Origin of the sequence: Myxococcus sp. AS-1-15, from assembly GCF_020037055.1 — a bacterium.
Taxonomy (GTDB): domain Bacteria; phylum Myxococcota; class Myxococcia; order Myxococcales; family Myxococcaceae; genus Myxococcus; species Myxococcus fulvus.
The window spans coordinates 57,672-115,342 of record NZ_JAIQDF010000017.1 but is presented as its reverse complement, the minus strand read 5'-3'; the positions used below and the strand labels follow the sequence as shown (position 1 = coordinate 115,342).

Genomic DNA, 57,671 nt, shown 5'->3' with positions numbered 1-57,671 from the left:
CTGGAGCCCCATGACTTCGACCCCGTGAAGCAGCAGTGGACTCGCGCTGCCGACATGGACCTGGACTGGACCCTGCGGCCCGCGGATGAAACGTCCAGCCCGGAAGAAGCCAGATCCTATTCCGCGCAGGAGCTGTTGCGGAGCCGACTCCGCCGGATGCCGGACGGGAGCCTGCGCGAGCGTGTCGAGGCGCCCTCGCGCATGTCCTGGCTCATCGTGGAGCGTCCGGGCTGCGCGCCATCCATCGTGCGCCTGCGGCAACTGCCGGACTTCGACGACCGACAGCGGGGGCCGCCGCGGGAGCTGCGCTTCCCCATCCCCACCTGCGCGGCATCGAGGGTGGATTCGATTCCCATCCCAGCGGGCCCGTATTGGAAGCCGGAGTCGGAGGATTCGCCAGAGCCCGAGCACCTCGTCGAGGTGGCGGACTTCTCGCTCGACCGGACCGAGGTCACCAACGGGCAGTTCCGGCTCTTCGAGTCACAAATCCTCCCTCAGACCTTCGAGCGGCGGGAGCATCCGCCGAAGCTGCCCATCTTCAGTCGGATGCTCGAGCCCGCCATGCCCGTCACCGGGGTGGACGCCGCCGATGCGCAGGCCTTCTGCCGATACATGGGCAAGCAGTTGCCCACCGAGGACGAGTGGCGCAAGGCCTTTCGCGGAGGGCTGACGCTCGGCCCCGGAGCCACGGAGGTGAACCCGGCCCCCCGGAGGAGGACTGTCTGGGTGGTGGACCGGCGAAATCCTCAAGCGAATCTCAGTGGAGACGATGGGCACTCCGCCGCCGCCCCCGTGGGCTCCTTCCCCGAGGACCGCAGCCCCTACGGCCTGCTCGACATGGCGGGGAACGTGGGGGAGTGGACGCGGAGCATCTCAACGCGAGGAGAGAACGAGGGCCTGCGAATCTCCACCGGAGGCCGCTGGGACTCTCCGCTCGAGGAGCGACACGACGACGTCGCCTGGAGTACCCACCTCCCCTCCAGGCGCTTCGACTTCGCGCTCGGCCTGCGCTGCGCCGAGCACCCTTGAGCGCGCTGCGTGCGCTGCTCAGCGCAGCGTGGACAGCAGTTGCTCCAGGGCGGGCGCGGGCTCGACCTTGGGCCAGCGCAGCATCAGGGGCGCTTGCTCCCGTTCATCCTTGATGAACACCCACCGTCGGTCCGCGGACACGGTGACTGGCTTCCCCTGGACGCGGAGGCTGAAGCCCGCGCCGCAGAGGGGCTCGCCGCGCCCCATCACCTCGAATCCCGGCAGCCTCCGCGTCCAGGGCCCGGGCTGCTCCGGGACCAGGCTGGAGGTGTCATCGCGGCTGCCGGCGGCGGTCGGCACGTCATTGCGCGAGGAGTAGAGCCACGCCGAGGTGAACTCCTCGCTCAAGCCACCGGGAACGAAGTCCGTGGAGAGCAACTCGACGGTCGTGCCGAACACCTCTCGCTCCAGGGCCCTGGAGACGTTCTTCAGCATCTTCAGTCCACTCTCCCCCACGCCTGTCCCACAGCCCAACAGCCGGATCTGGGCGTCGGGCGCGAGATGCGGCTTGAGCCGCTTCAGGATGGCGATGACCCCAGGAGGCTCGACTGCGCTCACCAGGAACGTGTCGTCGCCGAGCTCGAACTCCTCCGACGAGCCATGTCCCACCAGGTCCAGCAGGTCGATGGGACGGCCCACATTCAAGGCGATGTTCGGGAGGTTCTGCCAGTACTGACAGCGCTCGACCAGGGCATGAGACGTCGGCGGACGACGCGGCACCTTCTGGTCGTGCGGCTGTTCCCGTAACTCAATCACATCAGCGATGGTCTCGAAGAGGGTCTGGAAATCCCGTGTATAGGAAACGACCGTGAGATGGGTCTTCATGGGCGTGGGCTCCTCTAGCGCAGAGACAACATGATTTCATTGAGGACCTCGAGCAGCGGCAGGTCCTCCAGGGCCTCGTCCTCACTCAGGGCGCGCAGCAACATCTTGTTGCTCGCGGCGATGGGCCACTTCTTCCCTCCCTCCCTCAGGGTCCTGACATCGAGAGTGGCTCCCAGGTCCAGGTTCGCACTGGTCTCCCAGGCCTCCGACAGCATGAGAAAGCCATACGGATGCTTGTCCGTCGCACGCGGAGCGGTCGAGGGGAGATCCGGCCAGCAGATCCGGAACTGCTGGGTCAACTCCACCATGAAGAGCTTCGGCTGGGTGGGGTCGACGAGGTCCCTCAGGTCCTCCCTGCGCGCGAGCTGGAAATAGAAATTCCGCAAGCCGTCACAGGTCGTCTCCTCGCGGACCCGCTTGACGATATAGGGATGGAAGCGCGGTCCGATGGTGTCCCGGAGCCACCAGCGCCTTAACTCCTGCGGGGTCGCCTTGGGTTCGATATCGGCGGCGCCATACTCCTCGGTGGATACGGCCAGGGGAACGTCTGGCATCTCTGCTCCTGGGGTAGTGGATTGAGAGTGTCGAGCCCTGGCGGTGGCTGCGACACCCCGCCAGGAACAAGTCATTCACTGCAATGAGCTGAGCCCATTCGCCGCGCGACAGGAGCAATCCGCGCGCCAGCCCGCCTCCTCTGAATGACGGCTCCCTGGACTGTCAACTCCAGTGGACAGTCCCCCACGCCGCATTCAAATCGATTGGACACCACCCCGGGCGAGAGCACGTGTGTCCACGACTGGACTGAACCGGGCATGGGCTTTGCTCACCGGGGAAGCGCGCCCCACGCAAACGACGGGGGTGGGCTCGATGGTGCCAGGTGCGAGGGGGGGGCTGGCGCCATCGAGCCGGTTTTCATCGGGAGGATGAATGTCCGCACGGCACCGTGAAGAGCAGCGTCTGACTGAAGCGTTGGAGAGAAGAGCCCGCCCATGAGCACGTCCGCAAGCGGCGTGGTCCTCGAAGCACTGCGCGCGATACAGTCGGGTCAACTCTCCATCGAGGAGGTTCTGCGCACGAGCCTGCGCGCCAATCCTGGGATGAAGGGTTGGCTCGAGGAGAAGCTGGCGCGCTCGAAGGACCAGGACAGACGTATTCCCTGGGTCAGGCGGCAGCTCAAGCTCTCGGAGAGCGCCCGTGAGAAGGTCCTCACGGCCGCGCGTCGCAAGTTCCTGCGCAGACGGGACGTCGTGGGCGTGTCCTGGGGCGTGAAATACACGGGCGGACTGCCACGCCAGGCGGACTCGCTCATCGTCTGGGTGCGAAAGAAGAAGCCACCACGCGAGGTCCGCTCGCTCATCGAAGGTCCCTTCCAGGCACGGGTCGGAGGCGTGCGTCACACCGTGATGCTGGACGTGCAGGAGCTGCCCACAGGGACGAAGCAATGGGGGACACCGGTGCGCCCGGGCAACCTCACGCAAGTGAGAGTGGGAGACAAGCTCGGTACGCTCAGCGCGGCCTTCGACACCGGAGACATCTACTTCTCCGGCCACGTGGCGAAGGCCACGGGGAGACAGGTGACGGTGTTGCTCCCGGGAGGACGGAGCATCCCCGCGGGCGTGGTGAGGCGCTACCGCGACGACGAGGAGATCGACGGTGCGCGGGCTGGGCCGCTGCAGGCCAACGATATCGCTCGCGCCACGCGGTCGCCTGTCCGGGTCCGCACGCTGAAGTCCTCCGAGCACGACATCGGCGTCCGTGTCATCACCGTCGATGGTGAGCGCAGGTCGTGGATTGATGCGCTCGAGGCCCCGGCCGACTTCGGCGTTGACGGGAGGATGCGCTCACTCATCCGCCTCGCTGGCCGGGTGACGGCGGAGGGAGACAGCGGCGCCTGCGTCCTGGATGACGCAGGCCGGCTGATTGGATTTGTCGTCGGTTCAGCCGACAAGCACACCATGGTCATTCGCGCGGAAGGGGTCTTCAATGCATTGCAATAGAATCATCGCGGCGGGGTGCGTGATCTTCTTCTCCTGTCTCGCCAGGGCGGAGGAGACAACGTACCGGTATGAGGTCTACAAGCAGGAGGATGGCGCGCCCGTCTGCACGATGAGACAAAAGGGCGTGGAGACGAAAGAGCAGTTTCTTCGCATCGAAGTCACCGTCCCTGTCGGCTCGAAACTGGAAAGCGCCTCCCTCGTCAAGCAAACAACTCCTGTCGAGGTCGTCTCCTTCCCACTCGACGGCATCTCCCCACCCGCCGAAGGTGGCAACCTGGCGGTGCTCACCATGGAGCGTGCGAAGTTCGGCATACGCGAGACGGCGTTCCTCCAGGTCCAGATGAACACAGCGGGCGCGGTGAGTTCGCCCATCGACTGTAAGACCGAGGAGGGTGACTCGGTTTCCTATTTCGGAGAAGAGGGCACTTCGAAGACCGACTCGATTGACGTAAGTGCGCTTGAGTTCTGGCTGAAGGACGGCGCTGCACACAAGCAGCACCTGCTCAAGCAATTAAAGACTATTGACAAGAAGAAGCGAACCTTGCTCGTGCACCTGCCATCCGGCGCCGTTGCGCCCCCCATGGACAATGCTGTCTCGGAGGGAGCGTGGATCCAGGTGGCATTCATCCTGCCCGAGACTGAAGAGCGCCTGCCGAGAATCACCTCGAAGAACTGTGAGGCCGTCAATACATTCCGTCAGAAAGAGGCCCCGTCGGCCAAGGAGGGCGCGGATGCCAACATGGTGCCCCCAGGCGTGAAACCCGAGGAGCGCGCGCGACCTATCAAGTTCAAGCTGGTTCCCGTAGGGCAGATGTTCCGGTGTGGAGCGGGCCCCCTTTCATACGAAGTCCACCCGCTCTCCGGCTATGAAGCCAAGCGCCAGAAGCAAGCAGGAACGACTCCGGAAGCAGCGTCCTCTTCCGTCGAAAATGTGGTCACAGCCCGGGTGCGGCCTCGCTATCACCTCGCCGCCACGGCCATGGTGGGATTCGACACGGCCACCACGCGACGCTTCGAGACGGATTCGTCCCAGCTCGTCCAGGAGGTGACGGACCGGGAGGGCCTCGCGGTCTATGTCGGTGCGACATGGATGGTGTTTGGGGTGGACTACGAAGCGATGAGGTATGATAACTACGTCCTCAACGTCTTCGCGGCCGTGAAGCCGACCTCGCCCACGGAGGATGCCGTCGTAGGGCTCGCGTTCACCTACACGGGCTCGCTCTCCCTGGCGCTGGGCCTCAGCCTGCATAAGAACACGCGCCTGACGAAGGGCTACACCGTGGGCAGCAGCTTCACGGGGGATGGAGACATCCCCACCGAGAAGACGTGGAAGGGCATGCGGCCTGGGTTCTTCGTGGGCTTCGCCGTCGACAGCAACATCTACGATGCGCTGATCAAGAGATTCTGACCCGCGCACGAACACGAACGACAGAAGCCCAGCTCCCCACCAGGGAACTGGGCTTCATCCTTCACCGTGGCGACCCGGTCGCCCGACGCACGCCTCAGGACTGGTGGAAGACCTTCGAGAAGAAGTTCTCCATGCGGGACTTCTCGGGCTCCAGGGTGTTGGCGGGCGAGGCCACGCTCGTGCCCAACCCGGCGGCCGGACGCAGACCCGACGCGATGCCCGGCTTGATGTGGTGACGCAGGTCCACCGCCACGTCCGTCTTCAGGTGCGTACCCACGCCCGCCGCGGCATTCACATCCGCCGACTGCTTGAAGAAGCCATTCTCCAACCCAATCTTGCCGCCCGCCTGCGCCGCCGCGCCCGCCACCACGCCGCCCGTGACAGAGCCGTGCAGCCGGCCCAGGTGCCCGCCCGCCGTGCCGTACGCACCCGCCGTGGCCGCCGCGCCCACCTGACCGGAGAGCATCGCCGTGGCCGTCCTCGGGTCCAGGCTCGCCACACCCTCGGCGTACGCCGTCGCCGACGCCTTCGCCTCACCCTTCACGTAGCCACCCACGTGCCGGTTGAAGTCGTGGTTCGCGCTCGCCGTCACCCCCACGCCCGTCTCCGCCTTGCCCGTCAGCGCCGCCGTGTACGCGTGGTTGTGCCGGTCGTACGACAGCCCCGCCTGGCCCTGCGCCTTGAAGCTGTTCGCCTCACCCGTGATCTGACCGCTCGTCACGCCGAACCGGCCCGCGTGCGTCTTCTGCAGCTCGAACGCCGCGTTGGGCCCGTTCACCTCGGCCTGCGCCGAGTAGTGGTGCACGCCCGGAGCGTCGTACCGCGTGGTCGAGGCCTGCACCGAGCCCGTGCCACCACTCAGCGAACCCCCACCGAAGGTGTCCTTCTGAAACGTCTTGCCAGGCCGGTCCACGAGCATGTTCGGCTGGGCGCCCGCCGGAGCCGTGAGCTTGTTGTCGCCGCCGCTCACCATGATGTCCGAGGCCTGGCCCGTGGTCTTCTCGAAGGGGCTGTACGACGGCTGGCCCTCCACCATGCCCGGGTGCTTCAGCGGCCTGGGCTCCACCGCGGGCTGCGCACCCGGCGTCGGCTGCGTCGCCACGGGCTTCGTCACCTGCGAGGACGGCGCCGAGGACGGCAGCGTGTTCGCCCGCCCCAAGGGCTTCGGCTGGGACACCTTCGGGGTGGACGAGGACGGCAGCGTGTTGGAGCGGGTCAGCTTCTTACCGATGCGGGGGGACATGGGAGGCTCCTTCGAAGTGCGGCGGATGGGTCGTTCCTGCGATGCCCCTCCCCACTGCACCCCACATGCCATGCCCGTGTCGCCCCAAGTGGACGCACTGCCCTCCTGATTTCAATCAGTTGGCGAGCACCCTCTCCCGGGTCTCCCCGCGTCGCCTGATGACAGCAGTCATCAGCCCCATGACAGCCGTCATCGCCCCGCCCGTCGACGTGAGCCCTCGGGCTACTCGGCGCAGTCCTTGTCGTAGTTCAGCTCCCGCTTCTCGATGACCTTGTCCTCCTCGACCAGCTTCTGCCCGTCCCACTTCACGACGGTGCGCGTGGTGTCGCTCGGCAGGAAGTTGCACGCGGCCCCCGCCGCATAGGTGCAATGCCGGGTCACCACGAAGGCCGTCTTGCGGGAGGGCTCCAGCGTCGTGTCGCAGCCCTCCATCCCCATGCCCGTCGGGGAGTGCTCGTCCTCCATGCTCACCTTGCCCAGGTACTTGCCCGCCGCGTCGCGCGCCACCACGTCCAGCCACAGCACCACCCGCCCATCCCCCAACGACACCGGCGGCTTCAGCCGGGAGACGACGCGCGTCAGCGTCACGCCGCTCAGCCCCACCTTCAACATCGCCGGCTCCTGGACCACGCGCTCGCCCCCCGCCTCCTTCCACTTCGGACACGCGGACACCGCCTGCGTCACCGGCCGCTCGTAGATGAACGGGTGATACGCCTTCAACAAGCGGCGCTGCACCGCGGACTCGTCACTCCGACAGAACCCCAGCAACACGACCTCGAAACCCGGGTTGAGCCCTGGCACCGAGCCGCTCGACACCGTCTTCGGAAAGCCCTCCGCCAACACGAGCGCCTTCGCGACCAGCTCCCGCTCCGACTCCCACTTCGCCACGGACGCCTTCGCGGCCTCAGCGTCCTTGCCGCCTCCCCAGATGACCGCCACGTACTCCCCACCCTGCCCCTCCGGCGCTGGCGTGGATGCGACAACGGAAGTCGCGGAGTGCAGCACGAACGGGACGACGTATCGCATGGAGTTCCCCCGTCACACGAGGGCCATCCCCTCGCTCACGCCCGAGCCTACTCCACGGCACTGGAAACACGCTGACACAAAGAGTCCGTCAGACTTCACAAGTCCCAGAGTCACTGTGGCCCGAATCAATCGCCATCAAAGCCTGACCGGGACGACGAACGAACGCGCCCGGGAGACGTGTGCCATCCGGCACGCGGAAGTCGAGAGGAGACACCGTGATGAGTCATCGAACGATTCGGAGCATTTTTGTCGCCAGCGCGCTGGCGCTGGTCGGCTGCGACGGAGTGGATGCGAAGGAGGAGAAGGCGGACGCAAGTCTGTCGGCGCAGGAGCAGGGGCTGACGTGCACCAGCCTCATCCCCGTGATGTCGGGGAACAACATCCCGTCGGGCATCGCATCTGCCTCCAGCATGTATGACCCCAGCTATCAGCCATGGCTCGGGTTCGACAACGCGGCGAGCTTCTGGCTATCGACCCAGGGACAGACACCCGCGTGGCTGGCCTATGAGTTTCCGAGCACCTCCCAGCTGGTGCAGCGATATGCCGTCACCTACGGCAACGGCACCATCACCACCCGCGCCCCGAAGAACTGGACGCTGGAGGGGTGGACCGGCAGCGCCTGGACGGTGATGGACACCCGAACCAACCAGACGGGCTGGGCCGGCCACGAGCGCCGCGAGTTCGCCGTCAGCTCCCCCGGCGCGTACAAGAAGTATCGAATCAGCGTGACGGATGACAATGACAGCCGCGCGGGCAACGTCGTGGTCTCCATCTCACGTCTGGAGCTCTACAATTGTCAGCCCTACCCCATGACGTCCTCGCTGTGGACCCGGACCACCGGAGGCACGGGGGGATTCAGTCGCATCCATGACCTCGCGGGAGACCCGGCGGGGCGCACCTACGCCACGGGGATGACCTCGGTGGGCCTGTCGGGCCAGCCCGCGGTGGGCCAGATGGATGCCTTCCTCTCGGCGCGAGACTGGAATGGCAACCTGCTGTTCCACAAGCAGATCGGCGCAGCGGGCAACATCGCCCTGGGCTACGGCGTGGCGCGCAACCGCAGCTTCGAGGAGATCTACGTCGCGGGCTGGACCTCGGGCTCACTGGACGGCAACCCGTCCATTCCAGGGTCGAGCGCGTTCCTGATGCGCTATCGCTACACGGGCGTCCATGGCTGGACGCGCCAGATTGGCGTCGCGAATGCGCAGACGGAGGGCTACGGCGTGGCGGTGGATGCCAATGACAATGCCTTCCTGGTGGGCCTGACGAATGGTGGCCTGGATGGGAACACGCGCATCGGGAGCTATGACGCCTTCGTGGTGAAGTACGGCCCCGACGGCACCAGGCTGTGGACGCGACAGCTGGGCGTTGCCGGCAAGACGACCCATGGTCGCCGTGCCGCCGCGGATGACCTCGGCAATGTCTACGTGTCCGGCTGGACGGACGGCAACCTGGATGGAAACACCCTCACCGGCCCCCAGGATGCCTTCATCACCAAGTACGACGCCGACGGCGTGAAGCAGTGGACCCGGCTGGCCGGTGCGCCCGGGACGGGGGCCTACCTGTACGGCTCGCAGGTGGACGCGACGGGGAACGTGTATCTCGCGGGCTATGCGGGCGGCGGCATGGATGGCGTGCCCAACGTCATCCCACAGATCGACGTGTTCGTGGCCCGCTTCAGCCCCTCGGGCGTCAAGCAGTGGGTGTGGGAGCTCGACTCGGGCTCTGGCTCCTGGGCCATGGGGCTCTACGTCGATGCGAGCGGCATCTACACGACGGGCGGTGGCGTGGCGGACATCACACAGGTGACCGACACCAGCGGAGGCAAGGTCCACAACTATGTCGCGAAGCTGGACTACACCGGCAACCTGCAGTGGGTCATCCAGCAGGAGACCGCGGCCATCAACGGCGTGGCCAAGGATGTGCGCAGCATGGGTGTGGTCGTGGACTTCTCGGGGGACCTCTACGTCGGCGGCTACGTGGACGGTCACTACCAGGGCAACACCATCCTGGGGACCCCAGACACGTTCCTGTCCAAGATCGCCAGGCCGCTCTGAGCCACCCATCCGGGCGTGACACGAAGCGCGTGTGTCAGGCCCACCCGGGCTCTGCCTGAAGAGCCGACGCCCGCGGCGGACACCTCCGCGGGCGTCGGAGTGCCGATTGAATCGGGATGCTTCCTGGCGGTCGTACCGAGACAGCCATGAGGCATCAGCGTGTCTTGGAATAGTCCTCGAGGAGCTGGCGCACCCTGGCGGCCTCGGGGTGGGCGGGATAGCGCTTCACGAACGTCCGGTAACGCTCGCGGGCGCCATCCATCCGGTTGAGACGTGCCTGCATGGCGCCGGAGAGGAGCAGACAGCTCGCCTGCTCCGGCACGTTGGAGAGACAGTCCTCGGCGAGCAGGAAGGCATCGTGGGTCTTCCCCGCGCGCGACAGCCGCTGGGCCTCGGCGTACAGCCGGGCCGCCTCGTCGTCGGGAGTCGAGGACGCGGCGGGGCTCGGGCTCCTGGGCCGTCGCGCATCCGCCGAGATCACCCGCACCTCGACCTCACCTTCGTTGTCCGAGACATCGTCGTCGAGCAGACCGCAGCGCAGCCCCTGGATGCCTCGGACCTTCACCTCGCGCGTCCCCGACAGGAAGAAGCGCACGGGCTGCATCCGGATGGGCTCGCCGTACCGGTCCAGCTTCGGCAGGGCGTTGCCCGGGGACCACTCGACGCAGGCGGCGTGGTTCGCGGGCCCCAGCGCGCGGCCCCTCGGGAAGACGCCCTCGCCCACGGGAGCCAGGGACACGGTGTACGTCTGCCGGGCGTCCAGCCCCCGGAGCAGGAAGCCCTGGGCGGTGGACACCCGCATGGGCTCCGGATGGAAGATGAAGCGCCGCTCGGAGCGCTCGCGGGGATCGCGCAGGGACACGTTCTGCGGGCTGAGGTCGTCCTTGATGGGCTCCCCGAGCGTGAACAGGGCGACGGACCGGATGCCCTTGAGCGCCAGCGGACGCCGCGGAACGACGCCCTGACGCTGGGCGACGGGGACGGCATCTCCGGCGAGCAGATAGAAGATGGGCTGCTCGGCATACACAGCCGGCTCCAGGACCGCGCGCGGCGGGCTCCGGGCCGAGAAGCCCGGCTCCCAGAGGGAGTACGTGGCGGACGGGGACAGGTGGAAGAAGGCCACCATCTCCCCCGGCACGCGGAAGACATGTCGACGGGAGTCCAGGCGGATGGAGGTCGCGTCGGGATGGTCGGCGACGGACTCGGCCTCCGCCACGGGGACACCCTGGACCTCGGAGGTCGAGTCCGATGTCCCCAGCGCGCTGCCGCTCCCGGCCAGTACCTCCGGGCCTCCTTCCCCCAAGGGCTCCAGGGGCCCCGGCGGCGGGGGCGGCGCGGGAGGAGGCCCGTCATCGAGCACCCAGGGCAGCAGGGCCAGCGTGAGCATCGCCACCAGTCCTCCGGCGGCGAGGAGCCCCCAGCGCCAGGACCGGCTCGGCGGCTCCTGGGGAGCGGACGGAGGCGGCTCGGGGTTGGCCTGGCCTCTCCCGGGCAGCGGCGTCGTGGGCACGACGTCCTGGAGAACGCGGGTCGACTTCGTGGGCGCGCGCGTCGGAGCGTGCTCGGTGCCTCGCCACGCGCTCAGCTCCTCGACGAACGAGGCCGGCACCGCGAGGTCCCTTCCCTGCTGCAGCAGGTCCTCGCGGAACAGCTCGCGGACCAGGTACGCCAGGTTGGACATCCCGAAGCGGGGCGCGAAGGAATGGAGGAATCCGGCCAGCGCGTCACCGAAGGTGTTCGCCGACTCGTAGCGGAACCGGGTGTCCACGGCCAGCGCCCGCATGACAATCTCATTCAGCGCGTTCGGCAGCTCCTTGCGCACCTCTCGCGGCGAGGGGAACTCGCCGTGCGCCAGCTTCGACATGACCAGGGCCTCCGAGCCGGAGACCGGAGCCTGACCGCAGAGCATCTCGTACAGCACCAGGCCCGTGGCCCAGACATCCGTGCGCGCATCCACCTCCTGGCCCCGGGCCTGCTCGGGTGAGAAGTAGAGGTACTTCCCCCGGACGATGCCCGGCTCGGTGTGGAAGCTGCGCAGCATGCGCGCCTTGGCGATGCCGAAGTCGACGATCTTGACCTGTCCCTCGTAGCTGATGAGGACATTGTCGGGGGAGATGTCGCGGTGGACGATGTGCAGGGGCACGCCCTGGTCGTCCGTGCGCGAGTGCGCGTAGTGCAGCCCGCGGCACATCTCCATCGCGATGTACGTGGCCAGCGGGATGGGCATCGACGCGAGGCCCGTCTTCGCCGCGCGCCTCAACACGCGGTGCAGCGGCTGGCCATCCACCAGCTCCATGGCCAGGAAGTACTGGCCATCCATCCGACCGAAGTCGAAGACCTGCGCGATGTTCCCGTGGGACAGCGTGGCGGAGATGCGCGCCTCGCTGATGAACATCGCGATGAAGGCCTCGTCGTTCGCGTGCTCCGGGAGCACCTTCTTGATGAGGACGGGCTTGGTGACTCCGGCGGCGCCCACCAGCCGCGCGCGCCACGTCTCCGCCATGCCTCCCCTGCCGAGTTGGGCGAGGAGCTCATATCGTCCGAGGCTCTGCTGCGGCTCCTGGGTCATCGGGCAACCCGTCCTGGACGCTCGAGGCGCATCGAAGTGGCACTTCGCGGGCCACACGATGTCTGTTTGCGGGGCGTCTGGGTAGGGGGATGGCGGCAATCCCAGGTGTGGCACCCACGCCCACCCGCACGACAGCCCCCCCCAACGGCACACATCGCGCCCGGCGCGGCGCAATGGCAGTCAATGGAGGGCGTCCGACCACATCACACCGGCGCCCGCCCAGGATGGCGGGCACCGGCGGAACCACGCGTCGCTCGAGCCCTCACGGGAGCGCCCGAGCGGCGCGGCGAATCACTCCGAGTAGGAGTAGTTGTAGACGAGCTGCCAGTTGCGGTTGTAGCGGCGGGTCACGGTGAACCAGCCGCTGTGGCAGCTGCCCGTGTTGCTGGCGGAGTAGCCGTAGACGAAGCCGTTGTTCACGCGCGCCACGAGCTCAGGAGAGCCAGGGTTCTCGCAGGGCTGGGTGACGCGGACGGACTGGTACGCGGCCTCGGCATTGACCTGCTCCTGGCCCTCGAAGTCATAGATGGAGTGGACCCGGACGGCGGTGAAGCCACCCAGCTGGGCACCCTGCGTCGCGGTGGGCTGCGCGAGGAACGCGTTGAGGCTGGCCAGGGCCGCGGCCTCGTTGGTGATGGAGCCGACGACGCGGTGCACGGCGCCGTTCGAGTCGGACAGCGCGGCGCGGATGGAGGCGATGCCGGCGGAGCCCTGGTAGACGGACGTGTCGCCCCACGTGAAGCTCAGGGCGGAGCCGGCCGTGTACCCGCTCAGCGCGCAGCTGCCGTTGGCGGCCGCGGGCGCCACCAGGATGACCTTGCGCAGGCGGTGCTCGGGGTTCAGGAGGGCAACACACTCGTTGCCCGCGACGCCGTCATAGTTGCCGGCGGGCAGCACGGCCTCGACGATGTTGTAGACGCGGAAGTTGGGGTCCGTGGCCTCCTGCTCCTGGGTGGCCTGGACGGGCTCGGGCGTCGGCTCCGCCTCGGGACCGAGGCAACCAACGATGAAGGACGACGCAAGGACGAGGGAAGACAGCCGAAGGGAAGTGCGCATGGGCGCGCTTCCTATCATGCGGGGGTCGATTGATCCCGCATATTCATGATTTGTTGCAAGGACGATACATGCGGAAAGGGCTGCTCTCACTGGACCTCCGCTCTCTACGGGCTACGCAGATCCAGGACTTTTTTTCATGTGCCTGTGAAAACAAAACGACCCCGCCAGCAAAGGCAGGGCCATCTTGCTCCCAATCACATCACTCTCGCGCTGAGCGTGAAGGCAGTCCGCTCAGGGCAACCTGAAGACTCGCAGGTTCTCCTCGCCCTTGCGCACATAGACGAGGGCGTCGTGCGTGGCCTGGTAGAAGAAGCGGTTCTTGACCAGGTCATGCCAGCCGCCGAAGGCGCCCGCCTCCCACTGGGGGGCCTCGCGCAGGGTGCGGGCCTCGGCGTCGACCTCGTAGGTGCGGTATTCGAAGGAGCCGTCCCCGTCGCGGTCATACCGGAACGCGGCGATGTAGCGATTGAGCGGCGGCACGTGGGTGAAGATCATGCCCTCGAAGTATTCGGGATAGCAGCGCGCCCGCACGAGGTCGCTCCGCAGTGGAATGTCGTTCCACTTCGTCGTGTCCAGGTCGTAGGTGATCAACCGCGGCATCTGCACGTGCGGCTCCTCGTGTCCCGGCGCGGGGAAGCTCACGAGGACGCGGCCCACGCGGGCCATCTGCGCGAAGTGCCAGGCGGGAGGCGTGACGACCTCCCACTTCCAGGACGTGTCCTCGGGGCCGAAGGACCACCACTGCGAATAGTTGTAGTTCTCCGTGGGGCCGAACATGTAGCGCCCGCGCACCTCGTCCCAGAACGTCCAGCCGGCGGCGCCGCCGTAGCCCTTCGAGCCGTCATACGAGGCCCCCGGCGTGTTGAACGGATTGTGGCGCGTCCAGGTGCGAGTCTTCAGGCTGTAGCGCCACATGCGCCGGACGCCGGTGGCCACCTCGTCGAGGTCCGGGTTGTAGACGAGCCCGTTGTACGTGTGGCGCGCGGTGGGGTTGCGCGTCGACGCGGCGGGGCGGTCCGGGTCGAAGAACTCGTCCGAATGGACGTCGCTGTCCGGATGCGCCTTGGCGTACGCCTCCGCGGGGGGATAGCCGCTGTAGGTGTTGCCCCAGGGGACGTTCGTCCAGTTCGCGGAGTGGTCCGGCAGCTGCTCGATGCTCCAGCGCATCCGCGCCATGTCGAAGCGATAGAGGCCGTTGTTGGAGCTGTCGGCGTGGCCACCGCCGAAGGCCCACCACCGCGCCCTCGGCGCATCCAGCGCGATGCCGGAGTACGCGTTGATGACACCGGCGATGCCCTGCGAGCCCAGGTCGCTGAAGCCCGGGAGCGCGGCCTTGACCTCCGCGTCGAGCGTGGTGAGCGGCGTCCCCGCGACTTCAATCCAGCGTCCCTTGGGCACCAGCGCCCAGGAGGCCTCGTTCACCAGACCCGTCGAGTCACGCCCCGGCGTCCACACGTCCCCCGAGATGGAGCCCGTCTCCGGCCCGCTTCCCCAGGTGAACGGAGGCAGCGGGCCGGGTCCACCATCCGGCGTGGACGCGCCACCGTCGGAGCCGGACGAACCCGCGTCGGGGTTGCCTCCCGCGTCGGAGCCCGTGCCGCCGTCAGCGCTCGTGCCCGCGTCGGGCTTGGGGTTCCCGTCGACCGGGCCATCGGAGGAGCAGGCCGTGAGCACACTCGCGACACCGAGCGCGAGGCAGAGAACCCAAGGTGACGAACGTCGGCCCGGCCGGACGGCTCGCATGCTCCACTCCTCGACAAGATGACTGTGCGCACACGCGTCGTGTGTTCGCGTCCCCAAGGCAAGTGACATGCCATGGGGCGCTCGCACGGAGTCACCTGGGAGCAGGTGCCGCCGTCACTGTTGCATCCGCGTGGATTCAGGGGGGACCACCCCACATCATGTGGCCCACCTGCCCCACACCGCGCGGCGAGCGACTGTCGCTCGCGCGGCCTGGCTCGGTGCTCAGCGCTTCGTTCGAGCCTTGCCCGTGCCGCGAGGCTTGGTCGCGGACGCGGCCTTCTTGCCCTTCTTCGCGGCGGCCTTCGTCGGAGCCCGCGCCGTCCTGGACTTCGCGGGCACGGCCTTGGACTTCGCCGGCTTCGACCTGGGCGCGGTGACCTTGACCTTCGCGGGCTTCGACCTGGGCGTCGTGGCCTTGGCCGCCTTCGCCTTGGGCGCCTTCTTCGCGGCCACGGGCTTCTTCGCGGACTTCTTCGTGGCCGCGGGCCTGGTGGCCGTCTTCCGTGTGCTCGGGGCGGAGGACTCGCGCTTCGGCTTCGCACGCGGGGAGCGCTTCTTCGCGGGGGCCTCTCCCACGACCTCCGCGTCCATCACGTCCGCCGGACGGACCCGCGAAGCAGGCGGCGTCACCGGACGGGAGACCGCTTCCGGAGCGGTCGTCACCACGGGCTCCGCGGTCAACACCACCCCTGGCGTCGCACGAGCCGACGGCTCCGCGTGCGTCGTCACGTCGCGCGACTCACGGGCCGCCGGCGGCTTCGCGGGAGGCTCGGCGGGAACGGAGGGCTGCCAGTTCTCGGGCGAGAACGCGGCATCCGTCTCCTCGCGAGGCTTCGGCGGCTCGAACTTCGGCGGCGGCCGGTGGTGGAAGCGCGCGTCCTTCGAGGCGGGCTTCCCGCCGTGACCGTGCTTCTGCGGCGCGTGCGGACGCCCGCCCTTGGCACCATGGGTACCGCCGCCACGCTGCCCCTGCGCGGCCAGGGCGCGGAGCCGGTCGAATCCGGGATGCGGCGAGCCACCCGTCGCCTCGGGAGCGGAGGGGGCCTCCAACGTCTTCACGGCGGAGGACTCCTGCTCCACGGACTGCGCACCTCGCACCTCGGCACCCTGCTGCTCGGGGCGCACGAAGACCCGACGCTTCTCACCGTGGCCCTCCCGCTCGGGACGACCTTCGCGGGGCTTGTTCGCCGACTCGTCGCGCCAGGGCTGCTTGAACTTCTCCTCGCCCCGCGCGGGCTCCTCGCGGCGCCCTTCCCGCACGAACCGGCCGCGGGGACTCGAGGGCTCCTCGCGCGCGGCCCAGCCTCGGGCGGAGCCCTGTTTCTTCTCCTCGCGCTCCCAGCGTCCCGGCCGCTCGGCCCGGTGCTTGCCATGCGCGACCTGCTCGCGGCGCTCGGGACGACGGTGCGAGAACGCTCCGCCCTCACGGCGCGCCAGCGGCGCCTCGCCGTCGAACTGGAGCGCCTCGAAGTCGATCTTCCGCGCCGTCGGGTTCGCCGACAGCAACCGCACGCGCAGCTTCTGGCCCACGCGGACGCGGCGCCCGTTCGGGTACACCAGCGCGTGCGTCTGCTTGTCCAGCTTCGAGCCCGGCCCCAGCGTCTCCGCCTTCACCAGGCCTTCGACGTGCACCTCGTCCAGCTCGACGAAGAAGCCGAAGTCGGTGATGGCCGCGATGGTGGCCGCGAACTCCTCGCCGACGCGGTCCTTCATCATCAGGGCCGCGTAGAACGAGACCACCTCGCGCTCCACCTGCATGGCCGCGCGCTCGCGATCCGAGCACTGCATCGCCATGTCCTCGAGCTTCTCCTCCTCGCGCTCGAGCATGGCCTGCGACGGCTTGCGGCCTGCCCTCGCCCAGTGGGCCTTGAGCAGCCGGTGCACCAGCAGGTCCGGGTAGCGACGGATGGGCGAGGTGAAGTGCAGGTAGTGCTCGGCCGCGAGCCCGTAGTGCCCCACCTTCGAGGCCGTGTACACGGCCTGCATCATCGAGCGCAGCAGCAGCTGGTTCAGCGCCCGCTGCTCCGGGTGGCCCGCCAGCTGGCTGATGAACGCGTCCAGCTCCTTCGACGACACCCCGTCCTCGAAGCGCAGCTTGAAGCCATACGCCTGCGCCAGCGCCGCGAAGGCCGCCAGCTTCTCCTCGTCCGGCTCGCCGTGGAACCGGTACACCGTGGGCAGGCCCTCGTCCTGGAAGAAGCGCGCCACCGCCTCGTTCGCGGCGAGCATGCACTCCTCGATGAGCCGGTGGCTGTCCTTGCGCTCGCGCTTGTCCATGCGCTCGGGCAGGCCGTCCTTGCCCACGACGACCTTGTGCTCGGGCAGGTCGAAGTCGATGGCGCCGCGCTCCTTGCGCATCTTCATCAGCGCCCGCGCCAGCGACATCATCCGCTCGAAGTGCGGCTTGAAGGCGTTGCGGTGCGGCACGTCCTTGCCATCGAGGACGTCCTGCACCTCGTTGTACGTGCACCGCGCCTGGCTGCGCATCACCGCCGGGTACAGCGTGGACGAGCGCCGCTGGCCCTGGGTGTCGAACGTCATGTCCGCCACCATGCACAGCCGGTCCTCGTCCGGGCGCAGCGAGCAGATGCCGTTGCTCAGCCGCTCCGGGAGCATCGGCAGCACCCGGTCCGGCAGGTACACGGACGTCGCGCGCCGGAGCGCCTCCGCGTCCAGCGCGCTGCGCTCGCGCACGTAGTGCGTCACGTCCGCGATGGCCACCACCAGCCGCCAACCTCCCGGCTGCTCCTCCACGTACACCGCGTCGTCGAAGTCGCGCGCGTCCTCGCCGTCGATGGTGACCAGCGCCATCGCGCGCAGGTCGCGGCGCTGCTCGCCGCGCGCCTCGTCCTCGGACACCGTGACGGCATAGCGGTCCGCCTCGTCCATGACCTCCGGCGGGAACTCGTCCGAGAAGCCCTGCGAGTAGGCGATGCCGATCACCTCGGAGCTCGGCGTGCCGGGCTTGCCGAGCGAGCCGGCCACCTCGCCGATCAGCCCGCGACCCGGGTCCAACAGGTTCGCGCCCACGCCCAGGCGCACCTTCACCAGGTCGCCCTCCTGGGCCATCTGGGTGAACGGCACGCGGATGGGCCCCGGCAGGCTCGTGTCCGTCGGCAGCACCAGCGCGTGGCGCCCGTGCGCGGTGTAGACGCCCACCGCCAGCTCGCGGCGTCGGTCCACCACCTGCACCAGCCGCCCCTCGTAACGTCCGGGCCGCCCCGCCACCTCCACCACCACCCGGTCATTGTCGAGCGCGCGCTGCGCCTCGCCCGGCGGCAGGAAGATGTTCTCGCCCTCGCCCGACACCGGGTGCACGAAGCCGAAGCCGTTCTGATGCACGTGGAGGATGCCCTCCACCGTGTCGAGCACCTCGCCGAAGCGGCGCTCCCTCCGGCCTCGCTGACCGGAGCGCTCACGCCAGTCGTCGCGCCCGCCACCGCCATGGCGTCCGGCGTCGCGGGCGCCACGTGACGGGGCACCACGGTCCTGGAAACGGCCGCCCTCCTGTCCGCGCGCTCCATGCCCCTGGAAGCGGGCGCGGGAGTCGTTCGAGTGGGCCTTGCCGAAGCGGGGCGCCTCCGGACGCGCCTGCTCAGGGTGCGCGGGGGCAGGACGTACGGCCTCGTCACGAGGGGGGCTGGGGCGCAGGAAGCGCTTGCCCTCCTTGACGATGGCGCCTTGACGGACCAGCTCGCGCAGGGCGCGCTTGAGCTCGGTCTGCTGGCCAGGATGCAGGCCCGCGAGTCGCAGGAGCTCCTTGATGCCCAGCGGGTGGTCTGCGTCGGAGAGAATCTGCTGGAGAAGGTCGGGAGGAATGCTCACGGTGGGGTCGCGGCTCGGCCGCTACGGGAACGGGTAAGCCCGAAGCGGCCGGGCGGGAACCCCCCGGCGACCGACTGCTTCCCGGAGTCCTCCTCCGGGAAGCGACGTTCAGGGCTTGACCGTGACGTTGATCTTGAAGGAGCGGTCCACCAGGCCCGGCGCGAGCGCCTTGGCCAGGAAGAACTCCACCTCGGATGTCCCCGGGTTGCGGGGGGTGAAGAAGAACTCTCGGGTGGCCGGTCCCCCATTGAGGCCCGGCTCGAAGTTGGCCTCGCGCAGACCCACGCGCTTGGCGGCGGTGGGCTCGATGGCCCAGGTGAAGCCCGGCTGCTCGGGCAGGCGCACGGTGAGGCCGTGGTTGAGCTTCACGTCCACGCTCGTGGGCACCTCGCCCTCGATGTGGACCAGCTCCATCTCGTCGCGAGAGACCGCGCGCGCCTCGGACGGACGGGGCTCCACGTTCTCCGCGCCGATGCGGCCGCCCCAACCGGACGTCTTGTCCACCACGCCCATGACCTGCAGCGTGTGGCCCACGAACTTGCGCAGCCCCTTCACCGCGGCCTTGCCCTCGATGAGGAACGAGACCTGCTGACGGGTGCCGCCGTTGGACACGACGAGCACGAACTCCTCGCCCGTCATCTCGAGGTTGCCGCGCACCGCCGCGAAGCCCTTGATGCCCGCGCCCATGCCGGCCGCCGTCACCATGGAGACCTCGCCGGGCGACAGGTAGCGCAGCCGGGGCTCGGTGTCCGCCGGGGGCGCCTCCACCACCTCGGCCTCCGGCTTCTTGGCGGAGTACTTGCGCACGTCCACCACGCCGCCGTGGTTGGTCGTCTTGCGGATCAACCCGCTGACGGAGACCTTGTGGTTCACGTACGCCGGCAGGACCTCCTGGTCCGGCCCCTGGAGCAGGAAGGTGAGCTCTCGCTTGTCGCGTCCCACCACCACCAGGTTGGGCATCTCGTTGAGGACGACCAGGCGGCCCTTGAGGCTGCCCTCGCCCGTCACGCCGCGGCCCTCACCGGCGGTGAGCAGCTGCTCCATCTCGCGCTTGGTGAGCGGCTCGCCCGGAGGCGGCAGCTTGGTGGCGCGGGGACGGGGCTTCTCCACGGCGGGGATGACGGGCGCGGAGGCCTTGGAGCCCGCCTTGCCGCCAGCGGCCTTGCCAGCGGGCGCCTTCGCCGCGGGGGCGGCCGGAGCCTTGGCCGTGGCGGACTTGGCGGCGGGAGCGGGCTTGGCGGCGGACTTCTTGGTCGCGGCGGCCTTCTCGGTCTTGTCGACCTTCTCCGCCTTCTCGGCGGCCTTGCCCTTCTCGGGGGCGACCTCCGCGGCCACCTTCTTCGCCGCGGACTTCGCGCCCTTGGCCACCGTCTCCGCGACGGCCTTGACCGCCTTCGTCGTCGAGGTGGCGACGCGCTTGGACGCGTTCTTGATCAGATCCAGCCGGGCGGATTTATCCTTCTTCGCGGCGGGCTTCGCGCCAGTCTTTCCAGCGGGAGTCGCCTTCTTGGCCCCGGACTTGGGCTTGGCCATCGACGCTGTCTCCTTGAGAGTTCCCGTGTACTTTCAACGGGTTGCCAAGCCACCCCCAGGAGGACTGGCAGGCTTCGCGATGATTGGAGCTTGTAACGATGATCAGCAGGGCTGTCAAACTAACACTTGATTTTCTCTCGGACTTTGGGTGCGAACAGCCCTGGAGAACACGCGCATGAACGACGCCGCGACACTGCTGCCGGAGGACGAGGCCCGGGCCCGGGTGCTGGCCCTGGTCCCCCCCCTGGCCACGGAGTGGGTGTCCCTGGACGAGGGCCTGGGCCGGACGCTGGCGGAGGACGTGATGGCCCAGCGCACCCTGCCCCCCTGGGACAACTCGGCCATGGACGGCTACGCGGTGCGCGCCTCCGACCTCACGGGGCCCTTGCCGGTGAGACTGCCCGTGTTGGAGACGGTCTACGCGGGCGCCACGCCCCGGCACGAGGTCCGCCCGGGCACCTGCGTGCGGATCATGACCGGCGCCCCCCTGCCCGACGGCGCGGACGCGGTGGTGATGCGCGAGCGCGCCCGCCCCGTCCCCAACGGCGGCGCGGATCAGGTGGACATCCTGGAGGCGGTGGAGTCCGGCCAGTTCGTGCGGCCGCGGGGCGAGGACGCCCACGAGGGGGCGCTGCTGCTGGCCCGGGGCACGCCCCTGGGCATCCCCGAGCTGGGGCTGTTGTGGGGCCAGGGCCAGCTGTCCATCCCCGTCCCCCGCGCGCCCCGGGTGGCCATCCTCTCCACCGGGGACGAGCTGTGCCGGGCCGACGAGCCCCCCAAGGGCCGCATCGTCGACACCAACGCCCCGTCCCTGGCGCTGGCGGTGCGCCGCGCGGGCGGACTGCCGTCCCTGCTGGGCATCGCGCAGGACACGCGGGACTCGGTGAGCGAGTTCCTGTCGCGCGCCCACGGCTTCGACGTGGTGCTCACCAGCGCGGGCGTGTCCGTGGGCGAGCGGGACTACGTGAAGGAGGTCCTGGCGGCCCTGGGCGTGGAACAGCACCTGTGGCGCGTGGCCATCAAGCCCGGCAAGCCGCTGGTGGTGGGCAAGCGCGGCAGCACGCTGTTCTTCGGCCTGCCCGGCAACCCCACCTCGTCCCTGGTGACGTTCGAGCTGTTCGTCCGGCCGGCGCTGCGCCGCCTGCTGGGGCACTCGGACGTGGCCCCCATCCGGGTGTCCGGGCGGTTGGACGGCCGCCTGGCCAAGAGCCCGGGGCTGGCGCATTTCGTCCGGGTGACGGCCACCTGGCGGGAAGGAAGCTTGTGGGCACGGCCGTTGTCCACCCAGACGTCCGGAGCGCTGCGCTCCGCGGCCTCCGCGACGCACCTGCTGCACTTCCCCCGGGAGGCCAGCAGCTTGTCTCATGGGGACGGTGTGGAGTTGCTACCGGTCTCCTGGGGGGCTTGAGAAACCGAAGGCGTCCGTCACGCATCCTTTCCGCGATTCCAGGTGGGCTCCGTTGGTGAGTCCGCCTTGACTTGCGTTCCGTGGGGCACCAAACAGGGAGCCTCGCAGCCGGAGAACAGAACACCATGTCGGATACTCGCTCACCCCAGGTCCTTCCGACCCGAAAGCCCACCCAGCATCTGGAGCGCTTCTCGGAGGCGGACGTCCCCACGGGGCGTGGACCGCTGAGGACCATCGTCTTCCGGGACAAGCGCAACGGCCGCGAGCACGTGGCGCTCGTGGCGGGGAGTGTGTCGGGCGTGGAGGGGGTGCCGGTGCGCATCCACTCCGAGTGCCTGACGAGCGAGGTCTTCGGCAGCCTCAAGTGCGACTGCCGCGAGCAGCTGGACCGGGCGCTGGACTTCATCACCCAGCAGGGCCTGGGCGTGGTGCTCTACCTGCGGCAGGAGGGCCGGGGCATCGGCCTGGGGAACAAGATCAAGGCGTACGCGCTGCAGGCCAAGGGGCTGGACACGTACGAGGCGAACCGGCAGCTGGGCTTCGCGGACGACCTGCGCAGCTACGACATCGCCGCGGAGATGCTGCGCTCGCTGGACGTACGCTCGGTGGACCTCATCACCAACAACCCGCTGAAGATCGCCGGGATGGTGGAGGAAGGGATTCCGGTCCTGCGTCGAATCCCTTCCCGGACCGAGCACAATCCGCATAACGTCGACTACCTGAGGACGAAGCGCGAGCGTACGGGGCACCTGATTGAGCTCTTCGCCGAGGACGACGACACGGAAGCCAAGGCCGGCTGAGAAGACGCCCGCGCGGCGGCGCGACACCGCCGTGCGCAATCAGGCGCGCGTGCCGTTCGAGGTGCGCTTCTGGGGTGTGCGCGGTTCCATCCCCGCCCCGGGTCCGCAGACGAAGCGCTACGGGGGCAACACGCCGTGCGTGGAGGTGCGGTGCGGGGACGAGCTGCTGATCTTCGATCTGGGCTCCGGGGCGCGAGCGCTGGGTGACGCGCTGCTGGCGTCGGGCACGTCGCCGGTGCGCGGCAACATCTTCATCTCGCACTACCACTACGACCACCTGCAGGGGCTCCCCTTCTTCGCGCCCATCTTCATCCCGACGAGCGAGCTGACGGTGAACGGGCCCGCGCGCAACGGGCGCAGCACGCGCGAGCTGCTCAGCGGGCAGATGGTGCAGCCCTACTTCCCGGTGACGGCCGAGGGCACGTTCCGCGCGAAGCTGACGTATCGGGACCTGGCGCCCGGGGACACGCTGCGGGTGGGCCCCGCGAAGGTGCGGTGGCTGGAGCTGAACCACCCGGGCGGCAACCTGGGCTACCGCGTGGAGTGCGGCGACAGGTCCGTGGTGTACGCGACGGACGTGGAGCACGGCAGCGAGCTGGACGCGGCGATGTTCGAGTTCGCGCGCGGCGCGGACCTGTTCATCTACGACTCCATGTACACGGAGGACGAGTACCACGGCCGCAGTGGGCCGGCGCGCACGGGCTGGGGCCACTCGACGTGGCAGGCCGCCGTGGCCGCCGCGGACGCGGCCGAGGTCAAGACGCTGGTGCTCTTCCACCACGACCCGTCCCGCGACGACGTGGCCATGGACAAGCTGCTGCGTCAGGTGCGCAAGCACCGCCCGGAGGCCATCGCCGCCAAGGAGGCGATGGTCCTCTCGCTGTAGCTCAGGCGCCGCCGCGCTGGCGGGCCACCGCGCGCTTCACCGTCTCGCGCAATCCCACGAAGGGCAGGCGCTCCAGGGCGGTGGGCACGTCCACCCACTCGAAGGTGTCGTGCTCCGGGCCCAGGCGGACCTCCGCGTCCGGAGGGGCCTGGACGGCGAAGCCGTTCTCCCGCGCGAGCACGGGGGGCAGCGTCTCGCCGATGGCGAAGGCGTGCTGGTAGTGGAGGTCCTCGGGAGCAAGGCGCAGTCCGGTCTCCTCCTCGAGCTCGCGGGCGGCGGCCTGGGCGGGTGATTCACCGGGCTCCACGCGGCCCGTGAGGATCTGCCAGAAGCCTCCGCGCTCGGGGCGGCGGCGCACGAGCAGGACGCGGGCCTCGGGGCAATGTCCGCGCACCACGGCGACGCTGACGGTGGACATGGGCGGCGGCGCATCGACGCGCTCGCTGTCGAACACGGCGCAGAAGCTGCGAGCCAGGGCCTCTTCCACGTCGGGCACGGGGATGGCGTTGCCACGCTCGCGCTGCATGGACGTGACGCCGGCCTCGCGGATGCCGCACGGGACGATGAAGCGGAAGTGCTCCATCTTCGTGTTCACGTTGAGCGCGAAGCCGTGCGTGGTGAGCCAGCGGGAGATGTGGACGCCGATGGCGGCGATCTTCCGCGCGTCCGGGGCGCCCTCCTCGCCAATCCACACACCGGGCCACTTGGGGATGGGGCCGGCGGTGATGCCCCACTCGGACAGCACCTGCATGATGGAGCGCTCCACGTCGCGCACGTAGCGACGCACGTCACGGCGCGACTCGGGGAGCAGGAAGATGGGGTAGCCGACGATCTGCCCGGGGCCGTGGTAGGTGACGTCGCCGCCGCGATTGGTCTCGAAGACCTGGACGCCCTCGGCGGAGAGGCTCGCGTCGGAGGCGGTGATGTTCTCGCGCTTCGCGCCTCGGCCGAGGGTCAGCACGGGCGGGTGCTCCAGGAGGAGCAGTGCGTCCGAGCAGAGCCCCTCGCGACGCGCGTCGCCGAACAGGCGCATGAGCTCGAGGCCGTCCTCGTACTCCACCCGGCCGAGCCGGTAGACGGTGATGGTGTTCACGACGTTCCCTTCTTGCGCCGCCCCTTGCGAGCAGGGGCTGGCTTCGTGACTTTGTCGAGGTCCCAGGTGCCTGGGGGGATGCGCTGGAGGAGCGCCCGGAGCTCATGGCCCGCGCGCGGGGAACGCGCGGCCTCCGCCACGAGCACGAAGAGGGCCTTCTCGGACACCGTCGTCGTGTGCTCGCGCGCGGCGAGGTGGGCCCGGGCCATGTCCCTGTATTCGGCGGAGGTGGGCGGACGCAGGGACACGAGGCGCTGAACGTGCTCCAGGATGCTCACTGTGACGGTGCCGCTCACGGCACGCGACAGGGCGTCCGTGGTGGGGACGTTGAGGCGGAGGCCATTTCCACGCAGCGCGAGCTTGCTCGACGTGGGTGACTTGCCCCGCGCGCTGAGCACCACCGTGGGCCTCGAGGCCCGACCCAGGAAGGCGCTGAGTGTGAGCTGCTGTTCCGTGGTCAGCTGGTCCACGTCCTCGATGAACAGCGGCGTGGAGGATGGAGCCGCCGTGAGCGCGTCGACCGTGGTGAGAGCGCCCTGCCCTTCTCGCTGGAGCATCTGGAGCAAGGTGCTCTTCCCACAGCCCTCCGCACCGATGAGCAGCACGCAGCGGACGCCCGTGCGGAGTGCATCGATGAGCGCACTCCGCGCCTCCGGCTGCCCGATGAAGTCCGGCGCGCTCGGAGTCGGCGTCTCGACGCGAGGACGGGCCGGGAGCGACACCGGGCTCACCGAGTCACCGAACAGGGATGATGAGGCCGTGAGGCAGGCCTTGCAGATGAACGCGCCCGCCGGTCCCGCGACAAGCTCACCAATCTCCACGCGAGGTCGGCAACAGAACGAGCACCACGCGTCCAGCGTCACGTCCGCGCGGGTGGGGCCACGCTCGATGATGCGCGGCTTGCGTCGACGCTGGGGTGGCGTGTCCTCCACGTCGTGAGGCTCGCGCGCGACGTCATCCTCACCGCCTTCGAATTCGTCAGACGACTCGCGCAGCGGCGCTCCGAACGGACGGGTTCCCGTCACACCCAAGAGGTGGGGCTGGCTCGCCTCGGCGCTCACGAACTCGCCCTGGTCCCCCAGAAGCCAGGTCTCATCCTCGACCTCGGATGCGCAGCTCGACCCCACCGCGCCCGACGTGTCATCGGCTCCGGACACGCCAGCCACCGGGCCATCCCACGCATCGAGCAGCCCTGGACTCCAGGACGCATCGTCAGAGCCAGCGCCACCCATGAGTCGATCGCCACCGAAGCTTCGTGCTCGACTTCGCGCACCTGCGCTCCGGGCCATGAATCGGAAGTCTGGCGACGCTCGGGCTGTCACGCTCGAGGCCTCGCCGGAACTCGCACTGTCGTCAGCGTCCAGTTCCCAGTCCCGCGCCGGCACTCCGGCTGTCACGCCCGACGACTGGCCACGCGTCGAGCCAGAGCGCTCGCTGTCGGCCCCGACCCTGCTCCGGCCTCGCGGCGCGAGTCCTCCCTGCTCGGGAGATTCCCCTCCCCCATCGTCGGCTGATCGCGAGCATGGCGAAGCTCCGGCTGTCACGCGCGACGTCACACCAGCGCCAATGCTGTCGTGCGGATCAGCGACCCACCCCTGTCGAGGCGGCCCGGCCCTTCCCGGAGACGCTCCTGTGCTTTCGTCCGTCGGAGCGAGCGCGTCATCTCGCGACGCCTCGGCCTCGTACGAGTCGCTCCCACGCGACAGCTGGGCCTCCAGGCGCTGCAGGTCTTCACTCACCTCTGCGTCCAACACCCACGCGGTGACTTCGGCAGGTGCTTGCGCGAGCCCAGGCGCCTCCTCCTCGCGCAGCGCGGCTTCGATGAGGCGCTGCCTCAACGCCAGCTCCAATGACGAGACACCCTCCTCGCCTCCCATCATCAAGGGCGCTGGAGGGGCAGGCTCGTCAGCGTCCATCGCCGACATCCGCTCGAGTCGCGCCACCTCGTCGGCGATGTCCGCGCGGCGCGCATCCAGTCGGCGCGCATGGCGCAGCAACTGGAGCGCCCGAGGTGCGTTCCCCGCGCGCTGGAAGAGCGTCGCGGCCTGGAACAACAGCTCCACCGCACGAGGCGCGTCACCGCTCAGCTCGGCGGACTGCGCGGCGCGGATCAGCTCGCGAGGGTTCTCGGCCATACCGACAGAGCCTAACCGTCTTGGAGGACCACCGCCCGACCTCCGTCGAGCGGGCGGTCCGTCCCCTGGCAACCCCACGGGACGCCCTACCGTGGACACGAGGCCCGGGAGCCTCCGCTCACCGGGCCCGCATCCAGGGACCTCAGGTCATCGCCAGGAACAGCATGTCCGGCTTCTCGAGGTACTTGATGACTTCGTACACGAAGTCCGCGGCCACCGAGCCGTCGATGACGCGGTGGTCGCACGACAGCGACAGGTTCATCATGTCGCGGACCACGACCTGGTCCTTCACCACGGCCGGGCGCTTCTTGAGCTTGTGCACGCCCATGATGCCCACCTCGGGGTGGTTGATGATGGGCGTGGCAAACAGGCCGCCCGTCTGCCCGAGCGAGGTGATGGTGAAGGTGCCGCCCGTCAGCTCCTCCATCTTCAGCTTGCGCTCGCGCGCCGCCACACCCAGCCGCGACGTCTCGCGCGCCAGCTCGGCCAGCGTCAGCCGGTCCGCGTCCTTCACCACCGCCACCGTCAGGCCGTCCGGCGTCGCCACCGCCATGCCGATGTTGTACTCGCCGCGCACCACCAGCTCCTGCGCCGCCTCGTCGAAGTTGGCGTTCAGGTGCGGGAAGCGCTTCAGCGCGGCGATGGTCGCCTTGATGATGAACGGCAGGTAGTTGATCTTCGTGTTGTCGCCCACCGCCGCCAGCTGGGCGTTGAGCCGCGCACGCAGCGCCACCAGCTCCGTCGCGTCCACTTCCTCCACGAAGGCGAAGTGCGGCATCGTGAACTTCGAGCGCACCATCTTCTCGGCGATCTTCTTGCGCAGGCCTCGCAGCGGCACGCGCTCGTCCGAGCGACCCGTCGACACGGAGGGCGCCGCGGGACGCGCCTGGGCCGGCGCCGCCGCCACCACGTTCTTCTGCTCGCCGCCACCCTCCAGCGCCGCCACCACGTCCGCCTTCGTCACCCGCCCCTGCGGACCGCTGCCGGAGATGGTCGTCAGGTCCAACCCGTGCTCACGCGCCATCCGACGCGTCACCGGCGTGGCCAGCACCTTCGTCGCCTGCGTCGACGCCGCGGCAGCCGCCGGAGCGGGCGCCGCCGCCGAAGCCGCCGGAGCGGGAGCCCCGTGGCCCGCGGCCTGGACCGGCGCGGCGCCTTCGATCTCCATCGTCACCAGCGGGTGGTGCACCTTCGCGATGTCCCCTTCCTTGCCGTGCGTCTGGATGACGCGGCCGGCCTTCGGGCTGGGGACGGTGACGGTGGCCTTGTCCGTCATCACCTCGGCGAGCACCTGGTCTTCCTTGACGACGTCGCCGGCCTTGACGTGCCACTTGACCAGCTCGCCCTCCATCACGCCTTCACCGAGGTCGGGGAGCTTGAATTCGAAGGTTGCCATGGGGTGTCTTTCCGAGAGGAACGGGGGTTGCGTCAAGGCTCGAATCGGGCCCGCTCAGCCGAGTCGCTCCAGGCGCTCGCGCTCCATCAGGCCCTTCATGAAGAACTCGGCGGCGCGATAGCTGGAACGAACCAGCGGACCCGAGGCCACGTAGAGGAAACCGTAGGACTCGGCCAGCTTCTTGTACGACTCGAACTGCGCCGGAGTGACGAAGCGCTCCACGCGCAGGTGGTACTGCGAGGGCTGCAGGTACTGTCCCAGCGTGAGCACGTCCACGCCCACGCCGCGCAAATCCTTGAAGGTCTGCTCCAGCTCGGCGTCCGTCTCGCCCAGGCCCACCATGACCGACGTCTTGGTGTAGAGGCCCTCGGGACGGTTCTTCAGGTACTCGAGCACGCGCAGCGACTGGGCGTACTTCGCGCGCCGGTCCCGCACCGTCGGCGTCAGCCGCTCCACCGTCTCCACGTTGTGCGCGACGACGTGCGGCCGGGCCTCGGCCACCGTGGCCAGGTCCTTCTCCACGCCCTTGAAGTCGGGGATGAGCACCTCGACGATGGTGCGCGGGCTCTCGCGGCGCAGCTCGCGAATCGCGGAGGCGAAGTGGCTGGCGCCACCGTCGGGCCGGTCATCCCGGTTCACCGACGTGACGACGATGTACTCCAGGTCCATCTCCTTGACGGCCTGGGCCAGGTGGATGGGCTCCATCGGATCCAACGGCGGCGGAGCGCCCACCTTCACGTGGCAGAAGCGGCACGCGCGCGTGCAGACCTCGCCCATCAGCATCACCGTGGCCGTGCCACCACCCCAGCACTCGGCGATGTTCGGGCAGCGGGCCTCTTCGCACACGGTGGCCAGCTTCGTGCGCTTCACGATGGCCTTGACCCGCTCGTACCCCTCGCCGTGAGGCAGGCGTACCTTCAGCCAGTCCGGCTTGCGGGTCGTCTCTGTCACCTGGGGGAGAGGGAACCGGTCAGGAGTCGCCATGGGTCGCGGGCCTTCTATGGTTTGGGCGGAAGACGTTCAAGCGGGAAGCCTCTAACGCGAGGCGTTAGCACCCGCAGGTCCTTCGCGCACGTCGTCTCCCTACTAATGCCCGCGCCCCGGCCGGGCAGCCCCCTGTCGGCGAGCACCGGGGCCCCCGGATGCCCAGCCTGAAGCCCATGGCCGCCATCCACCTGGGCACCAGCGGGTACGTCTACAAGGACTGGAAGCAGCGCTTCTACCCCACCGGCCTGCCGGCCCGCCGCTGGCTCTCCTGGTATGCGCGCGTCTTCCCCACGGTGGAGCTCAACGCGACCTTCTACCGCCTGCCCACGCCCCAGGCCGTGGACCGGTGGCGGGACCAGGTCCCCGGCCGCTTCCGCTTCGCCTGCAAGGGCAGCCGCTTCCTCACCCACCTCAAGCGCCTCACCGACGTGGACGAGGGCCTGGAGCGCTTCTACGCCCCCGTCCTGCGCCTGGGCCGCAAGCTGGGCCCCATCCTCTGGCAGCTCCCGCCCCACATGACGCGGGCGGACCCGGAGAAGCTGGACCGCTTCCTCGCCCACCAGCCCCGCGGCATCCGCCAGGTCGTCGAGTTCCGTCACGCGGCCTGGTACCACCCGGAGGTGCTGGACGTCCTGGAGCGGCACCGCGCCGGGCTCTGCGAGCACGACCTGCTGCCCGAGCCGATTCCCCACCCCACCGGGGGCTTGCGCTACCTGCGCTTCCACGGCACCGAGGCCCGGTACGTGGGCCGCTACGGCAAGGCGGCCCTGCGCCCCGTGGCGCGTGACTTGAAGCGCTGGCGGGACGCGGGCCACACCGCGTGGGTGTACTTCAACAACGACCTGCGAGGGCACGCGCTGCTGGACGCGCTGGACCTGGCGGAGCTGCTGGACCTGGGCATCGGGAGGACGCCGGAAATGGAGAGGCCGCCCTCGAAGCTCGCGCTCCGGGACGGCCCCAGCGGGCACCCGTGAGGGGTGCCCGTCCTCCAACCCTCGCCGACTAGAAGTGGCGCGGGTGACCCAGCGTGGCCTCGGCGCCCTCGTGGACGATCTCCGAGAGCGTCGGGTGGGCGTGGATGGTGCCCGCCAGCTCCTCGGTGGTGATCTCCAGCTTCAGCGCGACGCAGGCCTCGGCCAGCAGCTCCGTGGCGTGCGGACCGATGATGTGGATGCCCAGCACCTCGTCGTACTTCTTGTCGGAGACGATCTTGATGAGGCCCGTGGACTCGTTGGTGATGGCGGACTTCGTCACCGCGCCGAACGGGGCGTTGCCGATCTTGACGTCGTAGCCGCGCTCCTTGGCCTTCTTCTCCGTCAGGCCCACCGAGGCGACCTCGGGGTAGCAGTACGTGGCGGACGGGGTGAGGTCGTAGTTGATGGGCTGCGGGTTCTTGCCCGCGATGTGCTCCACCGCGACCACGCACTCGGCGCTGGCCATGTGGGCCAGCATCGGGGTGGGGATGACGTCGCCCACCGCGTAGACGTTGGGCTCGCTGGTGCGCAGCATCGAGTCGACCTTGATGTAGCCACGCTCGGTCTTGATGGACGTCTTGTCCAGGCCCACGTCGTCCGTCACCGGCGAGCGGCCCACGGCCGACAGGAGGATCTCCGCCTCCAGCGTCTTGGTCTCGTTGCCGACCTTCATCGTGACGCGCACGCCGTCCGCCGTGTGCTCCACCTTCTCCACCGCGGAGCCCGTGTGCACGTCGATGCCGCGGCGGCGGAAGATCTTCTCCAGCTCCTTGGAGATGTCCGCGTCCTCGATGGGCAAGAGCGCCGGCAGGTACTCCACGATGGCCGTCTTGCTGCCCACGTGGTTGAAGATGGACGCGAACTCACAGCCGACCGCGCCCGCGCCCAGGACGATGATGCTCTTGGGGATGCGCTCGAGCTGCAGGATGGAGTCGCTGTTGAGCACGCGCTTGTGGTCCACCGGCACGTTCGGCAGGGACTTGGGGACCGAGCCCGTCGCGATGATGACGTTCTTGGCGTCCAGCACCTGCTTGGTGCCGTCGGCGGCGGTGACCTCCACCTTGCCCTTGCCCGCGATGCGGCCGTGGCCCTTGATGACCGTCACCTTGTTCTTCTTCATCAAGAAGTCGATGCCGTTGGCACCCTTGGTGACGACCTTGTCCTTGTGCTTCATCGCGTTCGGCCAGTTGACCGTCGGGCTCGACAGGTCGATGCCGAAGTCCCCGGCCTCCTTGACGTGGTGGAACAGCTCCGCCGTCCACAGCAGGGACTTGGTGGGGATGCACCCGCGGTGGAGGCACGTGCCACCCAGACGCTTGTCCTTCTCGATGATGGCCGTCTTCAGCCCGAGTTGCCCCGCGCGGATGGCGCCCACGTAGCCGCCAGGGCCCGAACCGATGATCACCACGTCGAACGTCTCAGCCACGCACGCCTCCGTCATTATTTGCGGATGGAACCCGGTGGGGCTGATAACCCCCGCTCCCGGTTGGAATCAAGGAGATTGCTCGTGCGCCGTTTCCCGCTCAGAACCCTCCTCCTGATGCTCGTGGCGCTCATCGCCTTCGGCCGTCTGTGGTGCGTGACGCACCAGGATGTGACGAGCGCTGCCCCGCCCGAGCGCCCCCCCGCCCGGGCCGCCGCCTCCCCGGCCGCCCCCGTCACGCTCGGCTCGCCCGACTGTCTCGCCCTGGAGCGGGCCCTGGACGCCGCCCTGCGCGCCCCCGAGGTCCCCAGCATCCTGGACGATGCCCGGGCGCGCCTGAAGGCCTGCGCCCAGCCCACCGCGCGCGCCTGCGAGCTGGGGCCGGCCCTGAATGCCCGGGCCCCGTTCAGCCAGGGAGTGGACACTCCGCTGCGGGGCCTCCTGGCCACGCTGTGCGAGCAGTGCCCGGGCCGGGTGAACCCCTGCGCGCAGCGCGTGGGTCAGGCCCTGCTGGACGCCACGGTGGGCCGCGCGCCGGAGGTCCCCGAGCTGCTGTGGAACCTGGAGCACGCGGGGCCGGGCACGGCGGGAGCCTGCGACACCCTCGTCCGGTTGGGGCTGGCCCCGGCCGCCCAGGCGGAGGTCGCCCTGCCCGCGACGGTGCTCCCACTGCTGGAGGGTCTCGCCCCCCGCTGCCAGGGGGCCGGGCTCCTTCCCGTGTCCGTGCTGCGCGCGGCGGCGCTCCAGCAGGGGGACAAGGTGCCCACGCTCCGGACGCTCGTCAGCGCGCCGCGCGTGGAGACCGAGCCGGTGAAGCCGGATCAGCTCACCGGGGCCCAGCCCGGCTTCCAGGCCTTCGACGGGGACGAGAACACGCGCGTCGCGGTGAGCAACGCGGCGAAGACCTCACGCTGGGCGGCGGATGGGGCGCTGCGCGCGGGCTACGCGCCCACGCTCAAGCACCTGGTGGGCGTGCGCGTCCGGGCGAAGGGCGCGGGCACGCTGCGCGCCGTCGTGCGCACCCCGAAGAGCGTGGGGCTCGAGGACCCGGAGGGAGGTTTCTCGTTTGTGAATCCCACGGTGTGCCGCTACCAGGGCACGGGCGCGTGGGAGAGCTGCGTGCTGACCGTGCCGCAGGTGGACGTGGACGCGGTCAGCGTGTTCCCCGAGAGCGCGGACGGCCAGCTCGCGGAGCTGGAGATACTCGGCGCCCGGTGAGTTCGCGCCGGGGCGGCCTCAGGCGACGAGGCCGCGCTCCTTGGCGAGCTGGAAGATGGGCGCCGCGTCCTTCTTCAGGACGGTGCTCACGTCCTTGACGATGGACTCGCCCGACTTCGCCACCGACAGGAAGTTGTCGAAGGTGCGGGTGAGGATGAGCACGCCGGAGATGATGACGCGCTGGAGGTTGTGCTGCAGGTCCGTGCCCTCGTAGATGAGCCACGCCTGCTCGACACACTTCTTGCGAGCGTCCACCAGGAAGTTGTTGAGGATGGTGCGCTCGTTCGCGTCGGGCACCTTGGACTTCGGGCTCACGGAGCCGATGTAGATGAGGCGCGTGTTGAGGCTCGTCGCCGCCTCTTCCATCTGAGCCAGGATCGCCGCGACGTCCTCCTTGGTCGGAGGATTCTGCCAGCGGGAGAAGATGACTCGGTCGATGAGCTCTGCCTTGTACGTGGTGGGGCCGTTCACGATGCCTCCGGTGAGGCGGACGGTTTCGATGCCACGAAGCGCCCGGCCGGCGTTCTCCACTGCGCCGCGCGTCTGGATGTGTAGCAGGAACACTCCTTTCATTGAAGAGAGTCACTGCTGGGGGCGCGCACCTCTTCGTCGCAGTGCGACTGTGAGGATGCAGCCGTGACGGACAAATCCTGCTGGGTCGACGCTGACACGTCCGGAATTCGGGGGCTGATACGTGGAATGTCCGGACAGCCCCGCGTGGATTTCACGTGAAGTGTGACGGCCTCATCTCGTGTCGTTTGAGACCTGGGGTGCCGCGCGACGAGCGAGCACCGCCTTCACGTCCTCGAGCGAGAGCCCCAGGGGCTTGATGGCGACGAGCAGGTGGTAGAGCAGGTCGGCGGCCTCCTCCACGGCGCGGCTCGCGTCCGCGTCCGCGCAGGCGGTGACCAGCTCCGCGGCCTCTTCTCCCAGCTTCTTGAGGCGCAGGTTCCTGTCGCCGAGCAGGCGTCGCGTGTAGCCAGGCTTCTCGTCTCGCGCCGGGGCGTGTGAAGCGCGCTCGGTGAGCGTGGCGTCGAGCGCGGCGAGCGCATCCCAGCGACCGGAGCCGAAGCAGGTCTCCTCGCCGGTGTGACAGGCGGGGCCGGCCTTGTGGACGCGGGCGAGCACCGCGTCTCTGTCGCAGTCCGCGCGCAGCGAGACGACGCGTTGGGTGTTCCCGCTGGTGGCGCCCTTGTGCCAGAGGCCTCGCGAGCGGGAGCGGTAGTGCATCTCGCCGGTGGCGAGCGTGCGCTCCAGGGCCTCGCGGTCCGCGTGCGCGACCATCAGCACGTCGCCCGTGGCCGCGTCCTGGGTCACCACCGTGACGAGCCCGTTGCCCTTGGTGAAGTCGAGTGTGTCCAGGTCCAGCATCAGTCGTTCCTCAGCGCGCCCAGGCGCTCACGGGTGATGCGGGCCAATGCCGTATTGGTGGCGATGCCGTTGCCGCCGAAGGCGGTGCGCTCTCCGGTCCAGTCGGTGAAGACACCGCCGGCTTCCTCGATGATGGGCTGGAGCGCGGCCGCATCCCAGGGCGAGAGCAGCTCGTCCACCATCACCTCCGCGCGTCCCGTGGCGACGAGCAGATAGCCGTAGCAGTCGCCCCAGGTGCGTGACACGGCCGCGTCACGTGTGAAGCGGCGCCAGGCCTCGCCTCGTTCGGGGAACTGGGAGAAGCGCTCGTCGGTGGAGAGGACCACCGCGCGGGCGAGGTCGGATTGCTCGGAGACGCGGGCGCGCTGGCCGTTCCAGAAGCAACCTTCGCCAGGAGCGGCGACGAGCAGCTCGCCCACCGCGGGGAAGTACGCGGCCCCCACGAGGATGCGCTCACCTTCCGCCAGTGCGACGAGCGTGCCCCACAGCGGCACTCCGCGGATGAAGGTCTTGGTGCCGTCGATGGGGTCGAGAATCCAGCGACGCTTCGCGCCGGGGCGTGTCTCACCGAACTCCTCACCGAGGATGCCGTCCTCGGGGAAGCGCGTCTCGAGCCACTCGCGTGCCGTCTGCTCCGCGGTGCGGTCCGCCACGGTGACGGGTGTGCCGTCGCTCTTGGTGTCCACCGCGATGCCTCCTCGGAAGAATTTGAGCGCGACGTCACCCGCCGAGCGCGCGACCTCCGCCGCCGCCTGCATCAGTCCCTGGTTCGTCATCTCATGCTCCTGTTTCCCACGGTGTTCGTCCGAAGCGACCGGAGGGGCTTGAGCGAAGCACCGCCGCTGGCAGCCAACCCTCGGGGCGCGGGCTCGCGCGGCGCAACCGGGTGATGGTGTTCCTCGATGGGGCATCGATGTCGGGAAGACATCGCGCCTCGGACCCGCGCATCGCGCAGCGAAAGGTCCGGGTCATGGCGTGCTCCGAATCGGCAGGCCGCTCGAGCGCAGGAGCGACTTGATGGCGCCCACCGTCGTGAGCCCATCGTGGAGGATGCCCGCCACCAGCGCCGCGTCCGCGCCACCTCGCGTGAGCCCGTCCCTCACGTGCTCCGCGCTGCCCGCGCCACCCGAGGCGATGACGGGCACGGCGACCGCGTCCACCACCCTCCGGGTCAGCTCCAGGTCGTAGCCCGAACGCGCGCCGTCCTGGTCGATGCTCGTGAGCAGCACCTCCCCTGCCCCACGCGCCACGCACACCTGGGCCCAGGTCACCGCGTCCAGCTCGGTCGGCCTTCGCCCTCCATGCGTGTAGACGCGGTAGCGCTCTCCTTCCTTGCGAGCATCGATGCTCGCCACCACGCACTGGGCTCCGAAGCGCTCTGCGCACTCGGTGAGCAGCTCGGGCCGAGCCACCGCCGCCGAGTTGATGCTCACCTTGTCCGCCCCCGAGCGCAGCGCCCGGCCCACGTCCTCCACCGTGCGCACGCCGCCGCCCACCGTCAGCGGAATGAACAGCTGCTCCGCCGTGCGCCGCACCAAATCCCAGAGCGTCTCGCGCTCCTCCGCGCTCGCGGAGATGTCGAGGAACGTCACCTCGTCCGCGCCCTCCCGTTCGTAGCGCAGCGCCAGCTCCACCGGGTCTCCGACGTCGCGAAGCCCCTCGAAGCGGACCCCCTTCACCACCCTGCCGCCCTTCACGTCCAGGCAGACGATGAGTCGTCGCGTGAGCATCACGTCACCTCCAGGGCCACGGAGCCCTTCATGCTGAACACCGTGCCGCCATCCACCATCGCGTCCCGCAGCGCGAGCCCCAGCGCCTTGAACGCGGCCTCCGTCACGTGGTGACGGTCCTTCCCACGCAGCACCCGCAGGTGCAGCGTCACCTTCGCGTGCTCACAGAACGAGCGCATCCAGTGCTCGTACAGCCGGTTCTTCAGCGGGCCCTCGTAGAAGAAGCGTCCCCCGGCATCCAGGCACGCCTGCACCAGCGCGTCGTCCATGGGAATGGTCCGCTCCGCGAAGCGCGCCGCCGTCGCGGGAATCACCCGCTGCACCGCCGTCCCCAACGTGATCGCCACGTCCTCCATCAGGTGGTGCTTGAGGTCACCCCGCGCATGCAGCTTCAAGTCGAGCCCCGCGTAGCGCCCGAAGGTGGAGAGCATGTGGTCGAAGAACACGAGCCCCGTGTCCACCTGCGTCGCCCCGCGACCGAGCGACACCTCCACGCGCACCTGCGTCTCCTTCGTCTCCCGAGTGACCAGGGTCATTCCGCGAACTCCCGCGCGACTTCACGCGCATCCAGTCGTCCCGTGTACAGCGCCATGCCGATGACCGCTCCGTACGCCCCCGCCGAGGCCAGCGCCCGCAGGTCGTCCATCGTCGTCACGCCCCCCGACGCGTAGAGCCGGTGACGACTGCGCGCCACCACCTCGCGCATCAGGGACAGGTCCACGCCCTCCAGCTGTCCTTCCTTGTGCACCGCCGTCACCAACAGCCCACCGAGCGCCAAGGGCTCCAGCACCGCGAGGACCTGGTCCAGCGTCCTGCCACTCCCCGCCGTCCAACCTCGCGTCACCACCTCCCGCCCGCGCACGTCCGCCGCCACGACCACGCGCCCCGGAAAGCGCTCCGTCACCTCCGCCAGCCACCCCGCGTCCTCGATGGCCCTCGTGCCCACCACCACCCCCGAGGCACCTCCCTCCAGCAGCGCCGTCACCCGCGCGGTGTCCCGGACACCCCCGCCCACCGTGAAGGCGAGCCCCGGCTCGTGCGACGTGAGTCGCGTCACCACCCGAGCGTTGGAGCCACGCCCCAGCGCCGCGTCCAGGTCGACGACGTGAAAGGAACGGAAGCCGAAGCCACGCCAGTGCCGAAGCGCGTCGAGCGGGTCATCCACTCGCACCCGCTCCGCGTCATACGAGCCTCCGACGAGCTGCACACAGGCCCCCTCGCGCAGGTCGATGGCTGGGATGGCCCTCATGAGCGCACCTCACGGAGGAACGCCCGCACGAAGGCCACACCCGAGGCCGACGACTTCTCCGGGTGGAACTGCACACCCACCACCTTCCCTCGGCGCACCGCCGCGGGAAAGCGGTCCTCCTCGTGCGTCGTCCACGCGGTGACGAGCGACGGGTCCGCCACCCGGCACACGTAGCTGTGCGCGTAGTACACGGTGTCCAGCTTCGCTCCGGACAACGTGCTGTCCTCGTCCACCTGGTTCCAGCCGATATGCGGCACCCGCCGGGCCGCCAGTCGCTGCACGTGGCCCGCGAAGTAGCCCAGCCCCTTCCCCGCCCCCTCGTCGCTCGAGTCGAACAGCAGCTGCATCCCCAGGCAGATGCCCAGGCACGGCAACCCTCGCTCCAGCGCCAGACGCATCGTGTCCCGCCCCTGCGCCAGCCTCGCCGCCGCGAGACCGAACGCCCCCACACCGGGCAACACGAGCACATCCGTGTCCACTGCCCGGCGTGGGTCCTCCTCGACGTGGACCTCCACGCCCGGCTCCGTGGCCAGGGCCTTCGAGAGCGAGTGCAGGTTTCCAGCGCCGTAATCGAACAGGGTGACTCTCATCGCAAGGACTCCCGCAGCGCCACGAGCGCCGCCTCGAGCATGGGCCACGGTCCACTGCCGATCCGGAGCGCATCCCCCACGCCGGTCAGCCCCTGGAAGGCCCTCACGTTCACATCCCGCTCACGCATCCGCTGGGCCACTCCCAGCGCGTCCGGCATCGGCACCATCAGGAAGTTGCCCTCCGAGGGCAGCGGCGACAGCCCCATCGACATCAATTCCGCGCGGAGATGTTCACGATTCTTCCGAGCCTCGACCACCTGGGCCTCGACCCACATCCGGTCCTCGCGCAGGACGGCGACGGCCATCGACTCCGCCAATGTCGTGAGCTTGTACGGTCCGCGCGCCTTCTCCACCTCCGCGATGAGCGCCGGGCTGCCCACGCCCCATCCCACCCGCATGCCCGCGAGCCCATAGGCCTTGGAGAACGTCCGCGTCACCAGCACGTTCTGCCGCGTGCGCGCCAGGCCCAGGAAGTCCGGCGCCGAGGAGAACTCCACGTAGGCCTCGTCGATGATGACGATGCCCGGCGCCTTCTCCACCACGTGCTCCACCGCCGCGCGGGACAGCGACGTGCCCGTGGGGTTGTTCGGCGAGCACAGGTAGATGACCTTCGCCCCCGTGGCCAGCAGCGCCTCCGGGTCCACGTCGAAGTCCGCGCGCAGGGGCACCGGCGCCGTCTTCAAGCCGTTCACCTTCGCGAACAGCGGCATCATCACGAACGTCGGGTCCTGGAACGCGAGCACCTCGCCCGGCTCCAGGAACGCGCGCAGCGCGCTGTCCAGCACGTCGTCCGAGCCACAGCCCGTCGTCACGCACCCGACACCGACACCGAGCCGTGAAGCGAGGACGTCGCGCAGGTCGGGCGCGTAGCCTCGCGGGTAACGTGCCAGTGACTCCGGACGGGACTCGCGCAGCACCCGCTCCGCCGCGGGAGGCACGCCGAAGAGGTTCGTGTTGTCGCTCAGGTCCACGCGACACGGCCGCTTCGGCGGTGAGTACAGGGGGATGTCCCGGAAGGACTCGCGCAGGGGAATCATGCGCCCCTCCAGGCTCGCGCCGCGTCGGCGTGCGCGAACAGCCCCTCGCTGTCGGCGAGCAGCCCCACGTCCTCCGCCAGCGCCTCGGAGGCCGCGCGCTCGACGCGCTGGTAGGTGGTCCACCGGTAGAAGTCGAGCAGGTTCAGGCCCGAGTACGCCCGCGCCAGCCCCGCCGTGGGCAGCACGTGGTTGGAGCCCGTCATGTAGTCGCCGTACGCCACCGACGAGCGCTCACCGAGGAAGACGGTGCCCGCGTTGCGCACCCTCGCCAGGTCCGCGGAGGGCGCGGCCGTGGCGAGCAACAGGTGCTCCGGCGCGAAGTCCGCCACGAACGGCCACGCCTCCTCCAGCGAGGCGACGCTCAGCACCGCGCCCCGGGAGCGCAGCGCCGCCGCGACGATCTCCTGCCGCTTCGCGTCCTCCGCCAGCCGACGCACCTGCTCCGCGACGGCCTCCGCCACCCCCTCACCGCGCGCCACCGTCACGCACGCGGCATCCGGGTCGTGCTCGGCCTGCGCCAACATCTCCCGCGCCACCGCCTCGGGGCTCGCCGTCTCGTCGGCGACGACGAGGATTTCACTCGGTCCCGCCGGCGCCTCGATGGCCACCGCGCCCACCACCTGGAGCTTGGCCTCCGCCACGTACGCGTTGCCCGGCCCGACGATGCGGTCCACCCGGGGCACGCTCTCCGTGCCGTACGCCATGGCCGCCACCGCGCCCGCGCCCCCCAACGCGAAGACCCGGTCCGCCCCCGCGAGCACCGCCGCCGCCAGCACGCTCGGGTGCGGCAGGCCATCCGGCCCCGGCGGCGAGCAGACGATGACCTCCCCCACGCCCGCCACCTTCGCGGGCACCACGCCCATCAACACGCTGCTCGGATACACCGCTCGCCCGCCGGGCGCGTACACGCCCACGCGGCCCAGCGGGTCGGGCCTGCGTCCCACCAACACCCCCGGCTCCGTCTCCACCTCCACCGCGCGCGGCTTCTGCGCCTCGTGGGCCCGAGCGATGTTGCGCGCCGCGCGCTCCAACGCCCGCGCCACCGAGGGCTCCAGCGACGCGAGCGCCTGCTCACAGCGCGCCCGGGGCACCTCCAGCGAGGACAGCTCCGCCCGGTCGAACTGCCGCGCCATCTCGAACAGCGCCCAGTCCCCGTCCAGCCTGACCTTCGCGATGAGCTCCCGCACCCGCGCAGCGATGCGCGTGTCCACGTCCCCACCGCGCTCCAACAACCGCTGACGGTCCTGACGCGAGAGGCTGGCCAGCGGCCCCCGGTACCGCAGGAACGAAGGAAGCGACATCATCACGCCACCAGCCTTTCGATGCGCGTGACCAGGATGCCCTCGCACCCCAGCGTCTTCAGCGCGTTGACGGTGCGGTAGATGGTCTTCGCCGGCACCACCGCGTGCACCGCGACGAACCGGCCTCCGTCCAGCACGTCCACCACCGTGGGACCGTTGAGTCCCGGCAACACCTCACGCACCCGGGGCAGCTCGTCCTTCGGCACGTTCGCCATCAGGTAGCGCTTGCCCCGCGCCGCGAGCACCGAGCCGAGCGCGAGCTTCAGCTCCTCCAGCTTCCTCCGCGCCTCCGGCACGTTCGCCTGGCACGCCACCAGCCGCGCGCTGGACTCCAGCACGGTGGCCACCTCGCGCAGGCCGTTCATCTTCAACGTGGACCCGGTGGACGTCAGGTCCACGACGATGTCCGCGATGCCCAGGTGCGGCGCGATCTCCGCCGCGCCCGACACGGGCACCACCGTGACGCTCTGCCCCCGGCGCGCGAAGTAGTCCTGCGTCAGACGCGGAAAGCATGACGCGACGCGCATGCCGTCACGCACGTCGTTGGCGTGGCTGATTCCACTCTCCTCGCGCGCGGCCACCACCAGGCGGCAGCGTCCGAACTCCAGGTCCATCAGGTGCTCGAGCTCACGACCCGCCTCGTTCACCAAATCCCAGCCGGTGACGCCCGCGTGCGCCGCACCGTCCGCGACGAACTCCGGGATGTCCTGCGCGCGGACGAAGATGGCCTCGAACTCGCCGCCGAGCGACGCGGTGAGCGCGCGCTCGCCTCGGGCGCGGACCTCCAGGCCCGCATCGTTGAAAAGCTCACGGACCTCTTCGGAGAGGCGGCCTTTGTTGGGAAGAGCGATCTTCAGCAACATGGGGGGACCTGCGGGGGACTGCGGGGGAAGGGTGGCCGCGCGGAAACGAAAAAAGGCCCGTCCAGGGGGGACGGGCCTTCGGTCGCTGCGGCAGGTGCCGGGAGGGTGGTGCGTCTAGTGGCTCACCCAGGCATGCGCATGGCGAACGGTCCCGTCGGGGCCGAGCCGATGATGCGCATGATGGGGATGCACGGAAGAGAGACGCACGGCTCCATCAGTAATGGCAAAGGTGCCCCGCCGTCAACTCGACCTGCGTCATGCCGCTTGCAAACCCTCGACGGGGCGAGCAGGAAGCAAGGCCATGCGAGTCTCGGACGTCATCATCGTGGGCGGGGGCATCATGGGCTGCGGCATCGCGCTGCGGCTGCGGCAGGCGGGCGCGCGCGTCACCGTCCTGGAGCGCTCCATCCCCGGCGCCGAGGCCAGCAGCGCCGCCGCGGGCATGCTCGCCCCCCAGATGGAGTCGGACGGTCCGGGCCCCTTCCTCGACCTGTGCCTGCGCAGCCGCGGCCTCTACCCCGCCTTCGCCGAGGAGCTGCGCGAGCTGTCCGGCGTGGACATCGCCTACAAGCCCTGCGGCATCCTCAAGGTCGCCTTCGCCGACACCGGCGTCCATCACCTGGAGGCCACCGTCCTGTGGCAGCGCGGCATGGGCCTGCGCGCGGAGCTTCTCGACGGAGAGCAGGCGCGAGCACTCGAGCCGAAGCTGTCCGCCCGGGCCGTGGCCGCCGCGCACTTCCCGGATGACCACCAGGTGGACAACCGGCTGCTGGTGCGCGCGCTGACGATGGCCGCCGCGCGCGTGGGCGCCGAGTTCCGGAGCGGCTACGTGCGCGGCATCGTCCACGAGGACGGCCGCGCGGTGGGCGTGGACCTGGATGGCGAGGTGCTGCGCGCGGACGCCATCGTCCTCGCCGCGGGCTCGTGGTCCTCCCTGGTCCAGGGCGCGGGCGTGGAGGCGAAGTCGGTGCGCCCCGCGCGCGGACAGATGATCCAGCTCCAGACGCGCCTGCCTTTGCTGCAGCGCGTCCTCACCTCGGAGAAGGGCTACGTCGTGCCGCGCGCGGACGGGCGCGTCATCGCCGGCAGCACCATGGAGCTGGTGGGCTTCGACAAGCAGGTGACCGCGGCGGGGCTGGCGCGCATCCTCGACATGGCCCTGGAGCTGTGCCCGGAGCTGGGCTCGGCGCCCATCACGGAGACGTGGGCTGGCTTCCGTCCCTGGACGGAGGACAAGCGGCCCTACCTGGGCGAGGGGCCCACGCCCGGCCTCTTCCTCGCCACCGGCCACTTCCGCAACGGCATCCTCCTGGCCCCCATCACCGCCAGGCTCGTCGCCCAGGCCGTCCTCGGGGAGCGCACCACCCTGGACCTCGCCCCCTTCCGCTATGACCGGGGAGGCACCCGGGCCCGCGCCTGAACGCCTTGCATCCCACCTGCCCGATGGGCTCCGCCCGCCTGCCCGCTCTGCCTGCCAGGGTCGCCTTCTGGACCGCCGCACTGGACTGTCAACCTGCAAGTGGAGGAAGGTGGTAATTTCCCTGACTCATTCGCCATTGAAACCCGGAAACCTCTAGAATCTCCCGCCGTGGAAGCCATCCCCCCTGCACCACCCCGAATCCTCATCGTCGACGATGACGACTCCGTGCGAGACGTCATCTCGGTCCTCTTGCGTGAAGAGGGCTACAACTGCGTCGTCGCGAGCGGCGCCGAGATGGCGCTGGACGTGGCGGGCGAAGAGGACACCCCGCTCGTCATCAGCGACATGAAGATGCCGGGCAAGGACGGCCTCTGGCTCCTGGAGAACCTGCGGGAGCGGCTGCCGGACACGTCCGTCATCATGCTCACCGGCTATGGGGACACGGAGTCCGCGGTGGACTGTCTGCGCCGTGGCGCGGTGGACTACCTGCTCAAGCCACCGAAGCTGACGGACCTCATCCGGGCCATCGAGCGGGCGCTCGCCAAGCGCCGCATCGAGATGGCGAGGAAGCGCTACCAGAAGAAGCTGGAGCGCAAGGTGCGAGATCGCACCGCGGAGCTTCGCAGCGCGCTGCACAACATCGCCAACACCTACCAGAACACGCTGCTGGCCCTGGTCGCCGCGCTGGACGCGCGCGAGCACGAGACGAGCGACCACTCGCAGCGCGTGGTCAGCTACACGTCCGCCATCGCCGGGCGCATGGGCATCCAGGGCAAGGAGCTGGAGGAGATCGGCCGCGGCGCGCTCCTGCACGACATCGGCAAGATTGGCGTGCCGGACGCGGTGCTGCTCAAGCCGGGCAAGCTGACGCCGGACGAGTGGCTGGAGATGCGCAAGCATCCGGAGATCGGCTTCCAGATGATCCAGGCCATCCCGTTCCTGTCCACGCCGTCCGCCATCGTGCTGTCGCACCAGGAGCGCTGGGATGGCGCGGGCTATCCGCGCAACCTGTCGCGGCAGGAGATCCACATCGGCGCGCGCATCTTCGCCGTGGCGGACACGCTGGACGCGATGACGAGCGACCGGCCGTACCGCAAGGGCACGACGTTCGCGAACGCCATCCAGGAGATCCGCCGCTGCGCGAACACGCAGTTCGACCCGGAGGTGGTGCGCGCGTTCCTCGACATCGGCGAGGAAGGGCTCATCCACATCAAGGAGGAGATGAAGAAGAAGAAGCTCCAGCTCCCCGTGGCGGAGCAGGAGGCGAACGAGGCCGAGGCGGAGCTCGCCCGCCTGACGGACCTGGACGACGAGTTGGAGAACGTCCCCGCCGCCCCGCGCTCGGGGACGAGCGAGCCCACCGAGCCGAAGGTCAGCGTCATCCGCTCGGCGACAGGCAGTGAAGGCTGAGCCCGTCGTCGGGGAATGAGATGAACAGCCGCCAGCCGGCTGTTAAGAGGTCAGGCCGCCCGTGACGATGCCCGCCCTCCAGACGGATCCACTCGCTGCGCCCCTGCTGGACGCGCAGGGGCGCCGCATGACGTACCTGCGGCTGAGCATCACGGACCGCTGCAACTTCCGCTGCACGTACTGCTCTCCCGCGTCGTGGGGCGGGAAGAAGGACCTGCTCGACGCGCAGGAGCTGGGGCGCATCGCCGCCCTCTTCGCGGCCCTGGGCATCCGCCGCGTGCGGCTCACCGGCGGCGAGCCGCTCATCCGCCCGGACATCCTGGAGGTCGCCCGGCGCATCTCCGGCATCCCCGGCATCCAGCACCTGGCCATCACCACCAACGCCAGCCATCTGGAGTCACTGGCCGCGCCGCTGCGCGAGGCGGGCGTGGACCAGCTCAACCTCAGCCTGGACACGCTGTCCCCGGAGACGTTCCGGCGCATCTCCAAGCAGGGTGACTTCGACGCGGTGCTGCGCGGCATCGACCGCGCGGCCCAGGTCGGCTACGGCTCGCTCAAGCTCAACGTCGTGGTGATGCGCGGGGTGAACGACGACGAGGCGCGCGCGCTGGTGGAGTACGCGCACGCGCGGGGAATCACGCCGCGCTTCATCGAGCTGATGCCCTTCGGCCAGGGCAAGCCCGTGCCCACCGCGGAGCTCATCGAGCGGCTGCGCGGCGAGGGGCTCGAGCTGTCACCGGAGCCCGAGGAGACGGGCGCGGCCGCGGACTCCATCACCTCCGGTCCCGCGCGGTACTGGCGCGCGCCGGGGGGCCGCGTGGGCTTCATCTCACCGCTCACGCAGAACTTCTGCGGCGGCTGCAACCGCGTGCGCGTGGCGTCCAATGGGGACTTGAGGAGCTGCCTGGGAGGACGCGCGCAGGCGCCGCTGCACCAGCTCATCCGCGGAGGCGCCACCGACGTGGAGCTGGCGCGCGCCATCCGCGCGGCGCTGGGCGACAAGCCGGAGGGCCACCGCTTCACCGAGCCCGGCAACGGCGCCACCCTGCTGTCGATGATGGGCATCGGCGGCTGAGGCCGCGCACCCCAGGAACACGACGGGCGGGCCCGCGCGACTCGCGCATGACCCGCCCGGTGCAACCGGAGCTCCCATGGGGAGCCCCGCGCTGGACTACTTCACCAACCGGATGGCGAACGGGTACCTGTACAGCTGACCCTCGTTCGCCTTGAGGCCGGCGATGATGGAGAACACCAGCGCCACCACGCCGACGATGGGCAGCAGCACGAAGCCGATGCCCACGCACAGGGTGATGGAGGCCACCACCGCCGCGATGAAGATGGTGATCTGGAAGTTCAGCGACTCCACCGCGTGCTCGCGGATGAAGGACGACTCCTTGCCCTTCGTCAGCATCAGCACCAGCGGAACGGCGAAGCCCAGTCCCACGAAGTTGCCCAGGATGGTGCCCATATGGGCAATCAGCGCCATCGTCTTCTCGTCCTGGGTCGGCATCGGCGTGCCGGTGATGTACGAACCCACTTGTTCCCGCGGCGGAGTCTCCATGAAGTCTCCCCTCCCGATCATCGAGGGCGCGGACGCCGCGCCCATGCCCACCTACCATGGCATGCACACACTCTGATTGTCACGTCTCGGACAGGTGAGGCACCGCGTCGTTTGACGCCCTCGATTCCGGGTTTCTTGCTCAGCGATACAACTCGCTTCCCGCCTTCTTGAATTCCTCCCCCTTCGCCTCCATCCCCGCCCCCAGCGCCGCCTCCTCGGAGACTCCGGTCTTCGCGGCGTAGTCGCGAACGTCCTGGGTGATTTTCATGGAGCAGAACTGGGGTCCGCACATGGAGCAGAAGTGGGCGACCTTGGCGCCCTCCGCGGGCAGCGTCTCGTCGTGGAAGGCGCGGGCGCGCTCGGGGTCCAGCGCGAGGTTGAACTGGTCCTCCCAGCGGAACTCGAAGCGGGCCTTGGACATGGCGTTGTCGCGCGCCTGGGCGCCCGGGTGCCCCTTGGCCAGGTCGGCGGCGTGGGCGGCGATCTTGTACGTGATGACGCCCTCCTTCACGTCGTCACGGTCCGGCAGCCCCAGGTGCTCCTTGGGCGTCACGTAGCAGAGCATCGCGGTGCCGAACCAACCAATCATCGCCGCGCCGATGCCGCTGGTGAAGTGGTCGTACCCGGGCGCGATGTCCGTCGTCAGCGGCCCCAGCGTGTAGAACGGCGCCTCGCCGCACACGGCGAGCTGCTTCGTCATGTTCTCCTGGATGAGGTGCATGGGCACGTGGCCCGGGCCTTCGATCATCGTCTGCACGTCGTGCTTCCAGGCGATCTTCGTCAGCTCGCCCAGGGTCTCCAGCTCGCCGAACTGCGCCGCGTCGTTCGCGTCGGCGATGGAGCCCGGCCGCAGCCCGTCCCCCAGGCTGAAGCTGACGTCGTACGCCTTCATGATCTCGCAGATCTCCTCGAAGTGCGTGTAGAGGAAGTTCTCTTGATGGTGCGCGAGGCACCACTTGGCGAGGATGGAGCCGCCTCGGCTGACGATGCCCGTCAGGCGCCTGGCGGTGAGGGGCACGTAGCGCAGCAGCACGCCGGCGTGGATGGTGAAGTAGTCCACGCCCTGCTCGGCCTGCTCGATGAGCGTGTCGCGGTAGATGTCCCAGGTGAGGTCCTCCGCCTTGCCGCCCACCTTCTCCAGCGCCTGGTAGATGGGCACCGTGCCGATGGGCACCGGCGCGTTGCGGAGGATCCACTCGCGCGTCTCGTGGATGTTGCGCCCGGTGGACAGGTCCATCACGGTGTCCGCGCCCCAGCGGATGGACCAGACCATCTTCTCCACCTCCTCCTCGATGGAGGAGGTGACGGCGGAGTTGCCGATGTTCGCGTTGATCTTCACCAGGAAGTTGCGGCCGATGATCATCGGCTCCAGCTCCGGGTGGTTGATGTTCGCGGGGATGATGGCGCGGCCCCGGGCCACCTCGTCGCGGACGAACTCCGGGGTGATGACGCGCGGGATGGCCGCGCCCCACGAGTGTCCGGGGTGCTGCGCGGCGAGCGACGCCTCCACGCGCAGGTTCTCCCGCAGCGCCACGTACTCCATCTCCGGGGTGATGACGCCGCGCCGGGCGTAGTGCAGTTGGGTGACGTTGCTGCCCGCTCGCGCCACGCGCGGCTTGCGGCGGTGGCCGAAGCGCAGCCCCGCGAGCCGAGGGTCCGCTTCGCGCTGGAGGCCGTATTGGGAGGTGATTCCCTCCAGCTCGCGCGTGTCGCCTCGCGCGTGGATCCACGGCTCGCGCGTCGCCGCCAGGCCCCGGCGCAGGTCGATGTCCGCCTCCGGGTCCGTGTACGGACCGCTGGAGTCATAGACGTGCACCGGGGGGTTGGGCGTCTGCCGCGCGTCCGGCCCGTGGCCATGCCGCGTGGGGGTCTGCGAGATCTCGCGCAGGGGGACGCGCACGTCCGGGTGCAGCGCCCCGCTCACGTACACCTTGCGGGAGGCAGGGAGGGGGCCTCGACTGATGCCCTCCAACAGCTTCCCATCGACCTTCAGGCTCTTGGATGCTCCGCTCATCTCTCTCTCCTCGAGGACGGGCGGGAAGGCAGACGAAGCCTCCGGAAGGAAGCTTCGGGCCGCTTCCCTCCGCCGGTATGACCCGGTTCAGGTTCCAAGGGTTGGCCGCGCCGCGCGGCCGTCTCAGCCCCTTCCAAGGGGCACCCCTAGCGACTGGGTGAGCATCTAGCGCACATGGGGACGGGGTTCAACCCGGCCTGGGGGCGGAGCCAGGCGCCGACCGGCGAACAGTCAGGCGCAAGGAATGCGGGACGACCCCTCGACGCGCAAACCTTGCGCGCGCCACAGGCCGCAATCACCGTTGCCCGAGGGAACCGGGGCTGGCCCCCGTCCTGCAATGCCTCCTGGAGGCATCCACACTCACCCGGAGAGCGCCACACATGCAGATCGTCGGAGAGCTGATGACACGCGAGGTGGTCACGCTCAAGGAAACACAGAACCTGGGCAAGGCGGAAGAGCTGCTGCGGCTGCACCGCATCCGGCATCTGCCCGTGGTGCGCCAGGGGAAGCTCGTGGGGCTCATCACCCACCGCGACCTGCTGCGGGCGGCGGCCACGAGCGCGAATGATCCGGCCGCGCAGCCGCTGTGGGCCGCGGACATCATGACGCGCGAGGTGACGACGGTCGCGCCCGAGGCCTCCCTGCGCGACGCGGTGGTGATGATGCTGCGCAACAAGTTCGGCTGCCTGCCGGTGGTGAGCAGCGACGGCACGCTGCTGGGCCTCATCACCGAGGCGGACCTGGTGCGCTACGCGCAACACCTCATCGAGGACAAGGACCGCCGCGAGCTGGCGCGCGAGTTCAACGCCTGAGTTCTTCGACGTGGGGCCGCAGTGCCACGTCGGCTGCTCCCTCGCGGGGCGCCTTCCGGGTCCGACGATGCTCCCTCGCGTCGATGGGCCTCGGCCACGAACGCGCCCCCGACGCGGGCCCTCGCTCCACCGCGCAACCGACTCCCACCATGAACGCTCCCCTCGCCTCGATACGTGACGCCGAGGCCCACACCTCTCCGGCGCCCGACACGGCGCCCCTGCCTCCCGGGCGGCGCTGGGTGCGGCCCGCGCTGGCACTGGTGGGGCTGGGTGCGGTGGCGTGGCTGTCCGCGTTCGGGGTGCAGGGCGAGGTCGCGTCGCGCACGGTGCTGGTGGCCGGCGTCTGCCTCGTGCTGTGGCTCACCGAGCTGGTCCCGCCGTTCGTCCCCACCCTCCTGCTCCTCGGGGCGACGCCGGTGGTGCTCGGTCCGCTGGGGAAGGACTACGCGCTCTCGTCCGTGCTCACCTGGTGCGCGGACCCCGTGCTCATCCTCTTCCTGGGCGGCTTCACGCTCGAGGTCGCGGCGATGCGTCACGGCCTCGACTCCGCCGTGGCGGGCCACGTGGTGCGCCTGTCGCGCGGACGCCCCCGGCTACTCCTCCTGTTCGTCATGGGCGGCGTGGCCTTCCTCTCCATGTGGATGTCCAACGTCGCCGCGGCGGCGATGATGCTCGCCGCGCTCCGTCCCGTCCTCCACACCTCGCCTCCCGGCACGTCCCTGCGGCCCGCCCTGCTCGCGGGCGTGGCGCTGGGCGCGAACCTGGGCGGCATGGCCACGCCCGTGGGCAGCGGCCCCAACGCCCTCGCGGTGTCCGCCGCGAGCGCCTACGCGCACGTCACCTTCGCGGGCTGGATGGCGTTCGCCCTGCCCCTCACGGCGCTGATGCTCGTGCTGGGCTTCGGACTGGTGCTGCTGCGCTTCCGCCTGGGCGGCACCCTGTCCTTGCCCGCACAGGTGACACGTCCGCTGGATGGCCGAGGCCGGAAGGTCCTCTGGGTCAGCGCCGCGTGCGTGGTGGCCTGGCTGTCGGAGCCCGTGCACGGCGTGCCCGCTCCCGTGGTCGCCCTGGGAGCCACCGCGCTGCTCTTCGGCACGGGCCTGCTCGAGCGCGAGGACCTCAAGAAGCTCGACTGGTCCACCCTGCTGCTCATCGCCGGAGGGCTGGGGCTGGGGAAGCTGCTGGAGCACTCGGGGCTGGTGGCCCACGCGCTCGACGGCGCGAGCCTTGCAACCTGGCCCCCGTCGGCCCGACTCGGCGCGCTCGTCGTCGTCGCCGCGGCGCTGTCCGCGCTCATGAGCAACACCGGCACCGCCGCGCTCCTCATGCCGCTGGCGCTCAGCGTGGAGCCCTCCGCGTCCACGCCCATCCTCGTCGCCATGGGGTGCGCCTTCGGCATCCCCTTCGCCATCAGCACCCCTCCCAACGCCATGGCCGCGGGAGAAGGACTGGAGACCTCGGAGCTGTTGCGGTTGGGACTTCCCCTCATGGTGGCCGGCTGTCTGCTGGTCAGCGCGACAGGCCCCTGGGTCCTGCGAATCTTCGGGCTGCCATGAGCTACCCTCGCCCGCACCTCCAGGACTCCAGGACGAAGCCTGGGTCCACCATGAAGCACTGTCCCGGCACACGGGTTGAAGGGGCAATGCCGGCACAAGGCTCTGCGGGAGGAGCGCCCATGACGTCCGTTACCGTCACAGAGTACGAAACGCGTCTCTACTGGCAAGGCGACCACGGTGCCGTCCTGACGAGCGACCGTGCGCCCCCCGTTCCCATCGGCCTGCCCCTGGTGGAGCCAGGCGCGACGGAGGCCGGCCGCTGGGCCCCGGAGACGCTGCTGGTGGGCGCTGTCGAGGGCCGCACGCTGCTGGCCTTCCTGGAGCGCGCGCGCGAAGCGGAGGTGTCCATCCTCTTCTACCAGAGCTGCGCGGTGGCCCGGCTGGTGGCGAGCCCCGGCCAGGCGCCGCACCTCACTGACATCATCGTCCGCCCCCACGTGGCCGTGGCCACCGATGCGGAGGCGGAGGTGGTACGCCGCATCTTCGCGGAGCTGCCCGCGCACTGCTTCCCCAGCTCCGTCATCCAGATATCCCCGCGCATCGAGCCCGTGGTGGAGACGTGGCACGCCCGCGCCGCCCGCCCCGTCGTTCGCGAACCCACAAGTCTCGCACTCCCCTGACCCCGAGCCCCCGCCCATGTCCGTTCAGCGCATCCTGGTCGTCGACGATGAGGACAACGCCCGCAAAGCCATCGCCACCATCCTGAACGAGGAGGGCTACGACGTGGCCGAGGCCGCCGACGGCGCCGAGGCGCTCGCGCGCGTGGCGGACTTCTCCCCCGCCGTGGTGCTCACCGACGTGCGCATGCCGAAGATGGACGGCCTGAGCCTGCTGCGCGCCGCGCGCGAGCAGGGCAGCGACGCCACGTTCGTCATGATGACGGCCTTCGCCAGCGTGGAGATGGCGGTGGAGGCGATGAAGTCCGGCGCCGACAACTTCCTGCTCAAGCCGCTGGACGCGGACCAGGTGCTCGTCACCCTGTCCAAGGCCCTGGAGAAGCGCAGCCTGCGCCAGGAGGCGGAGGCGCTCAGGGACCAGGTCCGCACCCGCGTGCGGCGCTTCCACGACATCATCGGCGAGTCGCCGCAGTTGCAGGGCATCTACGACGTCATCCGCCGCGCGGCCAGCACGCGCGCCACGGTGCTCATCCTGGGCGAGTCCGGCACGGGCAAGGAGCTCATCGCCCAGGCGCTGCACCAGGAGTCGCCCCGCCGCGACAAGCCCTTCATCCGCGTGCACTGCGCCGCGCTGTCCGAGAACCTGCTGGAGAGCGAGCTGTTCGGCCACGAGAAGGGCGCCTTCACCGGCGCCATCGCGCGCAAGGAGGGCCGCTTCGAGCTGGCCGACGGCGGCACGCTGTTCCTGGATGAAATCGGGGAGATCTCCCCCACCGTGCAGGTGAAGCTGCTGCGCGTGCTCCAGCAGCGCGAGCTGGAGCGCGTGGGCGGCACCCAGACGCTCAAGGTGGACGTGCGAATCGTGGCCGCCACGCACCGCGACCTGGCCGCGGAGGTGAAGGCGGGCCGCTTCCGCGAGGACCTCTACTACCGGCTCAATGTCGTCAGCGTGACGCTCCCGGCCCTGCGCGAGCGCAAGAGCGACATCCCCGCCCTGGTGAACCACTTCCTGGAGAAGTACGGCGACTCCTACGGCAAGCAGGTCCGGGGGCTGGCCCCGGGCACGCTCCAGGCCCTGCTCGCGCACGACTGGCCGGGCAACATCCGCGAGCTGGAGAACGCCATCGAGCGCGCGGTGGTGCTCACCCAGGGCCAGGAGCTGACCACCGACGACCTGCCCCCGGTCCTGCGCGGCCCCCGGCCCTCGGGCACCAGCCAGGGTTCGCTCATCCCCGGCGCCACGCTGGCCGCCATCGAGCGGGAGGCCATCCTGCGCACGCTGGAGATGGTGCAGGGCTCCACCTCGCGCGCGGCGGAGGTGCTGGGCATCAGCGTGCGCAAGATCCAGTACCGCCTCAAGGAGTACGGCGCCCAGTCGGACGGCGCCCACGCCCGGCTCGACGGCGACGAGCCCAACGGCCCGGACCTGGCCGCGGAGTCCTGAGCCGCGCCCCGGGACACCCGTCCTCCCGCGCTGACGCGGTGTCCCGTCCCTGGGCATCTACGACGAGTGTCGTTGACAGATACGACATACGTCGTAATACTTTCGCGAATGACGCCCGTTCCACCGCAGCCGACGCGCGCCGAGCTGGCCATCCTCCGAGTCCTCTGGCAGTTGGGGCCCAGCACCGTGCGGCAGGTGCATGAGTCCCTCCGAGGCACGCAGGAGAAGGACACCGGCTACACCACCGTCCTCAAGCTCCTCCAGAACATGACGGAGAAGGGGCTCGTGCAGCGCGACGAGAGTGAGCGCACGCACGTCTACGAGGCGGCCCTCAGCCAGAAGCGCACGCAGCGTGACCTGCTGAGAGACCTGATGGACCGCGCCTTCGGGGGCTCGGCGTCGAGCGTCGTCGCCCAGGCCCTGTCGATGAAGCGGGCCTCGGCGCAGGAGCTGGCGGAGATCCGGAAGCTGCTGGACGAGCACGAGAGGCGGGGGAAGTGATGCACGTGCTGGACGCGCTGGAACGGGCCCTCATCGACTTCGTCTGGCAGGGCGGCGCGGTGGCCCTCGTCGTGGCGGGGCTGCTGGCGATGATGTCGCGCCGCTCGGCGAAGGGGCGCTATGTCGTCGCGTGCCTGGGGCTCGCGACCATGGCGGTGTTGCCGCTCGTGACCTTCCTGAGGGCCCTCATGGAGGGTCCGGCCGCGGCGGCCTCGTTGGGCCTCGCCCCCCAGGCGCTCGCTCCGGCGGCGGTGGCCCGCGAGGTCGTGGTGGCGGACCTGGCGCCCACGGCCGAGGTCACCGTGACCTGGCTGGAGCTGTTGCGGCCCTGGCTGCTGCCGGCGTGGTGCGCCGGCGTGCTGCTGCTGTCGGCCCGGACGCTCGTCTCCTGGTACGCGGCGCAGCGGCTGTCGCGGCTGCACACCCGCGAGCCCGACAGCGTCTGGCGCGAGGCAATGGAGCGCGCGCTCGCGAAGCTGCGGATGTCGCGCCCCGTGCGGCTGATGGCGTCCACGCGCATCGACGTGCCCCAGGTCATCGGCCTGTGGCGTCCGCTCATCCTCGTGCCCGCGGGGGCCATCACCGGGCTGTCGCCGCAGCAGCTGGAGGCGGTGCTCTCCCACGAGCTCGCGCACATCCAGCGGCACGACTACCTGGTCAACCTGCTCCAGGCGCTGGTGGAGACGTTCTTGTTCTACCACCCGGCCGTCTGGTGGCTGTCCCACCGCATCCGCGAGGAGCGCGAGCACTGCGCCGATGACCAGGCCGTGCAGTCGTGTGGCGACGCGGTCCTCTACGCCCGCGCGCTGGCGCACATCGAGCAACTGCGCGCGCCGCCGTCCGCGCTGCTCGCGCTGGGCGCGGATGGGGGCTCGCTGCTGGGCCGCATCCGGCGGCTGCTGTCGGTCCCCGACACGCGGGCGCCTCGTCGCTCGTGGCGGCTGGTGAGTGGACTGGGTGGCGCGGCGCTCGCCGTGGCGCTGGGCTCCTCACAGGTGCCGATGACGGCGATGGCCGTGGCGCCCCAGGCCCTGGACGTGGCGCCGGTGGCGAAGCACGAGCGCGCCTTCACGGAGGTCACCCCGCCCGTGCATCGGCCCCTGGTGGCTCCGGCGCCCCGCATCCTCCCGCTCGACCTGACCTCCAAGACGCCCAGCCGTCCGACGCGCGTGCTCCACAAGGTCTCGACCGCGCCTCGCAAGGCGCGCGAGCCCAGCCCCCGGCCGCTGCTCATCCCCGACACGCAGGGGATTGCGCGCACGCAGCTCCCCAGGACGCCCTACCCGCTCGACGTGGAGCCCTCCGTCCCCTCCGAGGCCGTGGCCGTGGAGAGCCACGAGACGCCGGTGGACGAAGCCCCGGTGGACGAAGCGCAGGTGGAGCACGACAGCATCTCGATGCAGGTGATGGCCGCGGCGCTGCCCGCGCTCACTCCGGCCACGACGCCGCCCGCCGCGCCGACGCCGCCCCGTCCCCAACCGGAGGACGACGGCGCCTTCACGCTGGGGCCCGGCATCACCCCGCCCCGCTTCGTGTCCGGGCAGCGGCTCGCCTTCCAGGACATCACCCAGAACCTGCGCTCGCGCATCTCCGCCGTCCCCAAGGGCTCCATCGTCACCCGGTGCACCATCACCGCCGAGGGCAGCGTCACCAACTGCAAGTCGCTGCAGAGCCTCTCCGGTCTGGAGGAAGGCGTCATCCGCACCCTGACGACGTGGCGCTACGAGCCCGCGACGCTCGACGGCAAGCCGGTGCCCGTGCACTACGAGTTCGACATCTGGTTCACCAACGAGCCCGGTGGCGGCAGGGACCAGCAGCTCGCCAGCGCGGACAAGCCCGGCAAGCGCGCGGACGGCTCCAGCCAGAGCGCCTGCATCCTCTGCGCGAGCGTCTCCGCGTCCAGCGTGGCGACGCCTCCCGTCGCCGGCTTCTGAAGTGACGTGAAGCCCCCGGTGGCGCGTCGCCCTAAGTAGATCGCCAAATGTTCCTGAGCGAATCCGAGGCGGAGCGGGAACGGGCAAGGTCCCTGCATTTGTCTCGGAACTTGTGGCGACCTACTTAGCGCGCCATCGGGAGCCGCAGGAGGAAGCGGGCGCCGCCGCTCGGTGCGGTGCCCACCTCCAGCGTCCCGCCGTGCTGCGTGACGATGGCGTGGACGATGGGCAGCCCCAGCCCGGAGCCCTGCGCCTTGGTGGTGAAGAAGGGCTCGAAGATGCGGTCCCTCATCGCCTCCGGGACGCCCGAGCCCGTGTCGTCCACCGTGAGCCACACGCGCGTGTCCTCGGTGCCCACGGTGAGCGTCACGTGGCCTCCGGCGGGCGTGGACTCCAGCGCGTTGAGGCACAGGTTGATGAGCACCTGCCGCAGTCGCTCCTCCTCACCGGAGAGCGCGGGCAGGTTCGACTCCGGCACCACCTGCGTCAGCGACACCTTGCGCGTCTCCGCCTGACTGCTCAAGAGGTCCACCACGCGGCGCACCAGCGCCTTCACGTCCACGGAGCCGGGGCGGAACTCACGGGGCCGGGCGAACTGGAGGAAGTCCTCCAGGATGTGGTCCAGCCGGCGAATCTCGTCGCGCACGAGCAGGAGCGGCTCCAGCAACGTGCCCTGCTGGTGGTCCGGCAGCCTGCGCACCCGACGCTCCAGCACGGACAGCTGGAGGGCCGCGGCGTTGAGCGGGTTGCGAATCTCGTGGGACAGCCCCGCCGTCATGGTCCCCACCGCGGCCAGCTTCTCCGTCACTTGCGCGCGTCGGGCCAGCTCCCGCTTCTCCGCGTGCAGCCGCACCTGCCGCATCGCCTGCTCCAGCGTCAGGAGCAGCTCTCGCGGCGCGCAGGGCTTCATGAGATAGGCGCACGCGCCCGCGCGCACCGCCGCCACCGCCGTCTCCAGCGTGGCGAAGCCGGTGAGCAGCACCACCTCCGAGTCCGGCGAGCCCTCCTTCAGCTCCGCCGCCAGCGCCGTGCCGTCTCCGTCCGGCAGCCGCAGGTCCACCAGCGCCACGTCGAACCCGTCGCGAGCCTTCTCCCGTGCGCCCCGACAGGTCGACGCCGCGTGCACCACGTAGCCCGCGTCGCCGAGCAGCTCATCGAGGTTGTCCAGGAACGCCGCGTTGTCGTCCACGACGAGGACCCGCGCGGGGGACTGGGAGTTGGGCTCGGTCATGGAGAGGACACGGGGCGCGCGGCGTGCGCGGTCTCCAGCGCGCCCATGAGCGCGCCGGTGTCGAAGGGCTTCGAGTAGACGTCCACGCCCTCGCCGAGGGGCGCCAGGTCCGGCCAGGCCGTCATGACGAAGGTGGACAGACTGGGGAAGCGCGCGCGCAGGCGGCGCAGCGCCTCGCCGTCCGGGCCTCCCGGCATGCGCAGGTCCACCAGCGCGGCGAACGGCATCGCGCAGGAGAGCAGGTCCGCGTCCAGCGCGGAGCTCACCGTCACGCACGAGAAGCCCCTGGCGCGCAACAGCTCGGAGAGGTTGTCGCTGAGCGCCGGGTCGTCCTCGGCCACCACCACCAGGCCGTCGCGTCGTGCGTTGGCGAGCAGCTCCATCAACGTGGAGATGGGGACGGGCTTGGGCAGCACCGCGAGCAGCCCTTCACGCCGCGCGGTCTCCAGGTCGTCCTCGCGGGGATAGGCCGTCATGACGACGGTGGCGATGCCCGGGTCCACGCGCCGGATGCAGCGCACCGCGTCCGCGCCGCTCATCCCCGGCATGCGCATGTCCGTCACCAGCGCGTCGAAGCGCGTGGCGCCCACCGCGCGCAGGGCCTCGTCGCCCGTGGAGACGACGGTGGCCTGGTGGCCCTCGTCGCGGAGGATTTCGGCGAGGTTCTCCGCCAACGCCCGGTTGTCATCGAGCAGGAGGTAGCGTCGCACGAGTGCCCTCCTCGGGGGACTTGGGGAGCTGAAGCACGAACCGGGCACCCGCGCCGGCCCGGGGCGCGTAGGTGATGGAGCCGCCGTGCCGCTCCAGGATGCGGCGCACGAGCGGCAGGCCCAGACCGATGCCCCGCGCCTTCGTGGTCATCAGCGGCTCGAAGAGGCGCTCGCGGATGGCCTCGCTGAGGCCGGGCCCCGAGTCCTCCAGCACCAGCTCCACCTGACCGGCGTCGCTCGTCGAGCCGTGGAGCGAGATGTCCCCGCCGGACTCCTCGAGCGCCTGCACCGCGTTCTCCAGCAGGTTGACGAACACCTGGCGCAGCTGCCCCGCGTCACCGTGCACCGCGGGCAGGGACACCAGGCCCTCCGCGCTGACACGGACGTTCTCGGGGCGGACCACGGCCTTGAGGGCCTCCTGCCAGACCTCGTCCAACCAGACCTCCTGCCGCTGGAGGGGGCGGTCGCGAATCATGTCGAGCAGGTCGGACACGATGTGGTTGGCGATGCCCACCTGCTCGCCGATGCGGTCCAGGTGCTTGGCGGTGCGCTCGTCCACCGTGGCGCCCTGACGGCTGCGCAGGATGTAGAGCGAGGTCTCGATGACGCCCAGCGGGTTGCGCAGCTCGTGGCCGATGGAGCCGACGAGCTGGCCGAAGGTGGCCAGGCGCTCGGTGCGCGCCTGCTGCGCGAGCAGGTCCTCGCGGTAGGTGTGGAGCATGATGGCCAGCTCCAGGTCCAGGATGCGGCCGAGCGCCGCGCGCGTGTCGTGGAGCACCTGGGGCTGGGTGGTGAACGCCGTGTCGATGATGGCGTTGAGCTCCTGGCGCAGCACGTTCATCGCGCCGAACATGTAGTGCTGCTCCAGGGAGATTCGCACGTGCATGCGGCCGATGCGGCAGCGCAGCGCGAAGTACGCCTCATCCCACGGGCCGCGCAGCAGCTGGTCCATCCACACCTGGAGCGTGCCTCGCAGGTGGCCCACCTGGCTCTCGCCGCCCTCGAGCGCCTGGCGGGCGCCCTCGTGCTCCAGGATGCGGTCGTAGAAGACGCGCGCGATGCGGGGGAAGTGCGGCTTCGCGAGGGAGTGGAGGCCGACGAGTGACAGCTCGTCCCGCGCTCCGAACCCCACGTACCGCTTCAGCTCCTCGAACAAGGTTTCCGCCATGGTTTCGGGGCGGACATTAACCGCTCGCCCCACATCGGACGAGCAACTCCGCAGCAAGCACCGCGCCAGCCCGCAGCGGGTCCGGGCGACCCGGTGGCGCGCAAGAAATGCGCGCCTCGGAGCTCATGGCCCAGGGCGCGCAAATCCTGCGTGACGACGGCGCGTCAGTGCATCAGGGAGGTCCGCCCGCTCCGGTTCGGGGCCAGGGACTCGCGCGTCACGGTCTCGTGGCCGGTGGCCTTGCCGCGCTCGAGCAGGGACTTGAAGCGCAGGAGGTCGTCGTCCATCTGCCGCTTGGGGTCGACGCCCAGCAGCCGGGCGAAGGCGTGGCCGATGGCGCCGGCAGGCGGGTTGTATGACAGGCGGATGTCCACGCGGGTGCCGCCCTTCGCGGTCGGCTCGAAGTGGATGACGCCGGCGTTCTCCACGGAGGTGCCCTTCACGCTCTTCCAGGCGAGGAGCTGGTTGGGCACTCGCTTCGTGACGACGGCTTCCCATTCGAAGTGGAGACCGGCGGGGCC

General features: G+C 69.8%; 48 protein-coding genes and 1 riboswitch (2 of these 49 cut by a window edge). Of the genes, 18 read left to right on the top strand and 30 right to left on the bottom strand.

Translation table 11 applies throughout. The features are described from left to right. On the top strand, positions 1-1,029 hold the final stretch of the coding sequence (locus K8625_RS35345) for a bifunctional serine/threonine-protein kinase/formylglycine-generating enzyme family protein (protein ID WP_223785168.1). 2,307 nt of this gene lie to the left of the window's left edge; 1,029 of the gene's 3,336 nt are visible here — the last part of the coding sequence; its start codon lies beyond the left edge, outside the window; its stop codon occupies positions 1,027-1,029. A gap of 18 nt (positions 1,030-1,047) precedes the next feature. On the opposite strand, the gene K8625_RS35340 is transcribed toward K8625_RS35345, so the two are convergent. Together K8625_RS35340 and K8625_RS35335 are read right to left on the bottom strand one after the other, a co-directional pair. After that, positions 1,048-1,854: a DUF4347 domain-containing protein gene (locus K8625_RS35340; protein WP_223747648.1), complete on the bottom strand. Its 807-nt coding sequence runs from the start codon at positions 1,852-1,854 to the stop codon at positions 1,048-1,050. A 14-nt stretch (positions 1,855-1,868) separates the two neighbouring features. Continuing rightward, positions 1,869-2,408: a hypothetical protein gene (locus K8625_RS35335; RefSeq protein WP_223785167.1), complete on the bottom strand. Its 540-nt coding sequence runs from the start codon at positions 2,406-2,408 to the stop codon at positions 1,869-1,871. A gap of 435 nt (positions 2,409-2,843) precedes the next feature. Here K8625_RS35335 and K8625_RS35330 point away from each other — a divergent pair, with 435 nt between their 5' ends. Continuing rightward, a complete protein-coding gene (locus K8625_RS35330) occupies positions 2,844-3,851 on the top strand; it encodes a hypothetical protein (protein WP_223747646.1) in 1,008 nt (335 codons plus the stop codon). A 19-nt stretch (positions 3,852-3,870) separates the two neighbouring features. Further along, a complete protein-coding gene (locus K8625_RS35325) occupies positions 3,871-5,259 on the top strand; it encodes a hypothetical protein (RefSeq protein ID WP_223785166.1) in 1,389 nt (462 codons plus the stop codon). Between the two features lie 94 nt (positions 5,260-5,353). Here the strand turns inward: K8625_RS35325 and K8625_RS35320 are convergent, their stop codons facing one another. Continuing rightward, positions 5,354-6,502 (bottom strand): hypothetical protein, encoded by a 1,149-nt coding sequence (locus tag K8625_RS35320; protein WP_223785165.1) that lies wholly within the window; start codon positions 6,500-6,502, stop codon positions 5,354-5,356. Positions 6,503-6,724: 222 nt separating this feature from the next. Beyond that, positions 6,725-7,528 (bottom strand): hypothetical protein, encoded by an 804-nt coding sequence (locus K8625_RS35315; RefSeq protein WP_223785164.1) that lies wholly within the window; start codon positions 7,526-7,528, stop codon positions 6,725-6,727. A 218-nt stretch (positions 7,529-7,746) separates the two neighbouring features. Here K8625_RS35315 and K8625_RS35310 point away from each other — a divergent pair, with 218 nt between their 5' ends. Beyond that, positions 7,747-9,585 (top strand): SBBP repeat-containing protein, encoded by a 1,839-nt coding sequence (locus K8625_RS35310; protein WP_223785163.1) that lies wholly within the window; start codon positions 7,747-7,749, stop codon positions 9,583-9,585. A 154-nt stretch (positions 9,586-9,739) separates the two neighbouring features. Here the strand turns inward: K8625_RS35310 and K8625_RS44315 are convergent, their stop codons facing one another. The 5 genes from K8625_RS44315 to K8625_RS35285 form a co-directional block, all read right to left on the bottom strand. Beyond that, on the bottom strand, positions 9,740-12,154 hold the full coding sequence (locus tag K8625_RS44315) for a serine/threonine-protein kinase (RefSeq protein ID WP_305070932.1): 2,415 nt from the start codon (positions 12,152-12,154) through the stop codon (positions 9,740-9,742). 291 nt (positions 12,155-12,445) lie between these two features. After that, positions 12,446-13,210, bottom strand: coding sequence for a hypothetical protein (locus K8625_RS35300; RefSeq protein WP_223747640.1), 765 nt, complete (start codon positions 13,208-13,210; stop codon positions 12,446-12,448). A gap of 231 nt (positions 13,211-13,441) precedes the next feature. Then, a complete protein-coding gene (locus K8625_RS35295) occupies positions 13,442-14,953 on the bottom strand; it encodes a hypothetical protein (RefSeq protein WP_223785162.1) in 1,512 nt (503 codons plus the stop codon). Between the two features lie 222 nt (positions 14,954-15,175). Beyond that, a complete protein-coding gene (rnr, locus tag K8625_RS35290) occupies positions 15,176-18,778 on the bottom strand; it encodes a ribonuclease R (RefSeq protein WP_223785161.1) in 3,603 nt (1,200 codons plus the stop codon). 108 nt (positions 18,779-18,886) lie between these two features. Continuing rightward, positions 18,887-20,311, bottom strand: coding sequence for a protease inhibitor I42 family protein (locus K8625_RS35285; protein ID WP_223747637.1), 1,425 nt, complete (start codon positions 20,309-20,311; stop codon positions 18,887-18,889). A 175-nt stretch (positions 20,312-20,486) separates the two neighbouring features. On the opposite strand from K8625_RS35285, the gene glp reads away from it, so the two are divergent. From glp to K8625_RS35270, 3 genes are all read left to right on the top strand, one after another. Continuing rightward, a complete protein-coding gene (gene glp / locus K8625_RS35280; RefSeq protein WP_223747636.1) occupies positions 20,487-21,719 on the top strand; it encodes a gephyrin-like molybdotransferase Glp in 1,233 nt (410 codons plus the stop codon). A 125-nt stretch (positions 21,720-21,844) separates the two neighbouring features. Then, on the top strand, positions 21,845-22,519 hold the full coding sequence (ribA, locus tag K8625_RS35275; protein WP_141325957.1) for a GTP cyclohydrolase II: 675 nt from the start codon (positions 21,845-21,847) through the stop codon (positions 22,517-22,519). A gap of 49 nt (positions 22,520-22,568) precedes the next feature. Next, complete coding sequence (locus tag K8625_RS35270; RefSeq protein WP_223747739.1) at positions 22,569-23,405, top strand: MBL fold metallo-hydrolase; 837 nt, start codon at positions 22,569-22,571, stop codon at positions 23,403-23,405. A 1-nt stretch (position 23,406) separates the two neighbouring features. Here the strand turns inward: K8625_RS35270 and lipB are convergent, their stop codons facing one another. The 4 genes from lipB to lipA all read right to left on the bottom strand — a co-directional run bounded on the left by lipB (position 23,407) and on the right by lipA (position 29,013). Then, the gene (gene lipB, locus K8625_RS35265; protein ID WP_223785160.1) at positions 23,407-24,498 is read right to left on the bottom strand and encodes a lipoyl(octanoyl) transferase LipB; all 1,092 of its coding nucleotides are present in this window, start codon (positions 24,496-24,498) and stop codon (positions 23,407-23,409) included. Further along, positions 24,495-25,655 (bottom strand): ClpX C4-type zinc finger protein, encoded by a 1,161-nt coding sequence (locus K8625_RS35260; protein WP_223785159.1) that lies wholly within the window; start codon positions 25,653-25,655, stop codon positions 24,495-24,497. The genes lipB and K8625_RS35260 overlap by 4 nt, the downstream gene beginning before the upstream one ends. 1,120 nt (positions 25,656-26,775) lie before the next feature. Further along, entirely contained in the window at positions 26,776-28,029 is a 1,254-nt protein-coding gene (locus K8625_RS35255) for a dihydrolipoamide acetyltransferase family protein (RefSeq protein ID WP_223785158.1), read from the bottom strand. 54 nt (positions 28,030-28,083) lie between these two features. Then, positions 28,084-29,013 (bottom strand): lipoyl synthase, encoded by a 930-nt coding sequence (lipA, locus tag K8625_RS35250; protein ID WP_223747632.1) that lies wholly within the window; start codon positions 29,011-29,013, stop codon positions 28,084-28,086. Positions 29,014-29,171: 158 nt separating this feature from the next. Here lipA and K8625_RS35245 point away from each other — a divergent pair, with 158 nt between their 5' ends. Beyond that, the gene (locus K8625_RS35245) at positions 29,172-29,990 is read left to right on the top strand and encodes a DUF72 domain-containing protein (RefSeq protein ID WP_223785157.1); all 819 of its coding nucleotides are present in this window, start codon (positions 29,172-29,174) and stop codon (positions 29,988-29,990) included. A gap of 28 nt (positions 29,991-30,018) precedes the next feature. On the opposite strand, the gene lpdA is transcribed toward K8625_RS35245, so the two are convergent. Then, positions 30,019-31,416, bottom strand: a complete 1,398-nt coding sequence (gene lpdA / locus K8625_RS35240; RefSeq protein WP_223747630.1) for a dihydrolipoyl dehydrogenase — start codon at positions 31,414-31,416, stop codon at positions 30,019-30,021. 81 nt (positions 31,417-31,497) lie between these two features. Between lpdA and K8625_RS35235 the strand changes: the two genes are divergently transcribed. Beyond that, positions 31,498-32,631, top strand: a complete 1,134-nt coding sequence (locus tag K8625_RS35235) for a hypothetical protein (RefSeq protein WP_223785156.1) — start codon at positions 31,498-31,500, stop codon at positions 32,629-32,631. An 18-nt stretch (positions 32,632-32,649) separates the two neighbouring features. Here the strand turns inward: K8625_RS35235 and K8625_RS35230 are convergent, their stop codons facing one another. From K8625_RS35230 to hisG, 10 genes are all read right to left on the bottom strand, one after another. After that, a complete protein-coding gene (locus K8625_RS35230) occupies positions 32,650-33,204 on the bottom strand; it encodes a DofB protein (protein WP_223747628.1) in 555 nt (184 codons plus the stop codon). A gap of 171 nt (positions 33,205-33,375) precedes the next feature. Next, positions 33,376-34,002, bottom strand: coding sequence for a bifunctional phosphoribosyl-AMP cyclohydrolase/phosphoribosyl-ATP diphosphatase HisIE (hisIE, locus tag K8625_RS35225; protein WP_223785155.1), 627 nt, complete (start codon positions 34,000-34,002; stop codon positions 33,376-33,378). Further along, a complete protein-coding gene (hisN, locus tag K8625_RS35220; protein WP_223785154.1) occupies positions 34,002-34,778 on the bottom strand; it encodes a histidinol-phosphatase in 777 nt (258 codons plus the stop codon). The genes hisIE and hisN overlap by 1 nt, the downstream gene beginning before the upstream one ends. A 192-nt stretch (positions 34,779-34,970) precedes the next feature. Continuing rightward, on the bottom strand, positions 34,971-35,735 hold the full coding sequence (hisF, locus tag K8625_RS35215) for an imidazole glycerol phosphate synthase subunit HisF (protein ID WP_370640347.1): 765 nt from the start codon (positions 35,733-35,735) through the stop codon (positions 34,971-34,973). Next, the gene (locus K8625_RS35210; RefSeq protein ID WP_141333024.1) at positions 35,732-36,268 is read right to left on the bottom strand and encodes an imidazoleglycerol-phosphate dehydratase; all 537 of its coding nucleotides are present in this window, start codon (positions 36,266-36,268) and stop codon (positions 35,732-35,734) included. The genes hisF and K8625_RS35210 overlap by 4 nt, the downstream gene beginning before the upstream one ends. After that, entirely contained in the window at positions 36,265-36,981 is a 717-nt protein-coding gene (locus K8625_RS35205) for a HisA/HisF-related TIM barrel protein (RefSeq protein ID WP_223747624.1), read from the bottom strand. Before K8625_RS35205 ends, K8625_RS35210 begins: the two co-directional genes overlap by 4 nt. Continuing rightward, positions 36,978-37,571, bottom strand: coding sequence for an imidazole glycerol phosphate synthase subunit HisH (gene hisH, locus K8625_RS35200; protein WP_223747623.1), 594 nt, complete (start codon positions 37,569-37,571; stop codon positions 36,978-36,980). The genes K8625_RS35205 and hisH overlap by 4 nt, the downstream gene beginning before the upstream one ends. Then, complete coding sequence (locus K8625_RS35195) at positions 37,568-38,608, bottom strand: histidinol-phosphate transaminase (RefSeq protein WP_223785153.1); 1,041 nt, start codon at positions 38,606-38,608, stop codon at positions 37,568-37,570. The genes hisH and K8625_RS35195 overlap by 4 nt, the downstream gene beginning before the upstream one ends. After that, positions 38,605-39,912, bottom strand: a complete 1,308-nt coding sequence (gene hisD, locus K8625_RS35190) for a histidinol dehydrogenase (protein ID WP_370642012.1) — start codon at positions 39,910-39,912, stop codon at positions 38,605-38,607. The genes K8625_RS35195 and hisD overlap by 4 nt, the downstream gene beginning before the upstream one ends. Then, positions 39,912-40,772 (bottom strand): ATP phosphoribosyltransferase, encoded by an 861-nt coding sequence (hisG, locus tag K8625_RS35185; RefSeq protein WP_141332745.1) that lies wholly within the window; start codon positions 40,770-40,772, stop codon positions 39,912-39,914. Before hisG ends, hisD begins: the two co-directional genes overlap by 1 nt. A gap of 301 nt (positions 40,773-41,073) precedes the next feature. On the opposite strand from hisG, the gene thiO reads away from it, so the two are divergent. The 3 genes from thiO to moaA all read left to right on the top strand — a co-directional run bounded on the left by thiO (position 41,074) and on the right by moaA (position 44,677). Continuing rightward, positions 41,074-42,192 carry a glycine oxidase ThiO gene (gene thiO, locus K8625_RS35180; RefSeq protein ID WP_223785152.1) on the top strand — a complete coding sequence of 373 codons (1,119 nt, stop codon included), beginning with the start codon at positions 41,074-41,076 and terminating at the stop codon, positions 42,190-42,192. Between the two features lie 168 nt (positions 42,193-42,360). Next, on the top strand, positions 42,361-43,602 hold the full coding sequence (locus K8625_RS35175) for an HD-GYP domain-containing protein (protein WP_223747620.1): 1,242 nt from the start codon (positions 42,361-42,363) through the stop codon (positions 43,600-43,602). Positions 43,603-43,669: 67 nt separating this feature from the next. Continuing rightward, positions 43,670-44,677: a GTP 3',8-cyclase MoaA gene (gene moaA, locus K8625_RS35170; protein WP_223785215.1), complete on the top strand. Its 1,008-nt coding sequence runs from the start codon at positions 43,670-43,672 to the stop codon at positions 44,675-44,677. 96 nt (positions 44,678-44,773) lie between these two features. Here moaA and K8625_RS35165 read toward each other — a convergent pair whose 3' ends face one another. Continuing rightward, positions 44,774-45,163: a DUF4870 domain-containing protein gene (locus K8625_RS35165; RefSeq protein ID WP_223747619.1), complete on the bottom strand. Its 390-nt coding sequence runs from the start codon at positions 45,161-45,163 to the stop codon at positions 44,774-44,776. 139 nt (positions 45,164-45,302) lie between these two features. After that, the gene (gene thiC, locus K8625_RS35160; protein WP_223785151.1) at positions 45,303-47,177 is read right to left on the bottom strand and encodes a phosphomethylpyrimidine synthase ThiC; all 1,875 of its coding nucleotides are present in this window, start codon (positions 47,175-47,177) and stop codon (positions 45,303-45,305) included. Positions 47,178-47,224: 47 nt separating this feature from the next. Further along, positions 47,225-47,335, bottom strand: a riboswitch (TPP riboswitch). A gap of 222 nt (positions 47,336-47,557) precedes the next feature. On the opposite strand from thiC, the gene K8625_RS35155 reads away from it, so the two are divergent. The 6 genes from K8625_RS35155 (at position 47,558) to K8625_RS35130 (ending at position 54,041) form a co-directional block, all read left to right on the top strand. Then, a complete protein-coding gene (locus tag K8625_RS35155; RefSeq protein WP_074954787.1) occupies positions 47,558-47,989 on the top strand; it encodes a CBS domain-containing protein in 432 nt (143 codons plus the stop codon). 149 nt (positions 47,990-48,138) lie between these two features. Continuing rightward, complete coding sequence (locus K8625_RS35150) at positions 48,139-49,545, top strand: SLC13 family permease (RefSeq protein ID WP_223785150.1); 1,407 nt, start codon at positions 48,139-48,141, stop codon at positions 49,543-49,545. A gap of 119 nt (positions 49,546-49,664) precedes the next feature. Continuing rightward, positions 49,665-50,165 (top strand): OsmC family protein, encoded by a 501-nt coding sequence (locus tag K8625_RS35145; RefSeq protein ID WP_223747616.1) that lies wholly within the window; start codon positions 49,665-49,667, stop codon positions 50,163-50,165. Positions 50,166-50,181: 16 nt separating this feature from the next. After that, a complete protein-coding gene (locus K8625_RS35140; protein WP_223785149.1) occupies positions 50,182-51,606 on the top strand; it encodes a sigma-54 dependent transcriptional regulator in 1,425 nt (474 codons plus the stop codon). A gap of 108 nt (positions 51,607-51,714) precedes the next feature. Beyond that, positions 51,715-52,107, top strand: a complete 393-nt coding sequence (locus tag K8625_RS35135) for a BlaI/MecI/CopY family transcriptional regulator (protein WP_046714442.1) — start codon at positions 51,715-51,717, stop codon at positions 52,105-52,107. Continuing rightward, positions 52,107-54,041: a M56 family metallopeptidase gene (locus tag K8625_RS35130; RefSeq protein ID WP_223785148.1), complete on the top strand. Its 1,935-nt coding sequence runs from the start codon at positions 52,107-52,109 to the stop codon at positions 54,039-54,041. The genes K8625_RS35135 and K8625_RS35130 overlap by 1 nt, the downstream gene beginning before the upstream one ends. A 124-nt stretch (positions 54,042-54,165) precedes the next feature. On the opposite strand, the gene K8625_RS35125 is transcribed toward K8625_RS35130, so the two are convergent. The 4 genes from K8625_RS35125 to K8625_RS35110 all read right to left on the bottom strand — a co-directional run. Next, on the bottom strand, positions 54,166-55,272 hold the full coding sequence (locus tag K8625_RS35125) for a sensor histidine kinase (protein WP_223785147.1): 1,107 nt from the start codon (positions 55,270-55,272) through the stop codon (positions 54,166-54,168). Next, a complete protein-coding gene (locus K8625_RS35120; RefSeq protein ID WP_223785146.1) occupies positions 55,269-55,982 on the bottom strand; it encodes a response regulator in 714 nt (237 codons plus the stop codon). Before K8625_RS35120 ends, K8625_RS35125 begins: the two co-directional genes overlap by 4 nt. Further along, positions 55,957-57,150 (bottom strand): sensor histidine kinase, encoded by a 1,194-nt coding sequence (locus K8625_RS35115; RefSeq protein WP_223785145.1) that lies wholly within the window; start codon positions 57,148-57,150, stop codon positions 55,957-55,959. The genes K8625_RS35120 and K8625_RS35115 overlap by 26 nt, the downstream gene beginning before the upstream one ends. Before the next feature lie 164 nt (positions 57,151-57,314). After that, positions 57,315-57,671 carry the final stretch of an SRPBCC family protein gene (locus K8625_RS35110; protein WP_370642014.1) on the bottom strand. 885 nt of this gene lie beyond the right edge of the window, so only the last 357 of its 1,242 coding nucleotides appear in the window; the start codon falls outside the window, past its right edge — the gene reads right to left on this strand; it ends in the stop codon at positions 57,315-57,317.

Bases quoted from the DNA above. Each gene is read 5' to 3' on its own strand.
- K8625_RS35340 (WP_223747648.1), bottom strand. From the start codon at position 1,854: ATGAAGACCCATCTCACGGTCGTTTCCTATACACGGGATTTCCAGACC.
- K8625_RS35335 (WP_223785167.1), bottom strand. From the start codon at position 2,408: ATGCCAGACGTTCCCCTGGCCGTATCCACCGAGGAGTATGGCGCCGCC.
- K8625_RS35330 (WP_223747646.1), top strand. From the start codon at position 2,844: ATGAGCACGTCCGCAAGCGGCGTGGTCCTCGAAGCACTGCGCGCGATA.
- K8625_RS35320 (WP_223785165.1), bottom strand. From the start codon at position 6,502: ATGTCCCCCCGCATCGGTAAGAAGCTGACCCGCTCCAACACGCTGCCG.
- K8625_RS35315 (WP_223785164.1), bottom strand. From the start codon at position 7,528: ATGCGATACGTCGTCCCGTTCGTGCTGCACTCCGCGACTTCCGTTGTC.
- K8625_RS35310 (WP_223785163.1), top strand. From the start codon at position 7,747: ATGAGTCATCGAACGATTCGGAGCATTTTTGTCGCCAGCGCGCTGGCG.
- K8625_RS44315 (WP_305070932.1), bottom strand. From the start codon at position 12,154: ATGACCCAGGAGCCGCAGCAGAGCCTCGGACGATATGAGCTCCTCGCC.
- K8625_RS35300 (WP_223747640.1), bottom strand. From the start codon at position 13,210: ATGCGCACTTCCCTTCGGCTGTCTTCCCTCGTCCTTGCGTCGTCCTTC.
- K8625_RS35295 (WP_223785162.1), bottom strand. From the start codon at position 14,953: ATGCGAGCCGTCCGGCCGGGCCGACGTTCGTCACCTTGGGTTCTCTGC.
- K8625_RS35285 (WP_223747637.1), bottom strand. From the start codon at position 20,311: ATGGCCAAGCCCAAGTCCGGGGCCAAGAAGGCGACTCCCGCTGGAAAG.
- glp (WP_223747636.1), top strand. From the start codon at position 20,487: ATGAACGACGCCGCGACACTGCTGCCGGAGGACGAGGCCCGGGCCCGG.
- ribA (WP_141325957.1), top strand. From the start codon at position 21,845: ATGTCGGATACTCGCTCACCCCAGGTCCTTCCGACCCGAAAGCCCACC.
- K8625_RS35255 (WP_223785158.1), bottom strand. From the start codon at position 28,029: ATGGCAACCTTCGAATTCAAGCTCCCCGACCTCGGTGAAGGCGTGATG.
- lipA (WP_223747632.1), bottom strand. From the start codon at position 29,013: ATGGCGACTCCTGACCGGTTCCCTCTCCCCCAGGTGACAGAGACGACC.
- K8625_RS35245 (WP_223785157.1), top strand. From the start codon at position 29,172: ATGCCCAGCCTGAAGCCCATGGCCGCCATCCACCTGGGCACCAGCGGG.
- K8625_RS35230 (WP_223747628.1), bottom strand. From the start codon at position 33,204: ATGAAAGGAGTGTTCCTGCTACACATCCAGACGCGCGGCGCAGTGGAG.
- hisIE (WP_223785155.1), bottom strand. From the start codon at position 34,002: ATGCTGGACCTGGACACACTCGACTTCACCAAGGGCAACGGGCTCGTC.
- hisN (WP_223785154.1), bottom strand. From the start codon at position 34,778: ATGACGAACCAGGGACTGATGCAGGCGGCGGCGGAGGTCGCGCGCTCG.
- K8625_RS35210 (WP_141333024.1), bottom strand. From the start codon at position 36,268: ATGACCCTGGTCACTCGGGAGACGAAGGAGACGCAGGTGCGCGTGGAG.
- K8625_RS35205 (WP_223747624.1), bottom strand. From the start codon at position 36,981: ATGAGGGCCATCCCAGCCATCGACCTGCGCGAGGGGGCCTGTGTGCAG.
- hisH (WP_223747623.1), bottom strand. From the start codon at position 37,571: ATGAGAGTCACCCTGTTCGATTACGGCGCTGGAAACCTGCACTCGCTC.
- K8625_RS35195 (WP_223785153.1), bottom strand. From the start codon at position 38,608: ATGATTCCCCTGCGCGAGTCCTTCCGGGACATCCCCCTGTACTCACCG.
- hisD (WP_370642012.1), bottom strand. From the start codon at position 39,912: ATGATGTCGCTTCCTTCGTTCCTGCGGTACCGGGGGCCGCTGGCCAGC.
- hisG (WP_141332745.1), bottom strand. From the start codon at position 40,772: ATGTTGCTGAAGATCGCTCTTCCCAACAAAGGCCGCCTCTCCGAAGAG.
- thiO (WP_223785152.1), top strand. From the start codon at position 41,074: ATGCGAGTCTCGGACGTCATCATCGTGGGCGGGGGCATCATGGGCTGC.
- moaA (WP_223785215.1), top strand. From the start codon at position 43,670: ATGCCCGCCCTCCAGACGGATCCACTCGCTGCGCCCCTGCTGGACGCG.
- K8625_RS35165 (WP_223747619.1), bottom strand. From the start codon at position 45,163: ATGGAGACTCCGCCGCGGGAACAAGTGGGTTCGTACATCACCGGCACG.
- thiC (WP_223785151.1), bottom strand. From the start codon at position 47,177: ATGAGCGGAGCATCCAAGAGCCTGAAGGTCGATGGGAAGCTGTTGGAG.
- K8625_RS35155 (WP_074954787.1), top strand. From the start codon at position 47,558: ATGCAGATCGTCGGAGAGCTGATGACACGCGAGGTGGTCACGCTCAAG.
- K8625_RS35150 (WP_223785150.1), top strand. From the start codon at position 48,139: ATGAACGCTCCCCTCGCCTCGATACGTGACGCCGAGGCCCACACCTCT.
- K8625_RS35145 (WP_223747616.1), top strand. From the start codon at position 49,665: ATGACGTCCGTTACCGTCACAGAGTACGAAACGCGTCTCTACTGGCAA.
- K8625_RS35140 (WP_223785149.1), top strand. From the start codon at position 50,182: ATGTCCGTTCAGCGCATCCTGGTCGTCGACGATGAGGACAACGCCCGC.
- K8625_RS35135 (WP_046714442.1), top strand. From the start codon at position 51,715: ATGACGCCCGTTCCACCGCAGCCGACGCGCGCCGAGCTGGCCATCCTC.
- K8625_RS35130 (WP_223785148.1), top strand. From the start codon at position 52,107: ATGCACGTGCTGGACGCGCTGGAACGGGCCCTCATCGACTTCGTCTGG.
- K8625_RS35125 (WP_223785147.1), bottom strand. From the start codon at position 55,272: ATGACCGAGCCCAACTCCCAGTCCCCCGCGCGGGTCCTCGTCGTGGAC.
- K8625_RS35115 (WP_223785145.1), bottom strand. From the start codon at position 57,150: ATGGCGGAAACCTTGTTCGAGGAGCTGAAGCGGTACGTGGGGTTCGGA.